At 63.2% G+C, this 41246-nt stretch carries 36 protein-coding genes, 1 pseudogene and 1 riboswitch (1 of these 38 only partly in view); of the genes and pseudogenes, 19 read left to right on the forward strand and 18 right to left on the reverse strand.

Going from position 1 to position 41246, the window contains the following annotated elements; genetic code table 11:
* From NKJ90_RS26170 to NKJ90_RS26185, 4 genes and pseudogenes are all read right to left on the reverse strand, one after another.
* A protein-coding gene (locus NKJ90_RS26170; RefSeq protein WP_023759000.1) for an efflux RND transporter permease subunit crosses the window boundary here: on the reverse strand, window positions 1–674 show its 5' end (the start). The gene continues 2467 nt to the left of window position 1, outside the view; 674 of the gene's 3141 nt are visible here — the first part of the coding sequence; the start codon lies at window positions 672–674; the stop codon falls past the left edge of the window.
* A gap of 192 nt (window positions 675–866) precedes the next feature.
* Window positions 867–2015, reverse strand: a complete 1149-nt coding sequence (locus NKJ90_RS26175; RefSeq protein WP_023758999.1) for an efflux RND transporter periplasmic adaptor subunit — start codon at window positions 2013–2015, stop codon at window positions 867–869.
* Between the two features lie 50 nt (window positions 2016–2065).
* Window positions 2066–2671 (reverse strand): annotated as a pseudogene (locus NKJ90_RS26180) (TetR/AcrR family transcriptional regulator).
* A 187-nt stretch (window positions 2672–2858) separates the two neighbouring features.
* Window positions 2859–4499 carry an acyl-CoA synthetase gene (locus tag NKJ90_RS26185; RefSeq protein ID WP_023758997.1) on the reverse strand — a complete coding sequence of 547 codons (1641 nt, stop codon included), beginning with the start codon at window positions 4497–4499 and terminating at the stop codon, window positions 2859–2861.
* A gap of 191 nt (window positions 4500–4690) precedes the next feature.
* Here NKJ90_RS26185 and NKJ90_RS26190 point away from each other — a divergent pair, with 191 nt between their 5' ends.
* The 4 genes from NKJ90_RS26190 to NKJ90_RS26205 all read left to right on the forward strand — a co-directional run bounded on the left by NKJ90_RS26190 (window position 4691) and on the right by NKJ90_RS26205 (window position 8408).
* On the forward strand, window positions 4691–5656 hold the full coding sequence (locus NKJ90_RS26190) for a sugar-binding transcriptional regulator (protein ID WP_023758996.1): 966 nt from the start codon (window positions 4691–4693) through the stop codon (window positions 5654–5656).
* A gap of 90 nt (window positions 5657–5746) precedes the next feature.
* Complete coding sequence (locus NKJ90_RS26195; RefSeq protein WP_023758995.1) at window positions 5747–7801, forward strand: bifunctional aldolase/short-chain dehydrogenase; 2055 nt, start codon at window positions 5747–5749, stop codon at window positions 7799–7801.
* A 75-nt stretch (window positions 7802–7876) separates the two neighbouring features.
* Window positions 7877–8134 (forward strand): type II toxin-antitoxin system RelB/DinJ family antitoxin, encoded by a 258-nt coding sequence (locus NKJ90_RS26200; protein WP_023758994.1) that lies wholly within the window; start codon window positions 7877–7879, stop codon window positions 8132–8134.
* Window position 8135: 1 nt separating this feature from the next.
* Window positions 8136–8408: a type II toxin-antitoxin system RelE/ParE family toxin gene (locus NKJ90_RS26205; RefSeq protein ID WP_023758993.1), complete on the forward strand. Its 273-nt coding sequence runs from the start codon at window positions 8136–8138 to the stop codon at window positions 8406–8408.
* Between the two features lie 14 nt (window positions 8409–8422).
* Here NKJ90_RS26205 and NKJ90_RS26210 read toward each other — a convergent pair whose 3' ends face one another.
* The 4 genes from NKJ90_RS26210 to NKJ90_RS26225 form a co-directional block, all read right to left on the reverse strand.
* On the reverse strand, window positions 8423–9268 hold the full coding sequence (locus NKJ90_RS26210; RefSeq protein WP_023758992.1) for an acyl-CoA thioester hydrolase/BAAT C-terminal domain-containing protein: 846 nt from the start codon (window positions 9266–9268) through the stop codon (window positions 8423–8425).
* A 103-nt stretch (window positions 9269–9371) separates the two neighbouring features.
* The gene (locus tag NKJ90_RS26215; RefSeq protein WP_023758991.1) at window positions 9372–10424 is read right to left on the reverse strand and encodes a substrate-binding domain-containing protein; all 1053 of its coding nucleotides are present in this window, start codon (window positions 10422–10424) and stop codon (window positions 9372–9374) included.
* Between the two features lie 50 nt (window positions 10425–10474).
* Window positions 10475–11470 (reverse strand): ABC transporter permease, encoded by a 996-nt coding sequence (locus NKJ90_RS26220; RefSeq protein WP_023758990.1) that lies wholly within the window; start codon window positions 11468–11470, stop codon window positions 10475–10477.
* Window positions 11471–11546: 76 nt separating this feature from the next.
* The gene (locus NKJ90_RS26225; protein ID WP_023758989.1) at window positions 11547–13058 is read right to left on the reverse strand and encodes a sugar ABC transporter ATP-binding protein; all 1512 of its coding nucleotides are present in this window, start codon (window positions 13056–13058) and stop codon (window positions 11547–11549) included.
* Window positions 13059–13194: 136 nt separating this feature from the next.
* Between NKJ90_RS26225 and mtnK the strand changes: the two genes are divergently transcribed.
* Window positions 13195–14469 (forward strand): S-methyl-5-thioribose kinase, encoded by a 1275-nt coding sequence (gene mtnK / locus NKJ90_RS26230; protein ID WP_023758988.1) that lies wholly within the window; start codon window positions 13195–13197, stop codon window positions 14467–14469.
* The gene (gene mtnA, locus NKJ90_RS26235) at window positions 14466–15560 is read left to right on the forward strand and encodes an S-methyl-5-thioribose-1-phosphate isomerase (protein ID WP_023758987.1); all 1095 of its coding nucleotides are present in this window, start codon (window positions 14466–14468) and stop codon (window positions 15558–15560) included. Before mtnK ends, mtnA begins: the two co-directional genes overlap by 4 nt.
* 17 nt (window positions 15561–15577) lie before the next feature.
* On the opposite strand, the gene NKJ90_RS26240 is transcribed toward mtnA, so the two are convergent.
* Complete coding sequence (locus NKJ90_RS26240) at window positions 15578–16117, reverse strand: Lrp/AsnC family transcriptional regulator (protein WP_023758986.1); 540 nt, start codon at window positions 16115–16117, stop codon at window positions 15578–15580.
* A 48-nt stretch (window positions 16118–16165) separates the two neighbouring features.
* Between NKJ90_RS26240 and NKJ90_RS26245 the strand changes: the two genes are divergently transcribed.
* The 3 genes from NKJ90_RS26245 (at window position 16166) to fba (ending at window position 19330) form a co-directional block, all read left to right on the forward strand.
* Window positions 16166–17344, forward strand: a complete 1179-nt coding sequence (locus NKJ90_RS26245) for an MFS transporter (RefSeq protein ID WP_023758985.1) — start codon at window positions 16166–16168, stop codon at window positions 17342–17344.
* 69 nt (window positions 17345–17413) lie between these two features.
* Window positions 17414–17559, forward strand: a riboswitch (FMN riboswitch).
* A gap of 77 nt (window positions 17560–17636) precedes the next feature.
* Window positions 17637–18110, forward strand: coding sequence for a 6,7-dimethyl-8-ribityllumazine synthase (locus NKJ90_RS26250; RefSeq protein WP_352487136.1), 474 nt, complete (start codon window positions 17637–17639; stop codon window positions 18108–18110).
* 155 nt (window positions 18111–18265) lie between these two features.
* A complete protein-coding gene (gene fba, locus NKJ90_RS26255; RefSeq protein WP_023758983.1) occupies window positions 18266–19330 on the forward strand; it encodes a class II fructose-bisphosphate aldolase in 1065 nt (354 codons plus the stop codon).
* A 205-nt stretch (window positions 19331–19535) separates the two neighbouring features.
* Here fba and NKJ90_RS26260 read toward each other — a convergent pair whose 3' ends face one another.
* From NKJ90_RS26260 to ftsZ, 7 genes are all read right to left on the reverse strand, one after another.
* Window positions 19536–20813 carry an amylo-alpha-1,6-glucosidase gene (locus tag NKJ90_RS26260; RefSeq protein ID WP_352487137.1) on the reverse strand — a complete coding sequence of 426 codons (1278 nt, stop codon included), beginning with the start codon at window positions 20811–20813 and terminating at the stop codon, window positions 19536–19538.
* 21 nt (window positions 20814–20834) lie between these two features.
* Window positions 20835–21875 (reverse strand): ABC transporter ATP-binding protein, encoded by a 1041-nt coding sequence (locus NKJ90_RS26265; protein ID WP_023758981.1) that lies wholly within the window; start codon window positions 21873–21875, stop codon window positions 20835–20837.
* 21 nt (window positions 21876–21896) lie between these two features.
* Window positions 21897–22742 (reverse strand): carbohydrate ABC transporter permease, encoded by an 846-nt coding sequence (locus NKJ90_RS26270; RefSeq protein ID WP_023758980.1) that lies wholly within the window; start codon window positions 22740–22742, stop codon window positions 21897–21899.
* Window positions 22743–22755: 13 nt separating this feature from the next.
* The gene (locus tag NKJ90_RS26275) at window positions 22756–23568 is read right to left on the reverse strand and encodes a carbohydrate ABC transporter permease (RefSeq protein WP_352487144.1); all 813 of its coding nucleotides are present in this window, start codon (window positions 23566–23568) and stop codon (window positions 22756–22758) included.
* Window positions 23471–24958, reverse strand: coding sequence for an ABC transporter substrate-binding protein (locus tag NKJ90_RS26280; RefSeq protein ID WP_352487138.1), 1488 nt, complete (start codon window positions 24956–24958; stop codon window positions 23471–23473). Before NKJ90_RS26280 ends, NKJ90_RS26275 begins: the two co-directional genes overlap by 98 nt.
* A gap of 39 nt (window positions 24959–24997) precedes the next feature.
* Entirely contained in the window at window positions 24998–26041 is a 1044-nt protein-coding gene (locus NKJ90_RS26285) for a substrate-binding domain-containing protein (RefSeq protein WP_352487139.1), read from the reverse strand.
* Window positions 26042–26429: 388 nt separating this feature from the next.
* Window positions 26430–27464, reverse strand: a complete 1035-nt coding sequence (gene ftsZ, locus NKJ90_RS26290) for a cell division protein FtsZ (RefSeq protein ID WP_023758975.1) — start codon at window positions 27462–27464, stop codon at window positions 26430–26432.
* 457 nt (window positions 27465–27921) lie between these two features.
* Between ftsZ and NKJ90_RS26295 the strand changes: the two genes are divergently transcribed.
* The 3 genes from NKJ90_RS26295 to NKJ90_RS26305 all read left to right on the forward strand — a co-directional run bounded on the left by NKJ90_RS26295 (window position 27922) and on the right by NKJ90_RS26305 (window position 30588).
* Window positions 27922–28620, forward strand: a complete 699-nt coding sequence (locus tag NKJ90_RS26295) for a GntR family transcriptional regulator (RefSeq protein ID WP_023758974.1) — start codon at window positions 27922–27924, stop codon at window positions 28618–28620.
* A 284-nt stretch (window positions 28621–28904) separates the two neighbouring features.
* A complete protein-coding gene (locus tag NKJ90_RS26300) occupies window positions 28905–29120 on the forward strand; it encodes a hypothetical protein (protein ID WP_156938531.1) in 216 nt (71 codons plus the stop codon).
* 112 nt (window positions 29121–29232) lie between these two features.
* On the forward strand, window positions 29233–30588 hold the full coding sequence (locus NKJ90_RS26305) for a glutamine synthetase family protein (RefSeq protein ID WP_352487140.1): 1356 nt from the start codon (window positions 29233–29235) through the stop codon (window positions 30586–30588).
* A gap of 48 nt (window positions 30589–30636) precedes the next feature.
* On the opposite strand, the gene NKJ90_RS26310 is transcribed toward NKJ90_RS26305, so the two are convergent.
* On the reverse strand, window positions 30637–31326 hold the full coding sequence (locus NKJ90_RS26310) for an SDR family NAD(P)-dependent oxidoreductase (protein WP_023758971.1): 690 nt from the start codon (window positions 31324–31326) through the stop codon (window positions 30637–30639).
* Window positions 31327–31457: 131 nt separating this feature from the next.
* Entirely contained in the window at window positions 31458–32318 is an 861-nt protein-coding gene (locus NKJ90_RS26315) for a MurR/RpiR family transcriptional regulator (protein ID WP_023758970.1), read from the reverse strand.
* 175 nt (window positions 32319–32493) lie between these two features.
* Here NKJ90_RS26315 and murA point away from each other — a divergent pair, with 175 nt between their 5' ends.
* From murA to NKJ90_RS26350, 7 genes are all read left to right on the forward strand, one after another.
* The gene (murA, locus tag NKJ90_RS26320; protein WP_023758969.1) at window positions 32494–33750 is read left to right on the forward strand and encodes a UDP-N-acetylglucosamine 1-carboxyvinyltransferase; all 1257 of its coding nucleotides are present in this window, start codon (window positions 32494–32496) and stop codon (window positions 33748–33750) included.
* Window positions 33747–34646 carry a glucosamine kinase nucleotide-binding domain-containing protein gene (locus NKJ90_RS26325; RefSeq protein WP_023758968.1) on the forward strand — a complete coding sequence of 300 codons (900 nt, stop codon included), beginning with the start codon at window positions 33747–33749 and terminating at the stop codon, window positions 34644–34646. The genes murA and NKJ90_RS26325 overlap by 4 nt, the downstream gene beginning before the upstream one ends.
* 157 nt (window positions 34647–34803) lie before the next feature.
* Window positions 34804–35727, forward strand: a complete 924-nt coding sequence (gene murQ / locus NKJ90_RS26330; RefSeq protein WP_023758967.1) for an N-acetylmuramic acid 6-phosphate etherase — start codon at window positions 34804–34806, stop codon at window positions 35725–35727.
* A 96-nt stretch (window positions 35728–35823) separates the two neighbouring features.
* On the forward strand, window positions 35824–37341 hold the full coding sequence (locus NKJ90_RS26335) for an ABC transporter substrate-binding protein (protein ID WP_023758966.1): 1518 nt from the start codon (window positions 35824–35826) through the stop codon (window positions 37339–37341).
* A gap of 113 nt (window positions 37342–37454) precedes the next feature.
* On the forward strand, window positions 37455–38414 hold the full coding sequence (locus NKJ90_RS26340) for an ABC transporter permease (RefSeq protein ID WP_023758965.1): 960 nt from the start codon (window positions 37455–37457) through the stop codon (window positions 38412–38414).
* Window positions 38414–39253, forward strand: a complete 840-nt coding sequence (locus tag NKJ90_RS26345; RefSeq protein ID WP_023758964.1) for an ABC transporter permease — start codon at window positions 38414–38416, stop codon at window positions 39251–39253. The genes NKJ90_RS26340 and NKJ90_RS26345 overlap by 1 nt, the downstream gene beginning before the upstream one ends.
* Window positions 39250–40998 carry an ABC transporter ATP-binding protein gene (locus NKJ90_RS26350; protein ID WP_023758963.1) on the forward strand — a complete coding sequence of 583 codons (1749 nt, stop codon included), beginning with the start codon at window positions 39250–39252 and terminating at the stop codon, window positions 40996–40998. The genes NKJ90_RS26345 and NKJ90_RS26350 overlap by 4 nt, the downstream gene beginning before the upstream one ends.
* The last annotated feature ends 248 nt before the right edge of the window (window positions 40999–41246 follow it).

A 41246-nucleotide genomic window follows, 5' to 3' on the forward strand; every position in this document is an offset into this window, starting at 1 on the left:
TCGACATTGTTCTGTCCCTTGATCGCGTTCTGCAGATCGGTCAGCGTCAGGCCGCGTTCGGCGAGCGCCTTGGACGAGACGTCGATATAGAGCTTTTCCGGCTGATCGCCGATGATGACGGCCTTCTCGACGCCGGGCGTCGTCAAAAGCATGTCGCGCGCCTGGATGGCGAACTTCTTCAACTCGGGATAACTGAAGCCGTCGCCGCTGATCGAATGCAGCGTGATGAAGGTGTCGCCGAATTCGTCGTTGAAATAGGGGCCGAGCAGGCCTTGCGGCAGGTCGCCTGATATGTCGCCGACTTTCTTGCGCACCTGATAGAAGGCGTCGGTCACCTCGGCGGTGTTGGTGTCACCCTTGATCTGGACCGTGATGATGGCGCTGCCGGCGCGGGTGAAGGAGCGGACGAAGTCGAGATGCGGCGTCTCCTGCAGCTTGCGCTCGATCTTGTTGACGACCTGGTCTTCCATCTCCTGGATCGACGAGCCCGGCCAGATTGCCTGGACGACCATGACCCGGAAGGTGAAATCGGGATCTTCCTTCTGGCCCATGCGCATCAGGCCGAGCGCGCCGGAAATGATGATCAGGCCAAACAGGAACCGCGCAATGGCGGGGTGGCCGATTGCCCAGCGCGACAGGTTGAAGGGCCGCTTCTCTTCCGTGGAATTGGTCATGGATGCAGATCCATCTGTTCAGCAATCGAGGTTCGGTATTGGCTTCCGGGCGGCAAGGCTCTCCGAGAGGAGAAACGCTCATCGCGGTGGGACGCGAAATCGATGTGGGGGTTACATCAATCGAGCGTCTCGGGTGGGCGCTTGCCGCCCGGAAACCAGCGGCTGCGGGAACGCGCAGCCGGTTGTCTTTCGTCAGCGCACCTGCTTGGTGTCGCCGCCGTCACCCGCCGCAGAGGCGGATTGCAGCACCGTGTCACCGGCGAATTTCACCTTGAGATTCTCGGTCATGAACTGCGTGCCGGCAGCGACCACGACGTCGCCGGGCTTCAGACCCTCTGCGACACGCACGCCATCGGCGGCAAACTTCGCGACCTTGACCGGACGGGCATGAACGGTATCGGCGCCACGATCGACGGTCCAGACGATCGACTGGCTGTCTTTCTCAGCCAATGCGCTCAGCGGGATCGAGACGAGCTGCCGTTCATTGGCGGCCGAGGCTTCGATGCTGGCGGTCATGCCGAGAAGCACGCGTGGGTCGTTTGGCAGGCTGACGCGGACGGCAAAGGTGCGCGATTGCGGATCGGCGCTGCCGGCGACTTCACGGACCTTGCCGTCCAGCGCCAACGCGTCGTCGGACCAGAAGCCCGCCTTGACGACCTTGCCCGGCTTGAATTCGGCGATTTCCATTTCCGGAACGGCGATCAGCACTTCCTTTTCGCCGTCGACCGCGACGGTGACCACCGGCGAGCCGGAGCCGACCACCTGGCCGACATCGGCGCTGACTGCGGTGATGATGCCATCCCTGTCGGCCTTGAGATCGGTATAGCCAACCTGGTTCCTGGCCTGGGCAAGCGTCGAGCGGGCGGAATCGCGGGTGGCGACGGCCTGGTCGTAGGCCAAGGTCGCCTGCTCCAGCTGCGATTTCGGCGCGAACTTCTTGTCGAACAGCTGTTCGGCGCGCTTGCGGGCAAGCTCCGATGTCTCGACCTGCCGATCGGCGGCATCAAGGGCTGCCTGCGCGCTCTTGACCGAAAGGTCGTAGTCGATGGGATCGATGCGGGCGAGCACATCGCCCGAGGCCACGTGCTGGCCGATGTCGACGAGGCGCTCTGTGATCTTGCCGTTGACCCGGAAAGCCAGCGCGCTTTCGGTGCGGGCCCGCACCGAGCCGGAATAGGAGAGCGTGCGCTTATCATGCGCCTGGGCGATCTCGACGACCTTGACCGGCCGGATGATCTCCTTGACCTCGGCTTTTTCTTGGCTGCAGCCGGCGAGCCCGAGGGCCGCGACCATCAGGCCAGCAACTGGCAGTTTGCGGAGGATGGAACTGGACAAAGACATCTTGTACTCCCGACTGGAGATGAACGGTCGATACCGGCGTTCGGCGGCTATTACTTCAAAGCCCTGATCGCATAGTCGATCAGGTCGTCGGGCATCGCCCGGTTGGTCTTGGCAAGGCATTGCGCCACCATCTGCGGATGACACAGGATGACGGTCGAGGCGCCGAAGCACCGAGACGCGATCACCGGATCCTGTTCCCTGAACTCACCGGCCTCGATGCCGTCGCGGATCACGTCCGCAAACAGGTCGTGAATGCTGTCGACATGCTTGTCGATGACGCCCCAGTCCCGTTCGAGTGCGACGACGACAATCTCGTGGACCTTCTGCTCGTCGAGCATGACTTCCATCGTCATCTTGTATTGGGCATGTATGTAGCGCCGAAGCCGCTCCTCGGCGCTGATCGGCAGGTGGGCAATCACCTAGGCCATCTTATAGCTTGCACCGAGCATCCGACCGCAGACCGCCTGGTGGATTTCCACCTTGGAAGCGAAGAAGCGGTAGATGTTGGCCGGCGACATGCCGAGTTCGCGGGCGATGTCGGCGACATTGGTCTTGCCGTAGCCGTAGTGGCGGAACAAGCGCTCGGCGCAATCGAGAATGCGCGTCACATTTTCCTGTCGGGCGGCGTCGGCGACGATGGTGGCGGCTTCGGACATGACCTCTGTTGCTTTACGAATGACGAATTTCAATTTTCGTCACTCGTAAATCGAAACGAGTGACCTGTCAATGCGATTTCGGCGTACTTGTACGATTGTTGACAGATGGTGACATTCGATAGACGTCACGAAGCCACCGGAGGATGCGGACCGTAGAGAATATTTTCCGCGAGAGACTGTCGGCGATTCAGGCGACCTTTGCCATTTCGCGCAGCCGGAACTTCTGAATCTTGCCGGTCGAGGTCTTCGGGATTTCGGCGAAGATCACCGCCTTCGGCACTTTGAAGCGGGCAAGCAGCGCGCGGCAGTGTTCGATGATCTCGGCCTCGGTCGCCGACTTGCCAGGCTTCAATTCGACATAGGCGATGGGCACCTCGCCCCATTTGTCGTCGGGCCTGGCGACAACACCGCAAGAGGCGACGGAGGGGTGTTTGTAGAGCGCATCCTCGACCTCGATCGAGGAGATATTCTCGCCGCCCGAGATGATGATGTCCTTGGAGCGGTCCTTGAGCTGGATGTAGCCATCGGCGTGCATGACACCGAGATCGCCGGAATGGAACCAGCCGCCGGCAAAGGCCTCGTCGCTCGCCTTGCGGTTCTTCAGATAGCCCTTCATGACGATGTTGCCGCGGAACATGACCTCGCCGATGGTCTCGCCGTCCGCCGGCGTCGTCCGCATCGTCTCAGGATCCATGATGGTCAGGCCTTCGAGTGCCGCATAGCGTACGCCCTGCCGTGCCTTCTTGGCGCTGCGTTCACCCTTTTCGAGGTCGTCCCAGGCGCCGTGCCATTCGTTGACGACCGCGGGGCCATAGGTCTCGGTCAGGCCATAGAGATGGGTGACGGCAAAGCCGGCATCGGCCATCCCCGACAGCACGGCTTCCGGCGGTGGTGCGGCGGCCGTGTTGAAGGAGACCGTCTGCGGGAACTCCCGCTTGTCCCCGTCCTTCGCATTGATCAGCACCGACATGACCACGGGCGCGCCGCAAAGATGCGTGACGCCGAGATCGGCAATCGCATCGTAGATCGGCTTCGGCCGCACCCAGCGCAGGCAGACATGGGTGCCGGCCTGGACGGCGAGCGTCCAGGGAAAGCACCAGCCATTGCAGTGGAACATCGGCAGCGTCCACAGATAGACCGCATGCTTGGCCATGCCGGCATGGATGGTGTTGGTGTAGGCCATCAGGGCGGCACCGCGGTGATGGTACACCACGCCCTTCGGATTGCCTGTCGTGCCCGACGTGTAGTTGAGCGAGATCGCATCCCATTCGTCGTCGGGCATCGACCAGGCGAAATCCGCATCACCACCGGCGACAAAGGCCTCATAGTCGAGCGAGCCAATCCGCTCGCCTTTAGGGTACGGCGCGTCGGCGGCGTAGTCGGGATCGTCATAGTCGATGACCAGCGGCTTGACCTTGGCCAGTTCCAGGGCCTGTTTGATGACACTGGAGAACTCGCGGTCGACGATCAGTACCTTGGTCTCCGCGTGGTCGAGTTGGAAGGCGATGACCGCGGCATCGAGGCGTGTGTTGAGCGAATGCAGCACCGCCTTGGTCATCGGCACGCCGAAATGCGCCTCCAGCATCGGCGGCGTGTTGGACAGCATGACGGTGACCGTGTCGCCCTTGCCGATGCCCCGTTTCTGAAGCGCCGAGGCAAGCTTCAGCGAGCGATGCCAGAAATTGCGATAGTCGATGCGCTGGCGGCCGTGGATGATGGCGATATGGTCGGGATAGGTCCTGGCCGCGCGCTCCAGATAGGTGAGCGGCGTCAGCGGCTGATGGTTGGCCGCGTTCTTGTCGAGATCCTGTTCGTAAGGATTGCCCATCCCCATACTCCCCGCGTTCTTTCTTTAGACGTTCTAATCACGGCCTCGGGCCGCGTCACCATCAACGATGCCCCGTTGAGGCGCATTTGGCGCAATGATCATCCAGATTCGCCTCGCCAAAGGGCATCGCATACCTGTGTCCAGTTTGACTTTTGTCGAGAGCCGTGAATAATGTCAGCCGAGGAGATGGCATGGCGATCAGACCGGCAGAACAACTTATCCACAAGGCCGCCTGGCTCTATTATGCCCATGGCCTGCGGCAGGACCAGGTGGCAAGCCAGCTTAACATTTCCCGCGCTTCGGTCGCCATGTATCTGCGCAAGGCGCGCGAGACCGGCATCGTCAACATCTCGACCTCGACCCAACTTTTCACCGACGATGTGCTGGCGCGCAAACTCGAAGATGCGCTGCACCTCGACGCCGTCTGGATCGCGCCTGAAAACGACCATATCGCCGACCCATCGACGGAAATCGCCGTGCTGGCGGCAAGCGTCTTTCTCGAGCTGGTCAAGAAGGGCGACCGCATCGGCGTCGCCTGGGGCCGGACCGTCTACATGATCGCCGACATCATGTCCTATGCTGACCTGCAGGATGTCACGGTGGCGCAACTCTGCGGCAATCTCGGCGCGCCCTATTCCTATCGGCCCGATCAGTGCACGATGGAGATCGCGCGGCGCCTGAACGCCAAGGGGCTCAACTTCTACGCACCGCTGGTGCTGTCGACGGAAGAGCTGGCACGTGCGCTGCGTGCCGAACCGGTGATCCGCGAACAATTATCGGGCGTCGGCGAATGCGATCTGGCGCTATACTCGGTCGGCGCGGTCGATGCCGACAGCCATCTGGTCAAATGCGGCGCGCTGACACCAAGTGAAATGGCGGAACTGCGAAAGCAGGGCGCTGCCGGCGTCATTGCCGGGCAGATCATCGACGCCGGGGGCAAAGTGCTCGACTGCAGTTATAACAGGCGGGTGATCTCCGCCGAACTTGCCTCACTGCGCGCCATCGCCCGGCGGCTGATGGTCGTACAGGAGGACAGCAAGTTCGAACCGCTGCTCGCGGCGATCGCCGGTGGCCTTTGCACGCATTTGGTGGTCGGCGCGCGCATGGCGCAGCGGCTCTTGGATCATGCGGCCGCCACGACAGAAAAGGCTTCCTAGCAATCAGCACTCCCGTCGCCGTCGCATTGTCATCAAAGCGTCGCGGCATTCCTGTTTCACCATCGAAGACAGCAATTGGACGAAGCGAACATGAAGAACCTGTGGAATGACGATGCAGCCGAAAAGCTCGTTGCCGACTATGCAAGGAAGGGCGTCGGCCGCGACCTGGCCTTGCGCGTCTACACGACGCGGCTGCTGGGCGGTGAACCGAGACTGGTGCTGCATGGCGGCGGCAACACCTCCTGCAAGACGACGGCCGTCGATCTTGTCGGCGACGAGTGGGACGTGCTGTGCGTCAAGGGCAGCGGCTGGGATATGGGCGTCATCGAGCCGCAGGGCCTGCCGGCGGTCAAGCTCAAGCCACTGCTCAAGGCGCGCGCGCTGAACAAACTGGCCGACGAGGACATGGTTGCCCTGCAACGCGCCAACCTCATCGACCCGTCATCGCCCAATCCTTCTGTCGAGACGCTGCTGCATGCCTTCCTGCCGCACAAATTCGTCGACCACACGCACTCGACTGCCATCTTGGCCATCGTCGACCAGGAAGATTCGAAACCGCTGGTGAAGACGGTGTTCGGGAGCAAGATGGGCTATGTGCCCTACATCATGCCCGGCTTCGACCTCGCCAAGGCGGCCGCCGACATCTTCGACGCCGACCCCACGGTCGAGGGCCTGATCCTCGACAAGCATGGCATCTTCACCTTCGGCGACGACGCCAAACAAGCCTACGACCGGATGATCCACTATGTGAATGTCGCCGAGGACTTCATTACCGCAAGCGGCAAGCCCAAGGCAGCAAAGGCAGCCTTGCCGGCAAAGCTCGCGACACCGGCGTCTATCGCGCCGATGCTGCGTGGTGCCGTTGCAGTGGCTCGCGGCGAAGGCCGCTTCGACCGCATGATCAGCGACTTCCGCACTTCGCCGGCAATCGTCGATTTCATCAATTCGACCGAGATTGCCGATTATGCTGGACGCGGCGTGTCGACGCCCGATCTGTCGATCCGCATCAAGACCGGACCGATGGCACTGCCGGCGCCCGATGCCGACAAGGCCGGCGACTACAAGGCGGTGATCAAGGACCATGTCGACGCCTTCGCCAAGGATTACCGCGCCTATTTCGAGACCAATGACGCGCTCGACGACGTCAAGCGCACCATGCTCGACCAGATGCCGCGGCTGACGTTGGTGCCGGGCCTCGGCATGTTCGGCCATGGCCGCACTCTGAAGGATGCGAAGATCGCGTCGGATGTCGGCGAGATGTGGATCGAGGCGGTGCGCGGCGCCGAGGCGGTCGGGCGTTTCCATCCGCTCTCCAAGGCAGACCTGTTCCCGCTCGAATACTGGTCGCTGGAGCAGGCCAAGCTCGCCTCCAACAAGCCGAAGCCGCTGACCGGCCAGGTCGTGCTGATCACCGGCGGCGCCGGCGCGATCGGTGCGGCGACAGCAAAACTGTTCGCCGACAATGGCGCTCACGCCGTCGTCGTCGATCTCGATGCCGAGAAGGCCGCCGAGGCGGCGAAGAAGGCCGGTAACAATTCGATCGGCGTCGCCACCGACATCACCGACCCGGCACAGGTGCGTGCCGCCTTCGACAGAGCGGTCGCCGTGTTCGGCGGTGTCGACATCCTGGTGTCCAATGCCGGTGCTGCCTGGGAAGGCCGCATCGGCGAACTCGACGATGCGCTTTTGCGCAAAAGCTTCGAGCTCAACTTCTTCGCCCATCAGTCGGTGGCGCAGAACGCTGTGCGCATCATGCTCGAACAAGGCACTGGCGGCGTGTTGTTGTTCAACACGTCCAAACAAGCAGTCAATCCTGGCCCGAAGTTCGGCGCCTATGGCTTGCCGAAGGCAGCGACCCTGTTCCTGTCCAGGCAATACGCGCTCGACTATGGCGCGTATGGCATCCGATCCAACGCCGTCAACGCCGACCGCATCCGCTCAGGCCTGTTGACCGACGCCATGATCGCCAGCCGCTCGGGCGCGCGCGGCGTGTCGGAGAAGGACTACATGTCCGGCAATCTGCTCGGCCAGGAAGTGACGGCGCAGGACGTGGCACAGGCATTCCTGCACCACGCGCTGGCCGACCGAACCACCGCCGACGTGACGACGGTCGACGGCGGCAATATCGCGGCGGCGTTGCGGTAGATTGAGAGAGCATCAACCGGCTTGCGCAGCTAGCAATCCGTAGCTACATTGTAGCTCACTCAGAGGAGTTATAACATGGCAACTGATACCGTGGTCCGCGCTCGGATCGATACGGCGACAAAGGATCAGGCAACAGAAGCCCTGGCGGCAATGGGCCTGTCGGTTTCCGACGCCATCCGCCTGCTTTTGGTTCGCGTCGCTGCCGACAAGGAATTTCCCTTTCCGGTGAAGGTGCCTAACGCAACCACTCGAAAGGCCATGGCCGAATTGGAACAGGGCAAGGGCAAGCGTTTCGCCTCGGCCGATGAGCTGTTCAAGGATTTGGGCATCTGATGTGCTGACGCCTGTTCGCTCCGGGCAATTCCGTCGCGACGTGAAACGTATTGAGAAGCGTGGCAAAGACCTTGGCAAATTGCGCGAACTGCTCGGCCGGCTGATCGCCGGAAACGAGCTACCGGCGAGTTATAAGGACCACCCCTTGAAAGGCGACTGGAAAGGCTATCGTGACGCGCACATAGAACCGGACTGGCTCTTGATCTATCGGGTGGCCAGCGACGAATTACAGCTTGCTCGGACCGGCTCTCACTCCGATCTGTTCAACGAGTAGCCGAAACCGGTCTGCTACAGCAGTTCCCGGATGCCTTCCCAAGCCTTTCTGCCAAGCCTTGAATCAGCCTCGTCATTGCCTCCGTGTGCATGCAATGCGGAGCGTGGTGTGTTCTCACCTGGCAAGAGAATGCGGTGGCCCGCGCCCGGCGATGAAACGAGATGTGTGACCTTGCCTTTGTTGTCTCGCCGCCGAACAATGTCCATTGCGAACCATAGGGAGGGCCACAGCGCGTCGTCGCCACCTGCAACCAGCAGAATCTCGGCCGATGCGGTCTCAACGGGGATGGCTGTCGCATTTGCTTCCCGTTCGAAGGCTTTGAAACAATGCTCAAAGTGTCCTCGGTAGGACACAAGGCCATCCACATACTCTCGGGTCCAATTCGGATCCGTCGGCACAAACGGTAGGGGAATACCGTCGAGCGACCATGAGGATCGCTCGGGCCAGCTGACACCATCCCGGCCCGCGCCGATATTTCCCCAAACCACCGATGACGGGCTGATTGCGACCACAGCGTCGATTCTCGGGTCATGGACCGCCGCGAGCAGTGAGGCCCCGGCACGCTTGGATGTGCCGACGTAGACGATGCGGCGGCATCCTGTTTCAATGAGAGAGTTGGTTGCCGCAAAGAAGGTTTCGAGGGGAATTTCGCATATTCCGGGAGCCTGGCCCTCGCCGCCGAACCACTGCAGGGCCAAGGCAGATGAGCCCTCGTTTGCAAAAAGCCGCGCGCGCCCGACATCGACGCGGCCACTCGATCCGCCCAACACCACGACGCCGGTGGTGGCCTGCGGGCATCGAAGCAATGTTCCGGCGACGGCACCGGACAGATTTTCCTCGATTGCGGTCTGTGGTTCCATACACGCACCGAACCTTGGGCCGGAACAAGCGAGCCGGCCCTGCAAATATTCGGCAAGAAGGCCGCCCGCAGCAAGCGGCTGCAAGCGGCCCTCGATAGCGAACTTACTTCGCGTTCGGGTTCGGCATCCAGGCCGGCATCGCGACATCGGCGTGAGCGAACTGCGGCAGCTTGGCCGACAGATCCTCCATGTTCTTGATGTCCTTGTCGATGAGGTCCTTCTGGGTGATCAGCGTCGGCGGCACGACGACGTTGTGGCCGGGATCTTCACCGGCCAGCAGCTGCGCCAGCGCACGCACCGAGACCTGGCCGACGACGGCCGGGTTGGTCGCGGCGGTCGCGGCCCAGGCGCTGTCGGGCTCGCGCATCGCTGATATATCGGACGTTGAGATATCGGCCGAATAGATCTTGATGCCCTTGTTCAAGCCCGCTTCGTCGACGGCGATCTTCACGCCCTTGGCGAATTCATCGTAGGGGGCGAACATCACCTTGATGTCGGGATGGGCCGACAGCACCGAGCGGGCCTGGTTGGCGACCGAGTTGGCGATCGGATTGTCGAGCGTGCCGAACATCGCGACTTCCTTGATGCCGGCATATTTCTTCTTCACGTCGACCCAGGTCTCGTTGCGGCGGTCGAGCGGCGCGATACCGGCGACATAGACATAGCCGGCATCCCAGCTCTCGCCATTGTCCTTGACCGCCTGCTCGAGCGCGAGGCGGGCCAAGTCGCGGTCGGACTGTTCGACCTGCGGGATCTTGGGGTTCTCGACATTGACGTCGAAAGCCACAACCTTGATGCCTGCGTCGACCGCACGCTGTGCGGCGTCCTTCATCGATTCTGTCAGGCCGTGCTGGATGATGATGCCCTGAACGCCGAGCGCAATGGCCTGGTCGACCATGTCGGATTGAAGCGCGGCGTCCTGGCGGCTGTCGAGCACGCGCAGGTCGATGCCGAGCGCCTTCGACTGTGCCTCGACGCCGCTGAGATAGGCCTGGAAGAAGTCACCGGTCGAGAGATAACGCACCAGCGCGATCTTGACGCCGGGCTTGTCGAAAGGCGCCGGCTTGTCGGCGGCCAGCGCCGGAACCTGCATCAGCATGGTTGCGCCGGCCAATCCGAGCGCCACCTTTCCCAGAAGTCTTCTTGTAATGCTCACTTTGTTTTCCTCCACTCTTGTTGAACCCAAAATCCTGTTCCGATCGAAAGCTACCTCCTGCCCCTGCCCGAAAGCGCAAAGGTGAAGACAAGGGCGACGACCAGAACCACGCCCTTGACGAAATCCTGCGTGTAGTAAGGCGCGTTCATCATCGTCAGGCCTTGCAGCAAGATGCCGACGAACAGCGCGCCAACGGCCGTGCCGAAGGCGTTCGGCTTGGCAGCACCCAGCACCGCGTAGCCGATCAGCGCCGCAGCGACGGCATCGAGCAGCAGATTATTACCCGAGGCGATGTCGCCCCGTCCAAGCCGGGCGGCGAGCAAGATGCCGCCGATCGAGGCAAAAACTCCTGAAATAACGTAGGCCCAGATCTTGTATGCCTTGACAGGCGCGCCGGCGAGTTCGGCGGCACGCTCGTTGCTGCCGACCGCATACATCATGCGGCCGAAACGGGTGTATTCGAGGAAGAACCAGATCAGCACGGCGAGCACGAGCAGCACCACCACCGACACCGGAATGAGGTTGGGGATGAAGAAATCGAAGCGGTGGCGGCCAAGCGCCAGGAAGGCGTCAGAGAATTTGCCGTTGGCGACCGAGCCGTCCGGCATGGTCATGCCGGTGGCGATCGAGCGGCCTTCGGTCGGAATGCGCTGCAGGCCGACGAGCAGGAACATCATGCCGAGCGTCGCCAGGAGATCAGGCACGCGCATGTAGACGATCAGCCAGCCGTTGATCAGGCCGACAATGGCGCCGATCAGCAGGCAGACGACGACCGCGACGAAGGCGTTCTGCTCCAGCACCACCATGACATAGGCGGCCGCCATCATGGCCGACGTGGCGACCGAGCCGATCGACAGGTCAAAGCCGCCGACGACGAGCGTCGCGGTGACGCCGAGTGCAAGCACGCCGGTGATGGCAACCGATTGGAAGATGAAGACGGCACTTTGCGGAGAGACGAAACCGTCGGCGGCAATGGCGAAATAGCCGACGAGCCCGAACAAGAGCACGATGAAGCCGTAGCGGATGGCGTGGTCGCGCGACGTCATTCAGCGCTCCCGCGCGCCGCTGCCGTCTTTACCCAACTCGAACCCATGCTCTCTCCAATCCTATTCACCGCGACCCTCAGGCGGCGCTGTGCAGCGGTCCGCCCGCCACCTCGGCCAGCAGACGATCGAGATCGACGTCGGCATTGCGATGCTCGCCGACGATGGTCTGTTCCGACATCACCAGGATGCGATCGGCGGTCTCCAGCGCCTCGTCGAGTTCGGTGACGAACAACAACGTGGCGCGGCCGTTTGCACTCGCTCTCAATTTGGCGGCAATGTCGCGCCGCGCGGAAATGTCGACGCCCTGAAACGGCTCGTCCAGAATGAACAGTCTTGCATCCTGAGCCATCCAGCGGGCGACCATTACCTTCTGCTGGTTGCCGCCGGACAGCTCCGACATCTCGTCCTTCTCGGAGCGGCAGACGATGCCCAGTTCCTCGATCTGCCGGCGCGCCGTGGCGCGTTCGAGACGGCGCCTGAGAACAGCGAAACGCGACATGCGCTTGTGAAACGGCAGGCTGATATTTTCCTGGATGTTGAAGCCGCCGACAATGCCGTTCTCACCACGGTCCTTGGCGACGAGGAACACGCCGGCGGCGATCGCCTCACCCGTCGATCGCGGTGCATAGGGCTTGCCGCTCATCGTCATGGTGCCGGCGAGCGGCTGGCGCACGCCAAACAGCGTCTCGGCAAGCACCGTCTTGCCGACACCGACGAGGCCGGTGATCGCAACGACCTCGCCGTCGCCGAGCGTCAGCGAGATCGGCCGGGCACCTGGCGCGATGCGCAGGCCCTCGATCGTCAGGATTGCCTTGGCCGAATTCCTGGCAACGATCTGGTCGAGATGGATCTTGCGGCCGAGCATGGCGTTGACCGCGCCTTCATAGTCGAGCGGCTTCTTGTCGAAGATGCCTGAGATGATCCCGTCGCGCATGGAGACGATGCGGTCGGCAAGTCGCCTGATATCCGACATGCGGTGCGAGATGTAGAGGATGGCCACGCCTTGCTTGCGCAGCCTGTCGACCAGTGCAAACAGCCGATCGGCCTCGGTGCTGGAGAGCGATGAGGTCGGCTCGTCGAGAATCAGCACTTTCGGCTGGTGCGCCAGCGCACGGGCAATCGCCACCATCTGGCGATCGGCCAGCGAAAGATCGCTTACCCGCGCCATCAGATCGATGGCCAGCCCCATGCGGTCCGCGACCGCCTTGGCCTCCCGGCGCACGCGCGCCGGATTGAACAGGGTCGGCGCGCCGCTGCCACTCAGCCTGTCGAGAGTGAGATTGGTAGCAACGTCGAGATCGGCGACGACACCGTCATTGATGTTCTGGTGAACGGTGACGACGCCGGCGCGGATCGCCTCGGCCGGGGTTTTCGGTGCAAAATCCTGGTCGGCAAGCGCCATCGTGCCGCCACCGCGTTCGTAGACGCCGGAGATGATCTTGACGAGGGTGGATTTGCCGGCGCCGTTGGCGCCCATCAGCACGGTCGCTTCGCCCGCATGCAATTCGAGCGAGACGCCGCCAAGCACCTCGTTATGGCCAAAGGATTTCCTCAGTCCCTCTACGCGGAACACGGCATTGCCGACCATGCGTTCCTCCCTGACATGACGCTATGGCCTGTATCGTCAATTGTCAACACGATTGACAATTGCCAGATCGCTTCCTAGCTTGGCCCGACCGTCACGTCTCGATTATGTTCGGGGCGCGCATAGCGGGAGGATGACGATGACTGAAGAATTGCCGTTCGAAGCCCTGTCGGTCGAGACCCTGGCTGCCCGCCTTGGCACAAACTACGCGCTGTGCGCGAAGATCGGCAATGACACCACACGCTGGAAGGTCCGCGAGGTCGGTGACGGCAATCTCAACCTCGTCTTCATCGTCGAGGGCGCCAGCGGTGCGGCGGTGGTCAAGCAGGCCCTGCCTTATGTCCGTCTGGTCGGCGACAGCTGGCCGCTGCCCTTGAAACGCTCCTTCTTCGAATATCATGCGCTGACAAGGCAAGAGGCGCGCGCGCCGGGTTCGGTGCCGGCGATCCATTATTTCGACGAAAGCCAGGCGCTGATCATCATGGAATATCTAGCGCCGCCGCACATCATCCTGCGCCGCGCGCTGATCGAAGGCCGGCGATTGCCGAACATTGCTCGGGATATCGGCCTGTTCATGGCCCGCACGCTGTTTCGCGGCTCCGACCTGTACATGGCGGCCAAGGACCGCAAGGTCGACCTGGCGCTGTTCGCCGACAATGTCGAACTCTGCGACATCACCGAGAGCCTGGTGTTTTCCGACCCCTATTTCGACGCCAGGATGAACCGGCACACCTCGCCGCAGCTCGACGGCCTCGTCGCCGAATTGCGCGCGGACCGCGACCTCAAGGTCGAGGCGCAGCGGCTGAAGCACATCTTCGCCGCCAATGCCGAAACGCTGCTGCATGGCGACCTGCATTCCGGCTCGATCATGGTCACCGATACAGAAACCCGGATGATCGATCCGGAATTCGCCTTCTACGGCCCGATGGCCTTCGATGTCGGCATGCTGCTCGCCAATTTCTGGATGTCGTTCTTCTCGCAACGCGGGCACGAGCAGGAAGGAAAGCGCGATGCCATGCGCGCCTATCTGCTCGAGGTGACAGTCGAGACCTGGTCAGTGTTCCGCGCGGAGTTCTCGCATCTGTGGCGCACCGAACGCAGCGGCATGCTCTATCAGAAGAGCCTGTTCGAGGATCAGGGCGACAGGCTCGGCGCCGAGCAGGCACTCGACCATGTGCTGCACCAGATCTGGACCGATCTGCTCGGCTTTGCCGGCATCGAGGTTCATCGGCGCATCCTCGGTCTCGCCCACAATGCCGATTTCGAGACCATTGCCGACGAGGATTTGCGCGCCAGTTGTGAGGCAAAGGCGCTGAAATTCGGCCGTCACATCGCCGTCAACCGGCGCCATATCCATAGCATCGGCGAGGTCAACCAACTGGCCGCGCTGATCGAACAGGAGAGCAGCATTTGAACGTCGGCGACCGCCACTATCGCACCATCTGGCTGAGCGGCGACGGGCGTTCGGTGGAGATCATCGACCAGCGCTGGCTGCCGCATGATTTCCGCATCGAGACGATCGGCACGGTTGACGGCATCGCCACCGCGATCCGCGACATGTGGGTGCGCGGCGCGCCGCTGATCGGCGTCACCGCTGCCTATGGCGTCGCCATGCAGATGGCCGACGATCCCTCCGATGCGGCGCTCGATGCCGCGTGGGAGACGTTGCACGAGACGCGCCCGACCGCCATCAATCTGCGCTGGGCGCTGGACGAGATGCGGCGCTTCCTGCGGCCATTGCCAGCAGAGCAACGCGCCGAAGCAGCCTACCGACGCGCCGGTGAAATCGCCGACGAGGATGTAGGCCTCAACCGGGCCATCGGCGAGAACGGCCTCGCCATCATCAAGGCGATCGCGGCGCGCAAGCAGCAGGGCGAACCGGTCAACATCCTGACCCACTGCAATGCCGGCTGGCTGGCCACCGTCGACTACGGCACCGCCACCGCGCCGATCTACCTAGCCACCGAGGCTGGCATTCCGGTCCACGTCTATGTCGATGAGACGCGGCCACGCAACCAGGGCGCCCAGCTGACCGCATGGGAGATGGCCGGCCACGGCGTGCCGCACACGCTGATCGTCGACAATGCCGGCGGCCATCTGATGCAGCGCGGCTCAATCGACATGGTCATCGTCGGCACCGACCGCACGACTGCCAGTGGTGATGTCTGCAACAAGATCGGTACCTATCTCAAGGCGTTAGCCGCCGCCGACAATGATGTGCCTTTCTATGTCGCGCTGCCGTCGCCGACCATCGACTGGACGGTGCATGACGGTCTGGCCGAGATCCCGATCGAGCAACGCTCTTCCGACGAGGTGTCGCTGGTCTGGGGCAAGACCGCCAGCGGCGAGATTGCCCAGGTGCGCATTTCGCCGGCGACGACGCCCGCAGCGAACCCGGCTTTCGACGTGACGCCGGCGCGGCTGGTGACCGGCCTGATCACCGAGCGTGGCATCGCCAAGGCGTCGCGCGAAGGCCTGCAGGCGCTGTTTCCCGAGCGTGGTTAGGAGCCGACCGTCGAACCTCAATACAGCGGCTTGGCCATATGCCTTGGCGTTGGCCACTCGGTGGTGGTGCCGGGCTGCACCGGCCGCTCGAGATAGGTAGACAGCACCACATAGCTGCGGGTCGAGGTGACACCAGGCGTCTCGTAAAGGCGCGACAGCAGTCCTTCGAGTGCCCTGGTGTCTTCGGTGCGCACCTTGAGCAGCATGCAGCTGTCGCCGGCAACCGAATGGATCTCCTCGACCTCCGGATACTCCGAAACCGCCATCAGCTCCGGGGTTTTTCCCCAGCCTTTGGTGTCGATATGGACAAAGGCAAGCAAAGGCTTTTTTACCGCCCGGGGATCGATGATTGCCGCGGTGTTGCGGATGGCGCCGCTGCGCCGAAGGCGTTTGACCCGCTCATGCGCGGCAGGAGGCGACAAGCCCACGCGATCGCCCAGTTCGGCGTAGCTGATCGTGGCGTCATCGACCAGGACGCCTAATATTCTTCGGTCTATCGCGTCGAGGTCGCGGGTCGCAGCCTTGTTCTGCGGAATACCATCTGTTTCTTCATCCATGGCCAATTTCCCGATTGCAGCTGAATAAAATACGGCGATCATGACGATATGTCGAACGCAGATCAAGTTGCATCTCTGGCGCCTAGCGCTCGCGCGCCGATCCCGGCGCTGGCTTACCTGCTGACCGGATGCATCGCGGTCATCGGCTCGAATTCGCTTGTGCTGGGTCCGATCGCACCGGCCGTGGCCTCCTCGTTCGGTACCAGCGTGCCGACCGTGATGATCGCGGCGGCCGCGTTCGGCCTCGGCACCTCCGCAAGCGCCCTGTTCCTGGCCCGCTACATCGACCGCCTCGGCGCGCGCCGGATGCTGCAGGGCGCATTGCTGTTGCTGGCGATAGCGCTGGTAGCAAGTGCAATGGCGCCCACAGTGGTCATGCTGGTCGCGGCACAGTTGCTGGCGGGCATCGCTGCAGGCATCGCCATGCCGGCGATCTATGCCAGTGCGGCGGCCATCGCTCCACCGGGCAGGGAGAGCGGCACGATCGGCGTCGTGCTGACCGGATGGACGCTCAGCATGGTGGCCGGCGTCTCGCTGTCGGCGGTGTTGGCCGATCTCGTGCATTGGCGCGCCGTCTTCGCAGCAGTCGCTCTGCTGGCAGTGCTTGCACTGGCCGGCCTCTCACTCTCCTCGCTAAACGATGTCAGGAAAAGCGGTCCGGCACCGACCCCGCTGGACGCGCTCGGCATTCCCGGCATCGTCCCGCTTCTCATTGCCTGCGCCGCGTTCATGACCGCCTTCTATGGTGTCTATGGCTATCTCGGCGACCACCTTCACGTTGGGCTGGGAGAGCCGGTCAGCGCCAATGGGCTCGCCGCACTCGCCTATGGGATCGGGTTCGGCACCGCTGCTCTCCTCGACGGCGTCATCGATCGGCTGGGTGCACGACGCGTCATGCCATTCGCCTACCTTCTGGTCGCCGTCGTCTATGTCGCAATGGCCGCGACGAGCGGCAGTTTCGGGCTGACCTTGACCATGGTGGCCGTTTGGGGACTGGCCAATCATTTCGGCCTCAACGTCTTGGTGATGCGTCTGTCAGCACTCGATCCGTCGCGCCGCGGCACGATCATGGGCTTGAACAGCGCGGTAACCTATCTTGCGGTCTTCGTCGGCACCACCAGCTTCGGGCCGCTTTATTCCAGCTTTGGTTTTGCGACATGCGCGGCGGTCGCAGCAGTGCTGATGCTGGTTGCGGCGTCGGCGGCGGCGTGGCGCCGATCCACTTGACAGACTGTATTGGTCATCGGCTCTTCGTCCGGTTGACAGCGGCACCCCTGCCCTTCCATACAAAGCCGTTAAAGTTCTCAGGGCGGGGTGAAAGTCCCCACCGGCGGTAAAGGTTTCGGCCTGAGCCCGCGAGCGCCCTCCGATGGTCGGAGGGGTCAGCAGATCCGGTGTGAATCCGGAGCCGACGGTTACAGTCCGGATGGAAGAGAACGAAACGGAAGCCGGCCCGCTTTTCGCGGGCTTAATCCGTATCGTGCGTCCTGATTCTGGTTCGAAACGGAAGGATGGACCCATGAATCAGCATTCCCATAAAGACTATGAAACGACCCGCGTCGCCGTTATCAGGGCGCGCTGGCATGCCGACATCGTCGACCAATGTGTGCAGGCCTTCGAAGCGGAGCTTTCCGCGCTTGGGGAGAACCGCTTCGCCGTCGATGTCTTCGACGTGCCGGGCGCCTATGAAATTCCGCTGCACGCCAAGACCCTGGCCCAAACCGGCCGCTATGCCGCGATCCTCGGCACCGCCTTCGTCGTCAATGGCGGCATTTACCGGCACGAGTTCGTCGCCAGCGCGGTGATCGACGGCATGATGAACGTGCAGCTGTCGACCGGCGTGCCAGTGCTGTCGGCGGTGCTCACCCCGCACAACTACCATGACAGCGCCGAGCATCACCGCTTCTTCTTCGAGCACTTCGCCGTCAAGGGCAAGGAAGCCGCCAATGCCTGCGTGCAACTCCTGGCGGCGCGGGAATTGATCGCGGCCTGACCAAAGAGCCCGGATTTCAGCCCTGCAACAAGAATTGCGATCGAGAAGAACCGTGAAGGTTGCGGTTCCGCTGAAATCCGGCCAGAAGCATCAAGGGCCGGCCGGCTACCGGTCGGACGACGTTGCGCTTGAAACCAGATACGGGAGACTATTGGGTGGCTCGCATAACACTGAGACAATTGCTCGACCACGCCGCCGAATACGGCTACGGCGTACCCGCCTTCAACATGAACAATATGGAACAGGGCCTCGCCATCATGGAGGCCGCCGAGGAGACCAAATCGCCGGTCATCCTGCAGGCAAGCCGCGGCGCGCGGGCCTATGCCAATGACGTTGTGCTGGCCAAGCTGATCGATGCGCTGGTCGAAATCCATCCCGACATTCCGGTCTGCATGCATCTCGACCATGGCAACAACGAGGCCACCTGCGTCACCGCGATCCAGTATGGCTTCACCTCGGTCATGATGGACGGATCGCTGAAGGAAGACGGCAAGACGCCTGCCGACTACGCCTACAATTCCGGCATCACCAAGCGCGTCGTCGACATGGCGCATTGGGGCGGCGTGTCCGTCGAAGGCGAGATCGGCGTGCTCGGATCGCTGGAGAGCGGCGGCGGCGAGCAGGAAGACGGCCACGGCATCGAAGGCGCGATCAGCCACGACCAGCTTTTGACCGATCCGGAACAAGCGGTGGAATTCGCTAGGGATACCCATGTCGATGCGCTGGCGGTTGCCATGGGCACGAGCCACGGCGCCTACAAGTTCTCGCGCAAGCCTGACGGCGCGGTGCTGGCCATGAACGTCATCGAGGAAATCCACCGCCGCCTGCCCACCATGCATCTGGTGATGCACGGCTCGTCCTCGGTGCCGGAGGATCTGCAGGAGATCATCAACAAATATGGCGGCCAGATGAAGCCGACCTGGGGCGTCCCGGTCGAGGAGATCCAGCGCGGCATCAAGCACGGCGTGCGCAAGATCAACATCGACACCGACAACCGCATGGCGCTGACCGGAGCCATCCGCAAGGTGCTGACCGAGAACCCGAGCGAGTTCGATCCGCGCAAATATCTGACGCCTGCCATGGCCGCGATGCGCAAGCTTTGCAAGGAGCGCTTCGAACAGTTCGGCACCGCCGGCAACGCGCAGAAGATCAAGCCGCTGCCGGTCGCGGAAATGGCCAAGCGTTACAAGTCGGGCAGTCTAGATCCGAAGTTTGGGTGAGCTGCCTTGGCGGTTCTCCCTTCTCCCCTTGTGGGCCCACAAGGGGAGAAGGTGGATCGGCGCGCAGCGCCGAGACGGTTGAGGCCCAGCGGAGTGAGGCGGCGGTGTCTTCTGGAACACCCCTCATCCGACCGAGCTGCGCTCGGCCACCTTCTCCCACAAGGGGCCCACAAGGGGAGAAGGGAAAGAGAGGGCGGCGCTGCCCCTACGCGTCGCGCAAAAACTCGATCACCATCGCCGCCGTCCAGGTGAAGCGGCCGCCGCCGAGCGGCTCGCCGGTGAGCGGGTCGTAATATTCGGCAAAGCCGCTTTCCCGGATCAAATCCAGGCTGGATTGCATGATGCGCCGTGCCGCGTCGTTGTGGCCGGCGGCGGCGAGGCCGTCTGATATCATGTAGTTGACCACCAGCCAGACCGGGCCGCGCCAGTAGCGCTTGGCGTCGAAACGTGGATCGTCTGGATCATGCGACGGGACGACGTAGCGTGCCTTGGCGGCAAGGCGTTCGACGGTTGCGGCCAGCGCAGCGGTGCGAGCCCCGGGAATGGCCGCGAAGGCCGGCAGGATGCCGCCGACGGAGGCGCTGTCGACCAGCCTGCCGGTGACGCGGTCGAGGCAGAGATACTGGCCGTGCGCATCGCTCCACAGCCGCTCCATCGCCGCCAGGCTCTTTTCGGCGCGGGCACAATTGGCGCTGGCGATCCCGGTTTCGCCCAGCAATTGTGCCAGATCGGCGAGATCGGCGCAGGAGCGGACCAAAATGGCGTTGAAGCCGGGATCGACGGCCCGGAATGGCGAGGCGTCATGCAATTTGGTGTTGTCCCAGCCGAGCCCGCGAAAGTGCTGCAACAGCCAAATGTAGCGGTCATACTGGCCTTGCGTCGGCCGGTGCGCCGGATCGGCGTGTAAAGTGTCGCGGCGCGTGTAAGGCTCGACGCCTTCGGTCGGCACGCAGTCGAAGGCCTCGTCCCAGTCGATGGAATTGTCGCGGCCGGACTCCCACGGGTGGATGATGGCGACCAGTCCCTCGCCCGCAGGGTCGCGATTTTCGTAGAACCAGCGGTGCCAGGCATCGATCTTCGGCAGCAAGGCGCGGGCCCGCTCCGCAGCAAATTTCTTGTCCTTGGCCCGGTCGAACAGGCGGCGTATGGCAAAACCTGCAACAGCCGGCTGGGTGATTCCGGAGGTGGCCGTCGGGCGGCCGGTGCGCCAGACTTCCGGCCCGGGAAAATAGCCGTCGCTCCAGACATGGAAGACGATGTGCGGCACCATGCCGTCCGGCCATTGGTGCGCGAACAAGGTCTCGATCTCGGTCCAGGCGCGGGCCTCGTCATAATGGGCCAGACCGAGCGCTGTGAGGCAGGAATCCCAGTTCCACTGGAACGGATAGAGACCTTTCGTCGGGATGGTGTAGGCGCCCTTGTCGTTCTCTTTCAGCACCTCGACGGCGCGGGCGATGATGTCACTGGCGGGAGAAGCAGTCATGAGAGTTCAGGGCTTTCGGTATCAAAGACTATTGGTGGTTTCCGGATCGAACCAGCGGATGCGGTCGGGTTTGGGCGCGAGCCGCAGGTGATCGCCGACCTGGACGCCGGCATTCGAGTCCAGGATGGCGCGGAACAGGCCGCCCTCGACATCGCAGGTGACCAGCGTGTGTGATCCGAGCGGCTCTATGACGCGCACGGTGGCATGCAAGCCCTCGCTGCCGGCACCGACGTCTTCGGGGCGGATGGCGAAGTCTATGTTCTGCTTGTCCGATTTGGGGCCGGGCAGCGTCAGTCCGGCAACGGTCCAGCTGCCATTCCTGGCCTTGGTTGCCGGAATAAAATTCATCGGCGGGTTGCCGATGAAGGAGCCGACGAAACGCGCGGCCGGATTGCGGTAGACCTCGACCGGCGACGCGGCCTGGACGATGCGGCCTTGATGCATGACGGCGATGCGGTCGGCGAGGCTCATCGCCTCGACCTGGTCGTGGGTAACATAAATGGTGGTGGTCTTCGACGCGGCAAGCACGCCCTTGAGTTCGGCGCGCATTTCCAGCCGCAGCAGCGCGTCGAGGTTCGACAGCGGCTCGTCCATCAGGATGACGTCGGGCTCCATGGCGAGCGCACGGGCGACGGCAACGCGCTGGCGCTGGCCGCCGGACAGCTGGCCCGAATAGCGTTTCAGCAATTGCTCGATATGCATCAGTTCGGCGGTGCTGTTAACGCGACGCTCGACGTCAGCTTGCGGCAACTTCTTCATGCGGAGGCCGAAGGCGATGTTCTCGAACACGGTCAGGTGCGGAAAGACGGCGTAGTTCTGGAACACCATGGCAATGCCGCGGTCGCGCGGCGGCAGATGGTCAACGCGGCGGCCGCCAATCCAGACCTCGCCCTGGCTTGGCGTTTCCAGCCCGGCGACGATGCGCAGCAGGGTGGTCTTGCCGCAACCCGAGGCGCCGAGCAGCACCATGAATTCCTGGTCTGATATGGTGAGGTCGACCTGGTGCAGGGCGGTGAAGCCGCCGAAGCGCTTGGCCACACCCTTGATCGCGATTTCAGCCATGTGCGGTCTCCGCGTCTCGCGTCATCGGTTGGCGATCCCCCACATGGCAAACAGGTATTTTCGAACGGCGAAGATGAAGATCAGCGCCGGCACGACCAGTGCGGCACCGCCGGCGAATTTGAGATAGAGCGGCGATTCACCGACGCTTTGCAGCAGGAAGGCGGTCAGCGTGCGGTTCTCGATGGTGAGCACGGCGGCGGCAAACACCTCGTTCCAGGAGATGGTGAAGGCAAACACCGCCGAGGCCGCGATGCCGGGCAGCGCCAGCGGCAGGATGACCTTTCGAAAGGCCTGCAGCCTTGTGCAGCCGAGCGTCCAGGCTGCCTCTTCGAGTTCGACGGGTATGCCCGAGAACAGCGAGAAGGTGATCAGCACGGCAAACGGCAGCGCCAGCGTGGTATGGACCAGCGCCAGCCCGATGGCGGTGTCGTCGAGGCCGGTGCGGATGAACATCACCGCCAGCGGCAATGCCAGCAGCGGCAACGGGAAGGCGCGCGTCATCAGCACCAGGAAGCGGAAGGCCTCCTTGCCCGGAAAGGCGAAACGCGACAGCGCGTAGCCGGCCGGCGCACCGAAGCCGATGGACAGGATCATCGTCAGGGTGGCGACGAGGACCGAGTTCCACAGTGCCCTGGCGACGCCGGCAAATTCGATGAAGAAGGACAGGCTGCCAAAATCGAAGGACGGAAAGAAGCGCTTGGGAAAGGCGGTGACCTCACCCGGCGCCGACAGCGCGTTGACGAGCAAGAGATAGATCGGCAGCAGCACCCAGACGCAAAGCAGCATGGCGGTGGCGATCAGCAGCCAGTCGCCGGCCTTGCGCGCATCGGCGGTCGCCGTGGCCGGTACTTCGGCGATGGCGCTCATATCCGCGCCTCCTTTATATCCGGGCCTCTTTAGGCACCCGCAGCACCCTGAGGAAGAACAGCGTGAAGCCGATCGAGATGGCGAGGATGAGCAGCGCCGAAGCGGCGGCGACATTGCGGTCCTGCAGCGTGAATTGCCAATTGTAGGTCTCGCCCATCAGCACCGGCAGATTTGTGCCGCCAAGCGCTGCGACCACGGCGAAGACTTCGAAGGCGAGGATGACCCGCAGGATAATCGCCGTCTGCAGGCTGGGGCGCAGCAATGGCAGCGTGATGCGCACAAAGCGCTGCCATGGGCTGGCGCCAAACACCTCCGCCGCCTCGTAGTATTCCTTGGGGATCAGGCCCATGCCGGCGACGAGGATGACCATCATGATTGCGGTGGCACGCCAGATCTCGGCCAGTGCCACGGCGATGAAGATGGTCAGCTTGCTCTGATAGCCGAGGAACATGATCGGCGTGTCGACGACGCCAAGGCTGGAGAGCAGCGTGTTGAGGAAGCCGGACTGGTCGAAGATAGCGAGCCAGATCAGGCCCGCGGCGAGGTCGGAAATGCCGAGCGGAATGGCGAAGACATAGAGCGCCGCGCTGCGTCCGGTCTCCAGCCGCGCCACCACGCTTGCCATCAGCAACGCCATGGCGAGCTGGATCGGCACGACGATCGCCGCAAGCAGCAGCGTGTTGCGAACCGTGGCGGGGAATTTCCAGCTGCCGGCCATGGTGCGAAAATTATCGAGGGTGAAGGCGCCGTCGCGGGTCACCGCCTCGAAAGCGACCAGCGCGAAGGGGTAAAGGAAGAAGATGCAGAGGAACAAGGTCGCCGGCATCAGCAACAGATAGGGCAGAGCCTTGCCATGCATGGTGGTGTCCTTTGCGATGCTGCGGCCATGTGGGTGCGGGTCTGGGCGCCCGGAGTGGAACAAACACCGGGCGCCCCCGCTGGTGGATTTTTTCGACCGGGCAAGCCCCCACGGATGGCTTGTCAGGTGCCCAGCACGGCGCCTTGGCCTGGTCGATCAGGCCCTTGAGCGCCGTGGCCTCTTCGCCAAGCACGCCATGCACGTCCTCGCCGCCGAGCACGATGCGCTCGAAGCTGTCGGTGTAGACCTGGTTGAACTTGCCATCGAGATCGCCGAGCCCCATCGGCAGCAGTGCCGGCAGAGCATCGGGAGCCCCGGTCATGGTGGTGATCGCCGGACCGAAGGCCTTGACCGAAGCCGGCATGTCGTCAGGCAGCTTGACGTCGACGACCGGGAAGAAATTGGTGGCTTTCAGTGTCGCGATCTGGGTTTCCGGCTTCAGCATGTAGGCGACCAGCGCCTTGGCCTTGTCGATGTCGGGCGAGGTCTTCGGGATGGCGACACCGGCCACGACAGGCATGAATCCGCGACCGGCGGGGCCGGCCGGCGCCGGAAAGGCAACGAACTCATCCGGCTTCTTGTTGAAGGCGTCGGCAAGCCGCGCGACATGGTCGAACGCCACCCAGACATCGCCGGTCAAAAGCGGCTCCTGCATGAAGGCATAGTTGGTCGAGTTCGGGTTGGTGTATTGCCACAATTCCTTGAACTTGTTCCAGGCGATCTCGGCTTCCGGTGAACGGAACTTGGTCACCATCGAGCCGGTGTAGGACGGGTAGAGGAACCCCTCGAAGAAGCGGTGCTTGAGCCCTTTTGGACCGGCGGGAAAGCCGAATTTCGGCGAGCCGGTTTTCTCGGCGATGTTCTTCGACCATTCGATCAGCTGGTCATAGGTGATGGTGTTGAGATCGACGCCTTGCGGCAGATATTGCAAGGCCTGCTTGTTGGCCGCCATCAAATAGGTGGCCTGCATCCATGGCAGGTATTTCTGCTCGCCGGTGCCGAGCATGCCAAGCTTCTTGTAAGCTTCGTTGACCTTGACGCCGCCGACATCGACGCCGGACAGATCGACAAAGTTCGCGCCGACATTGGAGAAATCACCATGCAGGCCGCCGAGCACGCCGATGGTGCCGGTGCCGGCCTGCAGTTCGGCCTGCAAGCGGGTGAGCCAGGGGCCGGTCTCGGCGACCTGATAGTCGACCGCACCGTCAAAACCCTTCAGCACCTCGTCGCGCATCTTTTGGGTTTCCTCGACGGGGCGCGCCTGCGTCGACCAGAACAGCACCTGCTGGGCCCGCGCGCCGCCTGAGGCGATCGATAACGCCAGCGCGGCGCCGAGCAGTGTCTTCAATGCTTTCATCACGGTCTTCCTCCCTGGATATGCGCCGTCACGGCGGCGTCAGCTTCTCATCTGCGGTGCGGGTCCATGGCTTGCGCGCGCAACCAGCGTCGGCCGGATCAGCCGCGTCAACGGTGCGGTGGGCTTGTCGGCGATGATGGTGAGCAGCATGTCGGCGATCTCACGCGCGCATTGACGGATCGAGGCATCGAATGTGGTCAGGCCCGGCGGCGCGTAGGCCGAAGCAGCGATGTTGTCGAAACCGATGACGGAGAGGTCGCGCGGCACGCTGAGGCCCGCGCGGGCGGCCTCCTCCATCACGGTCAAAGCCAGTTCGTCGAACAGCGCGACGATGGCCGTGGGCCTGTCAGGCCGCTGCAGCATGCGGTTGACGGCCTCGACGCGGGCTCCGTGATCGAAGCGCGGCGCCGTCACCACGTCGAGCCGCACCGAAGGATCGCCCCGACGGGCAATGGCCGCGGCAAAGCCGTCTTGCCTGAGATGCCGGAACGTCATCGGTTCGGAAATCGTCACCAGGCCGAAATGGCGGTGGCCGAGATCGTAGAGCATGTCGAAGGCTTCGCCGAAGGCATGGGCGCCGTCGGTATCGAGCCAATTGTAGCCGAAGTCGCTGTCGAGCAACCGGCCATGGGCAACGAACGGAAAGCCGCGCTCGCGCAGATAGGCGAGCCGCTCGTCGACCGCGGCGATACGCGTCACGACGACGCCATCGGCGCGTCCGGATTCGACGACATGGCGCAGCACCGACAGTTCCGAATGGCCGAAGGCGGCGGTGGCCAGGATCAGGTCGGCGCCATGCGATACCAGCCCTTCGCCGAGCCCGGTGACGAATTCGCCAAGGAAGGAATCGACAAGGTTCGGTCCGCGGATCGGCAACACGAGGCCGACGAAGCCACTGCGGCCGGAGACAAGCGTGCGCGCCGCGGTGTTGGGCACGTACCCCGCCTGACGCGCCGCGTGCGCGACACGTTCGCGCGTCTTCAGCGCGATCTGTTCATGGCCGGCAAGCGCCCGCGACACCGTCGTGATCGACAGGTCGAGGCCTGCGGCAAGCTCCTTGAGCGTGATGACGCGGGTCGTCATCCTTCTCCCTCGAACAAGTTTGAAACGTTTGTAATTGCCTTTCGCAAAAATGCAAACGTTTTAAATTTCTATCCAAAGCGGACTGACAAGCGATCCGATCATCGGTGTGGTGGGTTTGGGCGTGCCCAGAAGATTGCGGGAACACCCGTCAATCGTCATCCTGGGGCGGAGCTAGGAGCGAAGCGACGCGGCGCAGACCCCAGGATCCTGTGTGTTGTTGCCATGCCGCGACTTCCAGGCGCTGCCGCGGTGCAGAACTCTGCTCCGCTGCACTCTACGATTAAGGTCGCGGCATGGATCCCAGGGTCTCCGCGACGCCGCTTCGCGGCTGCTCCGCCCAGGGATGACGACATTGGAGGCTAGCGCTCCGCATCCGGGTCGGCCAGATCTACTGAAGCGTCCGCGCGCTCTGGCCGAGGTGATCCCGGGCTATGCCGGCATCGCCATCTTCTGCTCCAGACGCACGGTCGAGTCCCGTCGCCACCACCGAGACCCTGAAGCGGCCTTCCATGCTCTTGTCGAAGATCGCGCCGACGATGATGTCGGCATCCTCGTAGACCTCTTCACGGATGCGGGTGGCAGCCTCGTCGACCTCGAACAGCGTCATGTCCCTGCCGCCCGATATCGAGACCAGCACGCCCTTGGCGCCCTTCATCGACACTTCGTCGAGCAGGGGGTTGGCGATCGCGGCTTCCGCCGCCTTCATCGCCCGGCCCTCACCGGACGCCTCGCCGGTGCCCATCATGGCGCGGCCCATGTCGCGCATCACCGATTTGACATCGGCGAAGTCGAGATTGATCAGGCCTTCCTTGACGATGAGATCGGTGATGCAGCTGACGCCGGCATAGAGCACCCGGTCGGCGATGACGAATGCATCGGCGAAGGTGGTCTTGGCATCGGCGATCCTGAACAGGTTCTGGTTCGGGATGACGATCACCGTGTCGGCGCTCTCGCGCAGCCGCTCGATGCCCTCTTCGGCCATCTGCATACGGCGCCGGCCTTCGAAGGTGAACGGCTTGGTGACGACACCCACCGTCAGGATACCGGCCTTGCGCGCCGCCTGGGCGATGATGGGTGCAGCGCCGGTTCCGGTGCCGCCGCCCATTCCGGCGGTGACGAAACACATATGCGTGCCGGCCAGATGATCCATGATCTCGTCGAGCGATTCCTCGGCCGCGGCACGGCCGATCTCTGGAAGCGAGCCAGCGCCCAATCCCTCGGTGACGTGAGCGCCAAGCTGGATCAGCCGCGTCGCCTTCGACATGGTCAACGCCTGGGCGTCGGTGTTGGCGGCGATGAATTCCGTACCCTGAAGCTGCTCCGCGATCATGTTGTTGACGGCATTGCCGCCGCCGCCGCCAATGCCGATAACGGTGATCTTGGGTCTCATCTCGGAGATTTCGGGCTTCTTGAACTCGGCCATGCCTGCTTCTCCTTCGCTAATTGCGCGCTGCTTCACGGCCCACCCCCAGACTGCCTTGGGACATTGCAATCGAGCGGCACGACGCGAATCAGTCCGTTCGGATGGGTACCCCAAAAAGCCAGAGAGCGGCCAGAGGTGCAAGTGCGCGCAAGGTCAAGATTTGTGATGACCGTTTTGGACAGGGGGATCGCGGAGGTGAGTATCCGTCGCGGATATGCCAGACTGAATCCGATGCGGTTGCGATAGCCGCCGGAAGAATCGCACCGTCTCTGGAGAAGTTTGTTTGCTGCAACCACCGGCAGGGTGACGAGCTGGCTTGCCGCGCGACGATCGAAGCGTCTATCATGCGTCGATAAATCGCTGACTTGGCGTTCTCGCCGCGATCGGCCAGGCAGGATTATCCGCGGCTGTTTTCGCCAGGGTAGATTTCAGAACGAATGAAGCAGCGCCCCCGCCAATGGCCGACAAGACACAATTCGGCTTGACCGCCGTCGACACCGTTCCCCTGCATGAGAAAGTCTATCTGGAACTCGTGCGGGCGCTGATGTCCGGCCAGTTCGCGCCGGGCCAGAAGCTGACCTCGCGCAAGCTCGCCAAGGAGCTCGGCACCAGCGACATGCCGGTGCGCAGCGCCTTCATGCGGCTTCAGGCACTGCGCGCGCTCAGCCCACTGCCGAACGGCAGCGTCGAAGTGCCGGCCATTTCGGCCGAGCGGTTTTCGCAGTTGACCGCAGTACGCACGATCCTCGAAGGCTCGGCGACAGAGCTTGCGACAGAACGCATCAACGGCAACAATCTGCGGACGATCCGACGCCACTGCACCGACCTGACCCTGACGGCCTGCAAGGGCGATATCGACGATTACCTGCGCAAGAACCACGAGTTCAAATTCTCGATCTATCGCCATTGCGGCAACGAGCAGATGATCTTCCTGATCGAGACGGTGTGGATGCAGGTCGGCCCGTTTCTCAGGAACCTTGCCATAGGGTTCGAAGATGACCTCGCCTCCATTCTCGACATCGACTATCACGAGGAAGTCGTCGCGGCGATCGAGGCCCAGGATGGGGATCGAGCGCGCATGGCCATCGTGCGTGACATCGAAGAAGGCGCCGCGCACATCCTTCAGCAGGCCAGATTTCCGGACGCTAGAGGTTAGAATGGATCACCCGACGCCTATCGTTCCTTTCAGCGGATTATCGCAAAACCTTCGCGATTGGCTGAAGCCTCCCCAACGTCGTCATCCCTGGGCGAAGCAGGAGCGAAGCTCCGTCGCGGAGACCCTGGGATCCATGCCGCGACCTTGGTCGAAGAATGCAACGGAGCAGAATTCTGCAACGCAGCAACGCTCCGACATCGCGGCATGGATCCCTTGGGCTGCGAAGCAGCTCCAGGGGTCTGCGCCGCGTCGCTACGCTCCTTGCTCCACCCGTGGATGACGAATTGACCGACGTTTCCGCCAATCGCCAAGGCATGCGGTTCGTCACCGTCAAGACTTTCTCGCCGAAGAAGCAGGCATCGGCCCAGGAGCTGGGGGCAGACATCACAGCCCGAATGCCCCTTGGCTTTCCGTGCTCTTGCCTCTATGTTGCGATCGCAGATCGCGCAATTGGTTTTGAAATGCCTCCCGACATCCCAGCTAGTGACTTGAAAAAATAAGGAAAATATCTGGCATCAGCCGGATGTGCTTCCCGAAAACTCGCAAGCTATTTTTACCAGGGACAGTGCAGCCGAGCAGGCTGCGGCGCCTTCCAAAACCAGAGGTTAGAAATTGAGCGATGCAATTGCGGACGTTTTGAACTGGCTCGAAAGCAGAACCGACATCCAGAGCCTGAGGGCGGCGGTGTGCGATCTCAACGGCATCATGCGCGGCAAGCGCATTCCCGTCGAGCAGGCAAGGAAGGCGCTGGAAGGCAAGCTGCGCATGCCTTATTCGCTGATCGGGCTCGATGTCTGGGGCGAGGATATCGAAGGCAACACGCTGGTCTTCTCGACCGGCGATGCCGATGGGCTTTGCCAGTGGACAGGGCGCGGCATTCTGCCGGTCGCCTGGACGGCGCACCCGACGGCGCTCATCCCGCTATGGCTTGCCGACGAAAGCGGCGCGCCCTATCTCGGCGACCCGCGACGGGCGCTGGCCCGCATCCTCGATCGTTACAAGGCCCTGGGCCTGACCCCGGTCGCGGCAACGGAACTCGAATTCTACCTCGTCGATCCGCAGTCGCAACGGCCGGTCGGACCTGTCTCGCCGGTAACCGGGCGCCGTCTTGATTCCGACGCGGCGCTGTCGATCGACGAGATCGACGATTTCGAATCCTTCATCCATGACGTCTACGAGGCCTGCCGGACGCAAGGCATTCCCGTCGACACGGCCATCGCCGAAAACGGTGTCGGTCAGTTCGAGATCAACCTGAACCATGTCGCGGACGCCTTGCGGGCGGCTGACGATGCGGTGCTCTTCAAGCGCACGGTGAAGGGCATTGCCCGCAAGCATGGCTTTGCCGCTTGCTTCATGGCCAAGCCCTATGGCGACCGGGCCGGCAACGGCTTTCACGTCCATTTCAGCCTGGTCGATGGAGAAGGGCGCAACGTGTTCGACGACGGCACCGATCAGGGTTCGTCGATCATGCGCCATGCGGTCGGCGGCCTGCTTGCGGCGATGGCCGAGAGCACGCTGGTGTTCGCCCCGCACTTCAATTCGTACCGCAGGCTACGCCCAAGATCCTACGCGCCGACCGCCGTCGCCTGGGGTTACGAGAACCGCATGGTGGCGATCCGCATTCCCGGCGGACCTAGCGGTGCGCGCCGTATCGAGCATCGCGTTTCGGGGGCGGACGCCAATCCCTATCTGGTGCTTGCCGCCATACTGGGCGCAGCACTGATAGGCATCGAAAGACAGTTGTCGCCTGGCGATCCGACGGGTAGCGATGGCCAGGGACTTCCGCCGGCAAAGCTGCCGCCGGACTGGGCGTCCGCGATCGCCGCCTTTGAAGGCGGCACGCATGTGGCGGAAATCTTTCCGGCAATCCTGCGCGACTCCTTCGTTGCCTGCAAACGGCAGGAGCTGAACACGTTCGCGCTCAATGTCAGCGATTTCGAAATCGAGACCTATCTCGAAAGCGTTTAGGTCCAAGGGCTTGCACGACACGGTCGCCCCGGGCAATCCTCTGGATTGTCAGAAAGTCTCGACCCAGGGCCGCAGCTCGAGCTCTGAGCTCCAGGCGCTGCGATGCTGGCGATGGGTCGCGAGATAGGCCTCGGCGACGGCGTCCGGCGACAGGCGGCGGTCCGGCCGGTCCGGGTCACCGAGCTTACCGGGCGGCTCGATCGCCCCGTCGATGATGAAGTGGGCGACGTGGATGTTCCTCGGGGCGAGTTCGCGGGCCATGGACTGCGCCAGGCCGCGCAGGCCGAACTTCGGCATGGCAAAGCCGGCCGAGCCGGAAAATCCCTTCACACTGGCGGTGGCGCCGGTGAACAGGATCGATCCGGAACCCCGGACAAGGAGCCGGCGCGCCGCCTGCTGGCCGACCAGGAAGCCGCCATAGGCGCCGACCAGCAATGCCTGTTTGACCGCTTCGGCATCGAGTTCGGCGATCGGGCCGCGCGTGCGCGCGCTGGCATTGAAAACCACGAGCGCCAGCGGGCCGGCCTTGTCGGCGGCGTCGAACAGCTTGGCCACGGATGCGGCGTCGGCGACATCCGTCTCGACGGCCAGCGCACCGGTCTCGTCGACCAGAGCGCCCAGCTTCTCAACGTTGCGGGCGGCCAGAACCACGCGAAAGCCTTCCCGGGTGAGAAGGCGCGCAAGCGAGGCGCTCAGACCAGCGCCAGCACCTGCAATGACGGCCACATCGGATGTCATGATTTTTCTCTCCTTGCAGATCAGGCAGGGTTGCGCCTTCGCGGGTGACAGGCAAGAGATGGAATTGCTGCAGTCGTTGAGCCAGACGGTCGCGGGACCGGCGTTTGCGCAATCCAATATCGCCTGTGGCGCTACGAAGACCGCTCGGCCTTCAGCACCGAAACCGCCACTTCGCTGTTGTGGACGTACTCATTGGCGTCCGGCTGTTTCTGCACCAGCAGGATGAACAGCAAGTCCGTCAGCGCCAGTTGCGCATCGCGCGCGGTGATCGAAGACGAGCGCGCCCGCTCCTCATCGGCGATGGTGTAGAGGCAGATGTCTGCGACACGGCTCAGCGGATTGTCGTGCAGGCCGGTGACCGCGATTACGGTCGTGCCGCGCTTGTACGCAAGCTCGGCGATGCGCAAGGTTTCGATGCTGGCGCCGGAATAGGAGAGTGCGAACAGCACGTCGCCGGGCCCGAGCGTCGAGACATTGGCCATCTGGATGTGACTGTCGCTGTCATGCAGGACATTGCGGCCAAGCTTCATCAGCTTGTAGGAGAAATCGCGCGCCACCAGCGAGGAAGCGCCGACGCCGACCAGATGGATGCGGCGCGCGCCATCCAGCAATTCCAGCGTCCTCGAGATGATGCGCTCGGTGTTGGCGGCGACCGTCCGCTGCATCGACAGGAGCTTGCTGCCGATCAGCTTCTTCAAAATGACCTGGTAGTTGTCGCCGACCTCGATCGACCCGTGGATCATGCCCGCCGGCACCTGCCATTCCTGCGCCTTGGCCTCGCTGACCGCGAGCTTGAGCTCCTGATAGCTGGCATAGCCGAGCTTCTGGCTGAACTTGACGACGCTCGACTGGCTGCGTCCGATCTCGGCGGCAAGAGCCGCCGTCGACAGGCGCAGCATCTGGTCGGGATTGTCGACGATGTACTGGCCGATCTCACGATCGCCAGGCGCCATGCCGTCGAGCTTCGCATTGATCCTGTTCAGAACTGACACGGATTCCCTCGCGCTTTCAGGTGACGGCAAAAGGAATAAAATATTCCAATTCCGATTGACAGCCAAGAACGTAGAATTAATTCTCGACCGATCGGGCCAAGATCCGGAATTCGGAGCGACATCTCCAGAGCGAGCCGCCCGTGTGTGACCGGCTTTCGCACGAAGGTTTCAAACCATGGACAGATTGCGGATCGTCGGCGGACAAAGACTGGAAGGCGCGGTCACCATATCCGGCGCCAAGAACGCGGCTTTGCCGCAGATAGCGGCCGCGCTGCTCAGCCCCTTCCCGCTCGAACTGACCAATCTGCCTGATGTGACCGATGTCGAAAACATGCTCGGCGTGGTGCGGCTTCACGGCGCCCAAGTGACGCGGTCGGCGCATGCCGCGACGATCGACACCAGTGCCGCCGTATCCAAGGAGACATCCTACGACACGGTGCGAAAAATGCGGGCGACGGTGCTCGTGCTGGCGCCGCTGCTGGCGCGTTTCGGTCATGCCCGGGTTTCGCTGCCGGGCGGCTGCGCGATCGGTGCGCGGCCGGTCGACATGCATGTCGCGGCACTCGCCGCGCTGGGCGCCAGGATTGCCATCGAGAACGGTTCGATCGTCGCATCAGCGCCGAACGGGCTGACCGGCACGCGCATCGTCTTAAGCTCACCGTCGGTCGGCGCGACGGAAACCGCCATGATGGCGGCGACCACGGCCAAGGGCGAAACCGAGATCCTCAACGCGGCCCGCGAACCCGAAGTGGCTGATCTCGCCGCTTGCCTCAACGCCATGGGTGCCAGCATCGAGGGTGCCGGCACGCACCGCATCCTGATTGCCGGCGACACCAACTGGCATGCGGCCAGGCACGACATCATCCCGGACCGAATCGAGGCCGGCACCTATGCGATTGCCGCTGCGATCACCGGCGGCCAACTAGAGCTGACCCACGCCCGGCTCGAGCACATGGCCTCGGTAGTGCAATTGCTGGAGGCCACCGGCGTCAGCGTATGGCCCGGCGACCGCGGGCTTATCGTCTCGCGCGATAGGCCGCTCAAGGCTATCGATCTCACCACGGAACCCTATCCGGGGTTTCCGACCGACCTTCAGGCGCAGTTCATGGCGCTGATGTGCTGCACTGACGGCGCATCGCTGCTACGTGAAACCATCTTCGAGAATCGCTTCATGCATGCTCCCGAATTGATGCGGCTCGGCGCCAACATCAAACTGCAGGGCACCACGGCGCTGGTGCGCGGCGGCGCGAAACTGCACGGCGCGCAGGTGATGGCCACCGATCTGCGCGCTTCGGTGTCGCTGGTGCTGGCGGCGCTGGTCGCCGAGGGCGAAACCATCATCAACCGGGTCTACCACCTCGACCGCGGCTATGAGCAACTGGACCACAAGCTGCGCCTGTGCGGCGCCGATATCGAGCGGCTGAGCGCATGAGCCCGGGGCGCCATTTTCTCGGCGTCGACGGCGGCGGCACCGGCTGTCGCGCCCGCATCGAGGACTCGGATGGAACCGTGCTGGGACAAGGGCTGTCGGGCCCGGCAACGACGCGGCTCGGCATCGACGCCGCCTGGGCGTCGGTCGCGAAAGCGTTTGGCACGGCGGTCGAAGAGGCGGGCTTCGGGGCTGCGGAGATCGCCCGGATCCACGCCGGCATCGCCCTTGCCGGCATCGGCCGCAAGGGCGCGCTGGAAGCACTCAGGGCGATCGCACATCCCTTCGCAAGCATCGATTTCGTCAGCGACGGAGTCGGCGCCTGCCTGGGCGCGCATTCGGGCCAGGACGGCGCCATCGTCATCGCCGGCACCGGTTCGATCGGCCTCGGCTTTGTCGACGGACGCGACCTGCGTGTCGGCGGCTACGGCTTTCCGATCTCCGACGAGGGCAGCGGCGCCGATCTCGGCCTGAAAGCCGTGCAGCTGGCGTTGCGCGCCCATGACGGCCGCCATGAGCGGACAGCACTTCTGGCAGAAGTGATGCAGCGTTTCGAAGACGATCCGATGGAAGCGGTCGCCTGGATGGATCGCGCAAGTCCGACGGACTATGCCGCCCTGGCGCCGATGGTGATGCGCCACGCCGATCAAGGCGATCCGGTCGGACGGCGCATCGTGCAAAGTGCGGCCGAGCAGATCGATACGCTGGTGCGGGTGCTGTTCGAAAAAGGCGCGCCGCGTGTGGCCTTGCTCGGCGGCCTCGCCAGCCCGCTCGAACCGTGGCTCTCCCCCGATGTCCGGCGCCGGTTGAAGCCTGCTGACGGCGATGCCGTGTCCGGCGCGATCATCCTTGCCAAGAGGTCCGTTCACCGACGGCAGCGTCTTGCCCCGAAGGAATAAAATATTCCAGATTTCTGTTGACGATACGAATATCCAATTCTAAAAAGTTAACAGAGAAAACACGGTAGCGAGGATAGGCTCTTGGCCCCTATATGCCGCTCCCGATCGGCGAGCCATGCTCATCCGGCTGTGCCGCGTGGCTCTTGAAAGCACTGGGATGACCGAGCAAAGGTTGATGTCTGAGCTGGACCGGCTGGTTTCCGAGGGCCGGAACCCAAGGACGATTGACATCGACTTGCTGCCGACCATCGACGTCCTGCGCAAGATCAATGACGAGGACAAGGCTGTTGCGGCGGCTGTCGAAAAGGTCCTGCCTGAAATCGCTGCCGCGGTGGACCGTATCGTGCTTGCCTTCCAGAGAGGCGCGCGGCTTGTCTATATGGGCGCCGGCACCAGCGGCCGGCTTGGCGTTCTCGATGCATCGGAGTGTCCGCCCACCTTCGGCGTGCCCGAAGGCATGGTGGTCGGCCTGATCGCCGGCGGTCCCGACGCCCTGGTGCGGTCGACGGAAGGCGCCGAGGACGATCCGAAAATGGGCGCCAAGGCATTACGGGAGATCACGCTCACGGCAGACGACGTGGTGGTCGGCATCGCGGTCAGCGGCCGTACGCCCTATGTCATCGGTGGATTGAACTATGCCAAACAGGTGGGCGCAACGACGGTCGCCCTGTCCTGCAATCCGGCCTCCACCATCGCCGGCATCGCCGACATTGCCATCTCGCCGGTCGTCGGCCCGGAGGTGCTCACCGGCTCGACCCGGCTTAAGTCGGGAACCGCGCAGAAGCTGGTGCTCAACATGCTGACCACCGCTTCGATGATCCGCATCGGCAAGAGTTACCAAAACCTGATGGTCGACCTTAATCCGTCGAACAAGAAGCTTGTCGCGAGGGCGATCAGGATCGTCATGCAGACGACCGGCTGTACGGCGCGACAGGCAAAGCAAGCGCTCGGCCAGACCGGCAACGATGTCAAGCTGGCGATTCTGGTGACGATCACCGGCATGGGTGTCGAGGAGGCGCGCGCGGCTCTCGGCAAGGCCTGCGGGTTCCTGCGAAAGGCAATCAGCGACATAACGGCGTGAGCCGCATAGACTGGGCCGATGGTCCAAAGCATGTGTGTCTTGGAAGCGGTCGGCAGAACTGCAAGGCATCGAGTCAAATCACAAAGGGAGACGAAAATGGCAAGGCATCTCACAAGAACACTGCTTTCAGGTATCACGCTGGCCGCGATGCTCGGCATTGCGACGGTTTCGAGCCACGCGGCAACGCTGCACATGGCCTGGTCACAGGACGCCACGGGACTTGATCCGCACAAGCAGACGGCGTTTTCGTCGCTGCGGCTGCTGGAGCTGATCTATGAGCCGCTGGTGCGGGTCGACGCCAGCCTGCAGATCATCCCTGCCATCGCCACCTCCTGGGAGTTCTCCAAGGACGGCAAGGAGCTGACCTTCAAGCTCGACCCCAAGGCGAAATTCCAGGACGGCGCCGCCGTGACCTCGGCCGACGTCAAGGCATCGTTCGAACGCATCCTCGACGAGAAGACGGGGGCTGCGGCTCGTGCCAACTTTCTGTCGATCGCAAGCATCGATACGCCGGATGCAGCGACCGTGGTGTTTCATCTGTCGCAGCCCGATGCGCCCATCCTGACCGCGATGAGCGACGTCAACGCGGCCATCGTCCCGGCCGGCGAAATCAAGGCCGGCTCGATCGGCACCAAGGCTTTAGGCTCGGGACCCTTCAAGCTCGACAAATGGGACCCTAACGCCAAGGAAGTCTTGAGCGCCAACAAGGATTGGGCCGGGGGCGCAACCGGTGTCGACGGCATCGAAATCAGCGTGCTTCCCGATGAAGCGGCGATCCTGGCCGCCATGCGCACCAAGCAGATCGATTTCGCGCTGCTCAACGACCCGCTGGTCGCCACGCTGGTGCCGAAGGAATCCAGCCTGCAGCTGAACCGCGTGCCGGTGCTCGCCTATCACGTGCTGCAGCTCAATCCGTCGCGCAAGCCGATGACCGAGCTCAAGGTGCGCCAGGCCATCTCCTGCGCCATCGACCGCCAGGAAGTGCTGGACACCGCTTCGCTGGGCGAAGGCAAGGTCACCGGGCCGCTCACCATTCCGGCGCTCGCGACCGACCCGAGTCAGTTGTTCTGCTACAAGCGCGACGTCGAAAAGGCCAAGAAGCTGATGCAAGAGGCCGGCTATGCCGACGGCTTTTCGGCGACCGTAATCGGCGCCACCGGCGAACCGCCGACGGCAGCGGCGGAGGCCCAGGTCATCCAGTCGCAGCTCGCCGAAATCGGCGTCAAGCTCGACATCAAGATGATGGAGCTCAACGTCTATGTCGATGCCTGGCTGAAGGGCGACTTCGACATGGCGATCGCCTTGAACGGCGGCCGCGCCGATCCCTACACCATGTACAACCGCTACTGGACCAAGGCGGGCAATCTGCAGAAGGTGGCGAACTACATCGACGACACGCTCGACAGCCAGATGCAGCAGGGCCGCGCCGAAACCGATCCGGCAAAACGCAAGGCGATCTTCGCCGCGTTCGAGAAGCATCTCACCGAAATGTCGCCGTGGATCTGGCTCTACACGTCCTACAGCTATACGGCCCAGCAGAAGAACATCGCCGGGTTCGTGCCGACGCCCATCGGCACGCTGTTCAGCCTGAGTAAGGTTACCATTCAGCAGTAGTCGCCGCAGGCTTTAGAGATAGAGCATGATGTCTGGACAAACGATATCCGTTTGTCCAAGAAAACCGCTTCACACTTTTCGGCATCATGCTCTAGACGAGAGGACTTCTTCGCGTGAACTATCTGATGCGACGACTGGCGACGTTTCCTCTCGTCCTGCTTGGCGTGTCCATCCTGGTCTTCGTGGCGATCCGGATGGTGCCGGGCGATTCGATCACGGCGATGCTGGGCACCGAAGCCGGGCTGCTGACACCGGCGCAGCGTGACTCGCTCGCCGCCTATTTCGGCACCGACCAGCCCTGGTTCGTCCAGTACTGGCGCTGGATAGGCGGCATCCTGCATGGAAATCTCGGCATCTCGGTCACCTATGGCAGGCCGGTGCTCGACGTCATCCTCGAGCGCTTCCCACTGACGCTCGAACTGGCCGTGCTGTCGATGGTCATCGCGCTCGCTGCCGGCATGCCGGCCGGGATCTATGCCGCCACCCACAACGAGAAGCTGTCCGATTTGGGAGTGCGCATCGCCGCCATGATCGGCCAGTCGACGCCGAGCTTCGTGCTGGGCCTGCTGATCATCTACACGCTGTCGGCCGGCTTCGGCGTGCTGCCGGCGATGGGCGAGTTCGCGCCGCTGTGGCAGGATCCCTTGCGCAATCTCAGCCAATTGATCCTGCCCGCCATCACGCTCGGTTTCGCCTTCGCCGCGTCGGTCACCCGCATATCGCGTTCGGCCATGCTCGACGTGTTGAGCGACGACTATGTGCGGACCGCGCGCAGCAAGGGCGCCTCGGCGCGCAGCGTCATCTGGCGGCACGCTCTGCCCAACGCGCTCATCCCGGTCGTGACGCTGAGCGGCATCGAGTTCGGCTACCTCCTGGGCGGCGCGGTGATCGTCGAGCAGATCTACGCGCTGCCCGGCCTCGGTCGCATGGTGCTGGACGCGATCCAGCAGCGCGACTACGCGCTGGTGCAGGGCAGCGTGCTGTTCATCGCCTTGAACTTCATGATCGTCAATCTTCTGGTCGATCTCGCCTATGTCGCGCTCGATCCGCGCATCCGGCTGGGGGAGTCCTGATGCGCATCCTGCGCGCCATCTTCGGCCATAGCAGCGGCCGCATCGGCGGCGTCATCGTCGGCGTCTATATCACGGTCGCCATGCTTGCCATGCTGGGGCTGACGCCGCACAATCCCATCACGCAGTACCGCGTCGACCGACTGCATGCCCCCAACGGCGTCTACTGGATGGGTACCGACCTGTTTGGCCGCGACGTGGCTAGCCGGCTGATGGCAGGCATCGGCCAGTCCTTCACGGTCGCCTTCTTTTCGGTGGCCTTCGCCGCTCTGGCTGGCACCGTGCTCGGGCTGGCCGCCGCCTGGCTCGGCCGCCGCTGGGACGGTGCTGTCATGCGGATCATGGATGTGCTGCTGGCCTTCCCGGCCATCCTTTTGGCGCTGCTCATCGTCACCGTCGCTGGACCCGGCACTTGGACCAGCGTCGTTGCCATCGGCATCGTCTACACTCCGATATTCACCCGCGTGGTGCGTGGCCCTGCACTGTCGCTCAAGGCGCGTGAATTCGTCGATGCCGCACGCACCTTCGGCAGCAGTTCCGGCTACATCGTGACGCGCCATCTGCTGCTCAATCTGGTGGCGCCCTTGACCGTGCAGGTGACGCTGGCGCTGGCATGGTCGCTTTTGACCGAAGCCGGTCTGAGCTTTCTTGGCCTCGGCACACAGCCGCCGGCGGCCTCGCTCGGCCTGATGCTGAGCGACAGCCGCAATCTGATGGAGACCGCCCCCTGGCTGATGATCTTTCCGGGCCTGACGATCATGATCAGCATCCTCGGCTTCAACCTGCTTGGCGATGCCCTGCGCGATATCCTCGACCCGAAGATGCGGAGAGCGCCGGCATGATGCCGCTGCTGTCCGTTCGCGACCTGCGCGTTGGCTTCGGCCGCGATCCGCAAGCCAACGAGGTGGTGCGCGGCATAAGCTTCGATCTGGCTGATGGCGAGACGCTGGCCATAGTCGGCGAAAGCGGCTCGGGCAAGTCCGTCACCGCGCTCTCGATCAACCGCCTCATCGATTTCGGCGGCGGCCGCATCACCGGCGGCGCCATGACGCTGAAACGCGCCGACGGCAGCCTTTTCGACCTGATGACCGCGACCGAACCGCAACTGACCGGCATTCGCGGCGCCGAGATCGGCATGATCTTCCAGGAGCCGATGACCTCGCTCAACCCGGTGCTGACTATCGGCTGGCAGATCGAGGAATCCTTTCGCCTGCACCGCGGCCTGACCGGCAGGCAAGCCACGGCAGCGGCCAAGGATGCGCTCGACCGCGTGCGCATTCCCGATGCCGCGCGGCGGCTGAAATACACGCCCAACCAGCTGTCGGGCGGCATGTTGCAGCGGGTGATGATCGCCATTGCCCTGGCCTGCAATCCGCGCCTGCTGATCGCCGACGAGCCGACGACGGCACTCGACGTGACGGTGCAGGCGCAGATCATGGCGCTGCTTGCCGAACTGAAGCGGGAAACCGGCATGTCGATGATCTTCATCACGCACGACATTGGCCTGGTCGCCGGCATCGCCGACAAGGTGATGGTGATGCAGAACGGCCAGGCCGTCGAGCAAGGCGAGTTGAACCAGATCCTCGACAATGCGCAGCATCCCTATACGCAGCATCTGCTGCAGGACGTGCCGCATTTCACCAATGGGAGCACAACGCGTTCGGACGGACGGCGCGACAAGGTCGCGAGCCACGAGCCGGCCTTGAAGGTCGACGGCCTCGTGGTGCGGTTTCCTCTCAAGAGCCGTTTCTTCAGCCGCGCCACCGGCGCCGTGCATGCCGTCGACGGCGTCGATTTCGACCTGATGCCGGGCGAAACATTGGCCATCGTCGGCGAGAGCGGTTCAGGCAAATCGACCACCGCGCGTGCCGTCCTGGGGTTGGTGCGGTCGACGCGCGGCAGCTTCTCGGTCGGCGCTAGAAAAGCGTCTGCTCAGCAAAGCGCCCTGCCCGTGCAGATGGTGTTCCAGAACCCCTACGCGTCGCTCAATCCGAGGCTCAGCATCGAGAGCATCCTGGCCGAACCGGTGATCGCCACCGGCGGTCGGGTCGATGCCGGAACGCGGGCCAGGATGGCGAGCCTGCTGGAACGCGTCGGCCTGCCGAAAAACAGCCTGGAGCGCTACCCCCATGAATTCTCCGGCGGCCAGCGGCAAAGGCTGTGCATCGCCCGCGCACTGATGCTCAACCCTTCCGTCGTCGTCCTCGACGAAGCCGTGTCCGCCCTAGATGTCTCGGTACAGGCGAAAGTGCTGGAGCTGCTGGTCGATTTGCAGCGCGAGTTCGGGCTAGCCTATCTGTTCATCTCGCACGACATGGCGGTCGTCGAGCGGATCGCGCACAGGATCGCCGTCATCTATGCCGGCCAGATCGTCGAGATCGGTGACGCGACCTCGGTGCTGTCGCAACCGAAGCATTCCTATACCAAAAAACTCATTGCCGCCGTTCCGACCATCGACCGACGGCACGAGCATTTCGAGCTTGATACGCGCCAGGTTCCCTCGCTTGTGCGGCCGCAGGGGTTTGAGCCGGCTCCGGCGAAATGGGAGCAGTTTGGGCGGGATCATATGGCGAGGGTGGAAGGGTGATGGGTGGTGCGCAGACACTTCTAAACTCGGAGGGACAGCACCCCCCTCTGCCCTGCCCGGCATCTCCCCCGCAAGGGGGGAGATCGGATGTCGCCTCGGCTTTCGCCAATCTCCAAGATTGGAAGGTTGGCGGGACATCAACGCTGCCAATCTCCCCCCTTGCGGGCAGGGGAATCGCACATGAGTACAAAGGGACTCTTGTGTGGTGTGCGGAAATCGATTCTGAAAGGACCTCTGGATGATCGGAG

Origin of the sequence: Mesorhizobium sp. M0051 (assembly GCF_040323235.1) — a bacterium.
Classification (GTDB): domain Bacteria; phylum Pseudomonadota; class Alphaproteobacteria; order Rhizobiales; family Rhizobiaceae; genus Mesorhizobium.

What these genes read in the sequence shown, in the direction of transcription:
- NKJ90_RS26295 (WP_023758974.1), top strand. Translation starts at nt 27,922, where the DNA reads ATGGCCGACAAGACACAATTCGGCTTGACCGCCGTCGACACCGTTCCC.
- ftsZ (WP_023758975.1), bottom strand. Translation starts at nt 27,464, where the DNA reads ATGGCCGAGTTCAAGAAGCCCGAAATCTCCGAGATGAGACCCAAGATC.
- NKJ90_RS26260 (WP_352487137.1), bottom strand. Translation starts at nt 20,813, where the DNA reads ATGACTGCTTCTCCCGCCAGTGACATCATCGCCCGCGCCGTCGAGGTG.
- NKJ90_RS26310 (WP_023758971.1), bottom strand. Translation starts at nt 31,326, where the DNA reads ATGACATCCGATGTGGCCGTCATTGCAGGTGCTGGCGCTGGTCTGAGC.
- NKJ90_RS26210 (WP_023758992.1), bottom strand. Translation starts at nt 9,268, where the DNA reads ATGGAACCACAGACCGCAATCGAGGAAAATCTGTCCGGTGCCGTCGCC.
- NKJ90_RS26220 (WP_023758990.1), bottom strand. Translation starts at nt 11,470, where the DNA reads ATGACGTCGCGCGACCACGCCATCCGCTACGGCTTCATCGTGCTCTTG.
- NKJ90_RS26225 (WP_023758989.1), bottom strand. Translation starts at nt 13,058, where the DNA reads ATGGTCGGCAATGCCGTGTTCCGCGTAGAGGGACTGAGGAAATCCTTT.
- NKJ90_RS26280 (WP_352487138.1), bottom strand. Translation starts at nt 24,958, where the DNA reads ATGAAAGCATTGAAGACACTGCTCGGCGCCGCGCTGGCGTTATCGATC.
- NKJ90_RS26185 (WP_023758997.1), bottom strand. Translation starts at nt 4,499, where the DNA reads ATGGGCAATCCTTACGAACAGGATCTCGACAAGAACGCGGCCAACCAT.
- murA (WP_023758969.1), top strand. Translation starts at nt 32,494, where the DNA reads ATGGACAGATTGCGGATCGTCGGCGGACAAAGACTGGAAGGCGCGGTC.
- NKJ90_RS26270 (WP_023758980.1), bottom strand. Translation starts at nt 22,742, where the DNA reads ATGAGCGCCATCGCCGAAGTACCGGCCACGGCGACCGCCGATGCGCGC.
- NKJ90_RS26265 (WP_023758981.1), bottom strand. Translation starts at nt 21,875, where the DNA reads ATGGCTGAAATCGCGATCAAGGGTGTGGCCAAGCGCTTCGGCGGCTTC.
- NKJ90_RS26350 (WP_023758963.1), top strand. Translation starts at nt 39,250, where the DNA reads ATGATGCCGCTGCTGTCCGTTCGCGACCTGCGCGTTGGCTTCGGCCGC.
- mtnK (WP_023758988.1), top strand. Translation starts at nt 13,195, where the DNA reads ATGACTGAAGAATTGCCGTTCGAAGCCCTGTCGGTCGAGACCCTGGCT.
- NKJ90_RS26325 (WP_023758968.1), top strand. Translation starts at nt 33,747, where the DNA reads ATGAGCCCGGGGCGCCATTTTCTCGGCGTCGACGGCGGCGGCACCGGC.
- NKJ90_RS26200 (WP_023758994.1), top strand. Translation starts at nt 7,877, where the DNA reads ATGGCAACTGATACCGTGGTCCGCGCTCGGATCGATACGGCGACAAAG.
- NKJ90_RS26190 (WP_023758996.1), top strand. Translation starts at nt 4,691, where the DNA reads ATGGCGATCAGACCGGCAGAACAACTTATCCACAAGGCCGCCTGGCTC.
- NKJ90_RS26240 (WP_023758986.1), bottom strand. Translation starts at nt 16,117, where the DNA reads ATGGATGAAGAAACAGATGGTATTCCGCAGAACAAGGCTGCGACCCGC.
- NKJ90_RS26285 (WP_352487139.1), bottom strand. Translation starts at nt 26,041, where the DNA reads ATGACGACCCGCGTCATCACGCTCAAGGAGCTTGCCGCAGGCCTCGAC.
- NKJ90_RS26345 (WP_023758964.1), top strand. Translation starts at nt 38,414, where the DNA reads ATGCGCATCCTGCGCGCCATCTTCGGCCATAGCAGCGGCCGCATCGGC.
- NKJ90_RS26275 (WP_352487144.1), bottom strand. Translation starts at nt 23,568, where the DNA reads ATGCCGGCGACCTTGTTCCTCTGCATCTTCTTCCTTTACCCCTTCGCG.
- murQ (WP_023758967.1), top strand. Translation starts at nt 34,804, where the DNA reads ATGACCGAGCAAAGGTTGATGTCTGAGCTGGACCGGCTGGTTTCCGAG.
- NKJ90_RS26250 (WP_352487136.1), top strand. Translation starts at nt 17,637, where the DNA reads ATGAATCAGCATTCCCATAAAGACTATGAAACGACCCGCGTCGCCGTT.
- NKJ90_RS26195 (WP_023758995.1), top strand. Translation starts at nt 5,747, where the DNA reads ATGAAGAACCTGTGGAATGACGATGCAGCCGAAAAGCTCGTTGCCGAC.
- NKJ90_RS26245 (WP_023758985.1), top strand. Translation starts at nt 16,166, where the DNA reads ATGTCGAACGCAGATCAAGTTGCATCTCTGGCGCCTAGCGCTCGCGCG.
- NKJ90_RS26175 (WP_023758999.1), bottom strand. Translation starts at nt 2,015, where the DNA reads ATGTCTTTGTCCAGTTCCATCCTCCGCAAACTGCCAGTTGCTGGCCTG.
- NKJ90_RS26335 (WP_023758966.1), top strand. Translation starts at nt 35,824, where the DNA reads ATGGCAAGGCATCTCACAAGAACACTGCTTTCAGGTATCACGCTGGCC.